This is a genomic window from Pantoea sp. Tr-811, assembly GCF_011752535.1.
Classification (GTDB): domain Bacteria; phylum Pseudomonadota; class Gammaproteobacteria; order Pseudomonadales; family Pseudomonadaceae; genus Aquipseudomonas.
Genome location: NZ_VWXJ01000005.1, coordinates 341,857 through 399,527, shown reverse-complemented (window position 1 = coordinate 399,527; position 57,671 = coordinate 341,857). Strand labels below are relative to the sequence as shown.

Here is a 57,671-nt window from a genome sequence, read left to right as displayed (position 1 = left end):
TCGACGTGATGTCGCCCGGCAGCCCATTGCTCGACACCTACCTGCAGGCGGTAGAGGTGCTGCGCGACACCAGCCATGTGCGCGACTACTCCGGCGCCGAGTGGCAGCGCCAGGCCAGCGAGGCCGGCCTGCAGGTACGCAGCCAGGCGCGCCAGAAATTGCGCCTGGAGTTCGCCAGCTGGGTCGAGCGCATGCGCACCCCCGAGCCGCTGCGCGTGGCCATTCGCCAATTGCAGCAAGCCATGGGCGAAGAAGTACGGCAGTATTACCAGATCGAAGCCGATGGCTCGTTCAGCACCGATGTGCTGGTGCTGTGGGCCGAGCGTTAAGCACTTTACGGCGGGGCCCGTCCGGCCGCGCCGCGTGAATGGATAGAGGAAAGCATGAGCAAGCAGATTCTGATTCTCCCAGGTGATGGCATTGGCCCGGAAATCATGGCCGAAGCCGTCAAGGTGCTGGAAGTTGCCAACGACAAGTTCCAGCTCGGTTTCAGCCTGGAGCACGACGTGATCGGTGGCGCTGCCATCGACAAGCACGGCGTGCCGCTGGCCGACGAAACCCTGGAGCGCGCACGCAAGGCCGACGCCGTGCTGCTGGGCGCCGTGGGCGGCCCGAAATGGGACAAGATCGAGCGTGACATCCGCCCTGAGCGCGGCCTGCTGAAAATCCGTTCGCAACTGGGCCTGTTCGCCAACCTGCGCCCGGCCATCCTTTACCCGCAACTGGCCGATGCCTCCTCGCTGAAGCCGGAAATCGTCGCTGGCCTGGACATCCTCATCGTTCGTGAGCTGACCGGCGGTATCTACTTCGGTGCCCCGCGTGGCCAGCGCGAGCTGGAAAACGGCGAGCGCCAGGCCTACGACACCCTGCCGTACAGCGAAAGCGAAGTGCGCCGCATTGCCCGCGTCGGCTTCGACATGGCCCGCGTGCGCGGCAAGAAGCTGTGCTCGGTGGACAAGGCCAACGTCTTGGCTTCCAGCCAGCTGTGGCGCGAAGTGGTCGAAGACGTGGCCAAGGACTACCCGGACGTGGAGCTGAGCCACATGTACGTCGACAACGCCGCCATGCAGTTGGTCCGCGCACCGAAACAGTTCGACGTGGTAGTGACCGACAACATGTTCGGTGACATTCTGTCGGATGAAGCGTCGATGCTCACCGGCTCCATCGGCATGCTGCCGTCGGCCTCGCTGGATGCCGACAACAAAGGCATGTACGAGCCTTGCCACGGCTCGGCGCCGGACATCGCCGGCCAGGGCATCGCCAACCCGCTGGCGACCATCCTGTCGGTGTCGATGATGCTGCGCTACAGCTTCAACCAGTCGGCTGCCGCTGAAGCGATCGAGCAGGCGGTCAGCCTGGTGCTGGACCAGGGCCTGCGCACGGGCGACATCTTCTCGGAAGGTTGCCGCAAGGTCGGTACGCAGGAAATGGGCGATGCAGTAGTCGCCGCGCTGCGGAATCTGTAATCTCTCTGGCCCGCCACCGAAAATTCACGGTGGCGGCCCACTTTTAGCAAAGGTGTAGTTGCGATGAAACGTGTAGGTCTGATCGGTTGGCGCGGCATGGTCGGTTCCGTGCTCATGCAGCGGATGCTGGAGGAGCAGGACTTCGACCTTATCGAGCCGGTGTTCTTCACCACCTCCAATGTCGGTGGCCAGGGTCCGAACGTGGGCAAGGATATTGCTCCGCTCAAGGACGCTTATTCGATTGAAGAACTCAAGACCCTCGACGTGATCCTGACCTGCCAGGGCGGCGACTACACCAACGAGGTGTTCCCCAAGCTGCGTGAAGCCGGCTGGCAGGGCTACTGGATCGACGCCGCATCGTCCCTGCGCATGCAGGATGACGCGGTGATCGTGCTTGACCCGGTCAACCGCAAGGTCATCGACCAGCAGCTCGACGCCGGTACCAAGAACTACATCGGCGGCAACTGCACCGTCAGCCTGATGCTGATGGGCCTGGGCGGCCTGTTCGAAGCCGGCCTGGTGGAGTGGATGAGCGCCATGACCTACCAGGCGGCCTCCGGTGCCGGCGCGCAGAACATGCGCGAGCTGATCAAGCAAATGGGCGCTACCCACGCCGCCGTTGCCGACGACCTGGCCAACCCGGCCAGCGCCATCCTCGACATCGACCGCAAAGTGGCTGAAACCATGCGCGGCGAAGGCTTCCCGACCGAGAACTTCGGCGTGCCGCTGGCCGGCAGCCTGATCCCATGGATCGACAAGGAACTGCCGAACGGCCAAAGCCGTGAGGAATGGAAGGCCCAGGCCGAAACCAACAAGATCCTCGGTCGCTTCAAGAGCCCGATCCCGGTCGACGGTATCTGCGTGCGCATCGGTGCCATGCGCTGCCACAGCCAGGCGCTGACCATCAAGCTGAACAAGGACGTGCCGCTGGCCGACATCGAAGGCATGATCAGCCAGCACAACCCGTGGGTGAAGCTGGTGCCGAACCAGCGTGAAATCAGCATGCAGGAACTGACGCCTACCAAGGTGACCGGCACGCTGAACATCCCGGTTGGCCGCCTGCGCAAGCTGAACATGGGCTCGCAGTACCTGGGCGCCTTCACCGTGGGTGACCAGCTGCTGTGGGGCGCCGCCGAACCGCTGCGCCGCATGCTGCGGATTCTGCTGGAGCGTTGATCGCCCTGGCTTGGCCGAAAAACCCGCGTTGGCGACAACGCGGGTTTTTTTATGCCTTGGCACACTGCAACCCTGCCATCCACCGCGTCGCCAGCTTCGCGGCGGTTCGACGCCTCGACAAGGCTGCTCCCACATGACCCGGTAGGAGCGAGCGCAGCTCGCGATGGGCTGCAAAGCAGCCCCAGCACTTTGAGCCGCGAGGCTGAAACCCTGGGGCCGCTGCGCGCCCCATCGCGAGCTGCGCCCGCTCCTACAGGGGATTGCGGCGCGGCCACCCTTGCATTTTGTTTTGTAACAGCACCCCTTTGTACACGCAAAACATCTGGTTTAACGAGAAGTATTCTCATTATAATCAGCCTCCCCAGTTTGCCTGAGCATAGGAAAGTGCTGACGTGCTGGAACAACTCTTCAACGAACATGCCCGCGCCTTGCACCGCTATTTGCTGCGCAAGAACTGCACGCCAAGCCTGGCAGCGGATATCGTCCAGGAAACCTTCCTGCGGCTGGCGCAGATGGACGGCGTAGAGCGCTTGCTCGCCACCCCGGCCTACCTGTTCCGCGTTGCCCACAACCTGATGATCGACCATCATCGGCGTTACGGCAGCAAGCGCTACGAGGCCGAGGCGGCCGATATCTTCGAGGGCCTGATCGATGAAGCCAGTTCGCCAGAGGATCAGGCCCTGGGAGCCCTGGAGCTGGAGCGCCTGCACGCCATCCTGGAATTGCTGCCCGAACGCACCCGCAACGTGTTCTTGTTGTGCCGGGTCGAAGGGATGACGCACAAGGAGGCCGCCGAGTATTTACGGATATCCACCAGCTCTGTACAAAAACACCTGGCCAGTGCGCTGGCCAGAGTCGGCCGAGGGCTTGAGCCTGATTACTAGAACAGGCGCTGGCGCTGACCTGGCCGGGTTACCAGAAAAACACCAACAGGCAGCAAACACCACACCGTGAACCCCTCAGAACCTGTTGACCCGATCGAACGCAAAGCCGCCGATTGGGTCATGAAGCACCGTCAAGGCCGCCTCGGTCCCGCCGAGCAAGCGGCCTATGGGCGTTGGCTGGCCGCCGACCCACGGCACGCGGCTGCCGCCCGGCGCATCGATCACGCCTGGCGGGCCAGCGCGGTGCTGCGCCAGGGCTATGTGCGCCCACCGCGCCCGCCCCGTGCGCGGGGGCCGTTGGCATGGCTGCAGGCAGGCTGGCGGCGGCCGTGGGCATGCACAGGTGCACTGTCGGCGGTGGCCGTGGCCTGCTGGCTGTGGCTGGCGCCGCCGTTCTGGGTTCAGGGCCTGGGCGCCGATTACCAGACCGGCTACGGCGAAGTGCGCCATGTCACCCTGGACGATGGCAGCCAGGTCGAAATGGGCAGCCGCACCCTGCTGAGCGTCAACTATGACGGTCAGCGCCGTACCGTGCGCCTGCAGCGTGGTGAGGCGGTCTTCACGCCTTCGCCTGTGGGGGAGAAGGAGCCAAGGCCGTTCACGGTAGTCACGCCCGGGGCGACGATCACCGCGCGCGGTACGCGTTACCTGGTTGGGGTCGACAAGGACGAACGCTCCGGGTGGGTTGCAGTGCTGCAGCACAGCGTCGAGATCAACCTGGTTTCCCACAGCCTGGACGATGCCTCGGCATCCGCGGTACTCCAACAAGGCGACAGCCTGCGGTTCGGGCCCCATGAGGGGCTCAAGCCCTTGGCGCAATCGCCCGAGGAACTGGCCAGCTGGCAACAGGGCAAGATCGTGCTGAGGCGCCAGTCCCTGGCTGAGGCCGCCGAGCAGTTGGGCCGTTATCGTCCCGGCATGACCGTGGTGCGTGGCGATGCGCTGCGACGGCTGCCGGTAAGCGCTGTGGCGCGCCTGGATCATGTCGATGACGCACTCCGGCAGCTGGCTGGGCAAGCGCACGCCCGCGTGCTGGACGTGCCCGGTTTTCTAATTATCTATTGATCTATAAATAATATTTAATAGATCAAATCGCTCTACTGCGTTTGATGCCCTGCGCCGTTACTAGATGCAAATAACTCTTATTTGTTTTTAGCTAGGGTGCTTGGGAACGATGTCAAAGGGAGCTTCGGGGCGCTTTGCCCCACAGAAGGGCAAGCTGAGCCTGGGAATTCAGCTGGCCCTGTTGACCTGCTGCGGTACCGCGCCGGTGCTCGCGGCGCCCGCCGCCAACGATGCGACGGCAGCAGCGATCAGCCAGGCTGGCCAGTACCACGTGTTCGATGTACAGGCCGGGCCGCTTGAAGACGCCATGTTGCAGTTGGCCCGCCAGGCCGGTGCCGAGTTCTACCTCACCGGCAACGCTTTCGCAGGCCTGTACGCCAACCCGGTGCAAGGCCGCTTGTCGTTGCCAGGCGCACTTGAGCAGTTGCTGGCCGGCTTGCCGGTCAGCTTCAGCCTGAGCGGGCCCACCGGGCAACCGGTGATTCACCTGCGGCCCGCCGATGCCAGCGCTGACGACCTGCACCCGACCTACGTCTACGGCCTGCGCGATGGTCGCTCGCGGGACGAGAAGGGCTACAGCGACATCTACGACCAGGATATTTCCACCGTCTACGCCGGCAAGGAGCAGATCGAGCGCTACAAGGGCGCCGCCCCGGCCGACGTGTTCAAGGGCATGCTCAATGTCTACAGCGGCGATGCGCGCAACAGCGGCGCGCTGGACCCGAACGTGCGCGGCATCCAGGGCCCGGGCCGGGTGCCGCTGACCATCGATGGCACCGAGCAGGCGTTGACGGCTTACCGCGGCTACATGGGCGCCAATAACCGCAACTACATCGACCCCAACCTGATCGGCTCGATCAAGGTTATCAAGGGGCCGAACCTGGAACGCAACGTCTACAGCGGGGTTGGCGGCGCCGTCGTGGCCAACACCCTGAGTGTCGACGACATCCTCAAGGAAGGTGAGGCCTACGGTGGCGAGTTCAAGATCGAAGGCAGCAACAACTCGGTGTCGCCGCGCCTGCCTACCCTGCTGACCGGGCAAATGCCAGGTGCCGACTACCAGTACTACCCGATCAACTCCTATTACGACCCGTCGCTGTACAAGCACCCACGCACCAGTAGCAGCAACGGCTTGCTGTCGAGCGACGATCAGGCCTACCGGCTGGCGCTTGGCACGCGACAGGAGCAATTCGACCTGATGGCGGCCTATGCCTACCGCGAGAAGGGCAACCACTACGCCGGCAAGAACAAGAGTGGCTACTACGCCAGCGGCGAGATGGTCGAGGGCAAGTGGGACTATGTGCCCAACCTTGCACGCATCTACAAGCCCGGTGACGAGGTACCCAACACCTCCAGCAAGATGGAGTCGTGGCTGGCCAAGGCCACCTGGAAAATCGACGAAGGCCAACGCCTGGAGTTCGGCTATCGGGCCACTGACTCCCTGTATGGCGAAATCCTGCCGACACGCATTTCCTTCTTCACGCCGGGAAGCCAATACGATGCCGCCACCTATGGCGTGCCGCAATGGCCATTGAGCCATGTCGACAGCAAGGCCTATAACCTTGAGTACACGCTCAAGCCTGAAGGCAATCCTTGGCTGGATTTCTACTCGAACCTGTGGATGACCCGCACCGTCAGCGACACCTACAGTTCCGGCGGCGTACCCAACGAAACCACTGCCCAGGACCCGGCGTTTCGCAATACCGCGGTCGCCAACGCCAAGCACGACCGTGCCGGCCTGACCCTGAGCAACAAGCTCCGGTTGCTCGACAGCCTGAGCCTGACCTTGGGCGGCAGTTACCAGCATGAAAAGCTCAGCTCTGGCGACAGCATCTACGACCCCACCAGCATTTCGGTTACGCGCATCTACCCGCGGGCGGGGCGCCGGGAAGAGCAGGAGTACAATTTCAACTTCGACTGGCAACCGGTCAGCTTCGCCCGGTTCACCGCCGGCGGGCGCTATTCCTCGTACTGGTCGTTCGATGACTTTCTTCACCAGCAGCAGCGAGACACCGGCCAGACCAGCATGAATGTCCAGTCGGGGCAGGGCGTGGTCTACGTGACACGCAAGCAACTCTCGCAGGAGCAGTGGCAGGCCGTCGTCGATGAGAAGTTGCAGTTCTTCAACGAAATCTGGGACTTGTTCGAAACGCCGATGGAAGAGCGCCAGCCGGTCATCGACCTGATCGAAAGTGAAACGCCGCGGGTACTGGACACCGAGCACAGCCAGCACTGGGCGCATGATGGCAGCGGTCGTTATCGACGGGCCGACAGCCCATGCATCACCGGGGCGGTGGCCGGTGAAGAGATGATCTCGTGCGCCGCCTCAGGCTACTCCTCCGGCGCCGATGCCCGCGACCTGGAGGGCAACCTGGCCAACCAGGTCGTCGATGGCTCGGCCAGGCACCGCAGGGACCAGGGCTGGGTGCCGAACCTCTCGGCAACCTTCTACACCTCGGAAAATGGCCGCTTCTACCTGCGTTACAGCGAAGCGATCCGTTACCCGAGCATGTTCGAGAGCACGGTAGGCTTTTCCGCATCGTTGTCGCCCTGGCCGTTGAAACCGGAGCATGCACATAACTATGAGGCGGCGTATGTGCATAACTTGAGCGGGTGGCTAGGCAGCGAACAGGCCGATGTAAAGTTTACCTACTACCACAACACCACCACCGATGTGATCGAGCGTAACCCGCAGTTGTTGTTTTCCAATATCGACAAGCAGACGACGGCCGGGCTGGAACTTCAGGGGCGTTATGACAATGGCCGGTTCTTTACCGACCTGAGTGTTGCCCATGTGCTGAAGAACAAAGTCTGCGATGAAAACTCGGCAATACGGCTGGACCCGACCGGGGGTATTCCCAATTGCGTCGACGATGGTTTCGTCGGTGGCTACCTGGCGGGCATGGCAATGCCCGAGTGGTCGGCAAACCTTGGGCTGGGGATGCGTTTTCTGGACCGGCGCCTGGAGGTGGGCGGGCGGGTCATCTACTACAAGGGCCATGACAGCAAGTTCTACAGCAAGTATGCCGACAACCCCATGGTTTCCTATTACTTGAATTCACCGCTGTCCTGGGATGACATCATTACCTACGACGCTTATGTGAATTACAAATTGACCGATGCGGTCAATGTCGAGTTGGTCGGTACCAACTTGTCCAATTTGTATTACCTGGACCCGTTAACCCGCTCGGCCATGCCGGCGCCGGGGCGAACGTTGAAAATCGGTTTGACTGCCACCTTTTGACAATCGAGGTAACGATGGACGGATGAACATTGCCGGAAGGCGGATGTGCGTGTGTGTTGGATACTTTTAACTTATCAATGGAATATGACATGAAATCGTTCACAGTTTCCGTACTTGCTGTTGCACTTCTGGGTCTGGCCGGCGTTGCCCAGGCAGACGTTTCTTCCGGCCAAAGCTACACCGGCACCATCGGCGTCGGCGGCTCCCAAGGCACTTCGACCAACCACCCGGGTGAGGCGGGTTCGCCAGCCGTGGGCGTCAACGCGTTCTACAATGGCACCCGCGTGGCCTTCAGCGGCCTCAAGGCCATGGTGCCCGCCGACACCAACGGCGTCACCACCATCACCCCTGCCATGATGCCGGCCTCCCACGCGGCGCTGGGCAACTTCGACTTCAAGCAAGTCTCCACCCAGCAGGTGTACTTCGGCGAGTGGTCGCAAAACGGTACCGATAACGACCCGACCCGCGTCGTCTACTACTCCGGCGACACCGCCGGTCGCGTGCTGCCAACCACCAATGTCAGCTATGCGGTACAAGGCATCAGCAACTACTCCGGTGCCAACCTGCTGTCGGGCAACCTCAACGCAACCTTCGGCAATGCGTCGCCGACGCTGTCGGGCAACCTGGCCAACGGCGCGCTCAAGGTTCAGCTCAACGCCGGTATCAACACCTCGACCGCCGCCTTCTCGGGCATCGCCACTGCCATCAACCCGAGCACCAACGCAACGCTGTCGGCAGGTACTACCCAGGGCAGCTTCTTCGGCGCCGGCGCCAGCGCTTCCCTGGCCGGTATCGCCAAGTTCGCCAACCGCAACTACGACACCGCGTTTGGTGGCGTTAAACAGTAAGCCGGTCAGCTTGATGCTGGTCAGTTAAGTGCACCGGGGCCGCGGCGTGGCCCCGGTGCAGCGTTTTCGAGGTGCCCCGGGAGCCGAGCAATGCCCCAGTCTTCACGCCTGCACTACCTCTTGTTGCTTTACCTCCCGCTTTTATTACCCACTACCGCCCACGCGGACCAAGACACCAACCTGCGCCTGAACCAGAGCATCGAATACCGTGCCAGCCGCCAGGAACGCGAGCTGCTCAAGGACGAAGATGCCGGTACCACGCTGGTTATCGATGGCCAGGCTTACCGCGTTGGCGACAACCTCGATGACCTGGGGCGTGCGCTGTATCTTTGCGTGCAACGCCAGCAATGGGCCGATGCCGACGCCTTCCGCGCCCGCTACGTCGCTCTGCCAGGCCATGACATGATGCTGGTGGCCTATGCCGACGGTGCCCTGGCCCGCTCACGGGGCGAGTTGGAGCTGGCCGAAACCCACTATCGCCAGCTGCTCGCCCAACAAGGCGACTTTCTACCCGGCCAGCTTGAACTGGCCCGTGTGCTGTTCGAAAACCGCAAGGACCGCGAGGCGGCAGATGCCTTCCGCCAGATCAGCCAGAGCCTGGGGCCGGCCGATGCCCACAACCAGGGCCTGGGCAACAGCGTCGACAGCTTCATCCAGGCGCTGGGCCAGCGTGAACGCTGGCAAGGCTCCTTGGCGATCGGGCCGACCTGGAGCGACAACCTCAACCAAAGCTCCGAAAGCACCACCACCTACCGCCTGGAAACCAGCGATGGGGCCTACCTGGTACAGCGCAAGATGCCCAAGGCGGTTTCGGCAGAGGGCATCGACTACGAGGCCACCCTTAACAAACGCATCGCCCTTGCCGGGCACCACGGTGTATTCGGCCGAGCGCTGGCCTATGGGCAAGCCTACGATCGCCAGGGCAAGTACGACGAAGACACCTTTATCGCTAACGCCGGCTACAGCTATCAGGATGGGCGCAACCAGTACAGCCTGGGGCCTTCGTTCGAGTACAACCGTATCGGCAGCGACCCGATGTATTCGGCCTGGGGCGTGCGCGGGGAGTGGATGCACAACCTGTCCGCCACGCGCATGCTCAGGTTGGAAGGGGAATACAAGGACATGGTCTACCGTGGCCAGGCAGCCGACCTCTACGACGGCAGCGCAGCTTCGGTGTATGCCACGCTATGGCAGGCACTGCCGCGCCAATGGACGCTGTTCGGCGGTTTCGATTTCACCGGCCGCGACACCCGCGCCGACACCGAGGCCTACTTCCAGAAAGGCCTGCGCCTGGGGGTGGCCAAGGACTTCGAGGTCGGCGTCAGTGCCGTGCTGTTCGCCTCCTGGCGCACCCGGCAATACGACGCCTACAGCGCCTTGCTCGACGCCCGGCGTCACGAGCGTGAACAGGGCTACACCTTCATCCTGCGGGCGCCGCGCCTGGCCGTGCTGGACGTGGTGCCCAGCCTTACGTTCAAGTACAACAAGGTGCACAGCAACGTCGACTGGCTGTACAGCTGGGAGCGCAACAGCGTCAGCTTCAAGCTGGAAAAGCAGTTTTGACGCCCATTGCGTCGGCTGCGTTGGCCAGCCTCGGGCAATGCGGGTAAAGTGCCGCTCCCGTTTCGCCTGAGGCAGCCCGCACCATGAACCCTACCTTTGATATCGCCGTCATCGGCGCCACCGGCAGCGTCGGTGAAGCCCTCGTACAGATCCTCGAAGAGCTGGACTTCCCGGTCGGCACCTTGCACCTGCTGGCCAGCATGGAATCGGCGGGCAGCAGCGTGATGTTCGCGGGCAAGAAGCTCAAGGTGCGCGAGGTGGACAGCTTCGACTTCAGCCAGGTCAAACTGGCCTTCTTCGCCGCCAGCCCCGCCGTCAGCCGCAGCTTCGCCAGCAAGGCCGAGCAAGCCGGCTGCAGCGTCATCGACCTGTCTGGCGGCCTGGACAACGCCTTGCCAGTGGTGCCCGAGGCCAATGCCCACTGCCTGGAGAACCTGCCATTGCCGGCCCGCCTGGCCAGCCCCAGTTCGGCCACCGTGGCCGTGGCGGTAGCCCTGGCGCCCTTGAAGGGCGAGTTGGATATCGAGCAGTTGCAGGTCATGGCGGCGCTGGCGGTGTCCGCCCAGGGCCGTGAAGCGGTCAACGAGCTGGCCCGGCAAACCGCCGAACTGCTCAACGCCCGGCCCCTGGAGCCGCGCTTCTTCGATCGGCAGGTAGCCTTCAACGTGCTGGCCCAGGTTGGCGCTGCCGACGAGCAGGGCCACACCTTCGTCGAGCGCCGTCTGGTCAACGAACTGCGCGTGGTGCTGGGGCTGCCGGCGCTGAAGATTTCCGTGAGCTGCGTTCAAGTCCCGGTGTTTTTCGGCGATAGCTTCAGTGTGGCGGTGCACAGCCGTCGCCCGGTCGACTTGCCTCAGGTCAATGCGTTGCTGGAGCAGGCGGCAAGCGTCGAGCGGGTTGAAAATGATGATTATCCGACCCCGGTTGGTGACGCAGTTGGCCAAGACGTGGTCTATGTTGGTCGTATACGCCATGGAATTGACGAAAACCAGCAACTGAACCTGTGGTTGACCACCGACAATGTGCGCAAGGGGGCCGCGCTCAATGCCGTGCAGGTGGCGCAATTGTTGATTAAACACATGGTGTAAAAGATACTGGCGAGCACTTTTGTCCTACACCTCGCGCAGGTTTTTAGGACGATTCTTACAAGGGAAGAGGTCATGCTTCGAATTCGCAAACTGGTTCTGGCCATGGCGGCAGCGTCGGCGCTGTCGTCGGGCATGGCGAATGCCCTGGGGTTGGGTGAGCTGACATTGAAGTCGGCGCAGAACCAACCACTTGACGCCGAAATCGAATTGCTCGATGTCCGCGACCTCACCGCCGCCGAGTTGGCGCCAAGCCTGGCGCCACCGGAAGAGTTCAGCAAGGCCGGGGTGGCCTACACGGCCGAGCTGGAGGGCCTGACCTTCACCCCGGTCATCAACCCCAACGGCAAGAGCGTGTTGCGGGTAACCTCCAGCCAGCCACTGCCCGGTACGGTGGTCAAGTTCCTGGTGCAGGTCATGTGGCCCCAGGGCCGCCTGCTGCGGGACTACAGCGTGTTGCTCGACCAGGCCAAGGCCCAGGGCCAGCAGCCGGCTGCGGCCAACGTCAACCCGGCCACCAGCAGCGCTGGCAGCTACACCACCAAACGCCGTGACACCTTGTGGCAGATTGCCGCGCGCAATACCCAGGGTGGCGGTTCGGTGCAGCAGACCATGATCGCCATCCAGGCGCTGAACCCGGATGCCTTCATCGGCAACAACATCAACCTGTTGAAAGTCGGCCAGGTATTGCGCCTGCCCGACCAGCAGCAGGTTCAGAGCATCCCACGGCCCGAAGCCAATCGCGAAGTGGCCGAGCAGTATGCCGCCTGGCGTGAAGGCCGGCGCCTGGGGCCGCGTGCGCGGCAACTCGATGCCACCCGCCGCGGCGCCGCCGCCGCGGCGCCCGAGCGCATCGCCCAGGGTGACAACCTGCGCCTGGTAAGCCCAGGCAGCCAGGCCGGTGCCGGTGGTGCCAAGGCGCTGAACGACAAGCTGGCCGTGGCCCAGGAAAGCCTGGACACCAGCCGCCGTGACAACGACGAGCTGAAAAGCCGCATGACCGACTTGCAGAGCCAGTTGGACAAGCTGCAGAAGTTGATCGACCTGAAGAACGACCAACTGGCCCGCCTGGAAGCCCAGGGCGCCGCCGAGCCGGCCACGCCGCCTGCGGCTGCACCTGGCGAGCCAGCGCCTGCCCAGCCAGTGGCAGAGGCGGCAGCGCCTGCACCTGCCGCCGAGCCTGTGGTCACCCCGGCGCCTGCCGCCGTCGACACCGCACCGGCCCCTGCAGCCACACCGGCAGCGGAGCCTGCGCCAGAGCAGCCCGCGTCGGGCTGGTTGAGCAACCCGCTGGTGCTGGGCCTGATCGCAGGTTCCGCCTTCCTGGTGCTGCTGTTGCTCTTGCTGCTGCTGGCACGCAAGCGCAAGGCCCAGCAGGAGGCTGAAAAGCACCTGCGCATGGCCCAGGCACTGACCGAGGACAGCGAGCGCAACCCGGACTTCGACCTGCCAGCGGGCAGCTTCGACGAGCTGGAAGAAACGACCCTGTCGCCAGCTGTGGTCGCGGCTTCTGCCGCGGCTGCCACGGCGGCGGAAAAACCGCTGGCGGCCGTGGCCGAGCCAGAGCCGGTGCAAGACCCGAACGCCGCCTTGCTCGCCGAGGTTGACGAAAGCATCGCCCAGGGCCGCCTGAACCACGCGGCTGACCTGCTGGAAGTTGCCGTGGCGGCGCAGCCGCACAGCGATGCCCTGCGCCTCAAGCTGATGGAAGTCTACGCCCGCCAGGGTGACCACAGCGCCTTTGTCGAGCAGGAGCGCGCGCTGCCGGCTAACGAGGCCAACACCGCACAGGTCAATGGCCTCAAGGAACGCTACCCGGCCATGGTCGGCATCGCGGTGGCCGCCGTGGGCCTGGGCGCTGCCGCACTGGCGGCGGAAATGGACGAGCAGTATGTGCAGGAGTTGCTGCAAGAGCAGCCTGAACCTCCTGTGCTGGCTGAAGACGACGCCCTGGCCGAGCCAGAGCTAGAGCCAGAGCCTGTAGCCGAGCCTGAGCCCGTGCTGGAAGCGGAGCCTGTGCCGGAGCCTGTCTCCGATGAGCAGCTGGATGCAGCCGCCGAAGCGTTCACCGAAACCTCGGTGCTGGACGATGGCGACCTGGACAGTGCGTTCGACCTGAGCCTGGGCGATGACCTGCCGCTGGACGAACACCTTGAGCCGCCCATGCTTGAGGAGGCCGACCTGGACGATACGCAGGCAGCGTCCGAGCCACAAACCGATGCCGATGACGATTTCGAGGCCTTGCTGGCCCAGGCCCAGGCAGCACCGGCGCCCCAGGATATCGACGAACTGGCCGAGTTCGACCTGAATGTCGTCGAGCCTGCGGCACCTGCCGCTGCCGAGGACGCGCCGGTGGACGTGGCCGCCGAACTGGCGGCCTTCGATGCCATGCCGGAATTCGACCCGATTTCCGAGCTGGAGCTGCCCCAGGACTTCGACCTGTCGCTGTCGCTTGACGATGATTCGCCGGCGGCCAAGCGTTTCGAGTCGGAACTCAGCGATGTCAACGCCGAGCTCGACAAGCTGTCGCAAAACCTGGAATCGCCGTCGCTGGAGCCGCATTTCACCGCTGAGGACGCTGCAGCCGAGCCCGAGCCGTTGGATGACCTGGACTTCGACTTCCTTTCCGGCGCCGATGAAGTGGCCACCAAGCTGGACCTGGCACGGGCGTACATCGACATGGGCGACCACCAGGGCGCCCGCGACATCCTCGATGAAGTGGTCAAGGATGGCGATACCGGCCAGCGCAAGGAAGCCGAGGAAATGCTGACCCGCCTGGTTTGAAAGCATTAGCTTCAGCCCTGTGGGAGCGGCCTTGTGTCGCGAAAGGGGCGCGCAGCGGCCCCAGGATTTCAGCGACATAGCCATGATCGTCGGGGCCGCTTTGCGGCCCTTTCGCGACGCAAGGCCGCTCCCACAGCCAATACGGTTGCCGTTGTCGTTATAATCCCCGCCATTTCGTACACCCACAGGTTTCACGCTCTTGGACATCATCGACACCGCCGCTAGCGAAGCGGCCGCCGAAGGCTTCACCCGCATCGCCCTGGGTGTGGAATACAAAGGTTCGCGCTACCGCGGCTGGCAGCGCCAGGCCAGCGGCGTGCCCAGCGTCCAGCAGGCCCTGGAGCAGGCGTTGTCGAAAGTGGCCGACGAGCCGATCAGCGTGATCTGCGCCGGGCGCACCGATGCCGGCGTGCACGGCTGCGGCCAGGTGGTGCATTTCGACACCCGTGCCGTGCGCGACGAGCGTGCCTGGACCCTGGGCACCAACTTCAACCTGCCCCATGACATCAGCGTGGTCTGGTCGCGGCCGATGCCGGCGGACTTCCACGCGCGCTTCAAGGCCTGCGCCCGTCGCTACCGCTACGTGATCTACAACGATCCGATTCGCCCCGCGCACCTGGCCGAGGAAGTGACCTGGAACCACCGCCCGCTGGACGTCGAGCGCATGGCCCAGGCCGCGCAGTACCTGCTCGGCACCCATGACTTCAGCGCCTTCCGCGCCAGCCAGTGCCAGGCCAAGTCACCGATCAAGCATATCCACCACCTGCGTGTGACCCGCCATGGCCAGATGATTGTGCTGGACGTGCGCGCCACGGCCTTCCTGCACCACATGGTGCGCAACATCGCCGGTGTGCTGATGACCATTGGCGCCGGCGAGCGCCCGGTGGAGTGGGCCCGCGAGGTGCTGGAAGGGCGCAATCGCCGCGAGGGCGGGGTGACCGCGCACCCTTACGGCCTGTACCTGGTGCAGGTGGAATACCCTGAGCAATTCCAGCTGCCGCAACGTTACATTGGCCCACACTTTTTGACCGGCTACGACGCCCTGGCTGACTGACGCGCCAAAAGTCATTTGCTACCATCGGGCCCTTCAGTCACCACTCAAGGTTTGCAGTCCATGAGCAACGTTCGCAGCAAGATCTGCGGGATTACCCGCATCGAAGACGCGCTGGCCGCCGCCGAAGCCGGCGCCGATGCCATCGGCTTCGTTTTCTATGCCAAGAGCCCGCGTGCCGTGGACGTGCGCCAGGCACGGGCGATCATCGCCGAGCTGCCACCGTTCGTGACCACCGTCGGCCTGTTCGTCAACGCCTCGCGCTGCGAGCTGAACGAGATCCTCGAAGTGGTGCCGCTGGACCTGCTACAGTTCCACGGCGACGAAACCCCGGCCGACTGCGAAGGCTACCACCGCCCGTGGATCAAGGCCCTGCGAGTACGCCCGGGGGATGACCTGGAAGCGGCCTGCCAGCACTATCGCGGCGCCAGCGGCATCCTGCTCGACACCTACGTGGCCGGCGTGCCCGGCGGCACCGGCGAAGCCTTCGACTGGGCGCTGGTGCCGGCGCGGCTGAGCAAGCCGGTGATCCTCGCCGGGGGCCTGTCGGCGGCCAACGTCGGCCAGGCGATTGCCCAGGTGAAGCCGTATGCAGTGGATGTCAGCGGCGGGGTGGAGCAGGCCAAGGGCATCAAGGATGCGGCGAAGATCGAAGCCTTCATGCGTGCGGTAAAACAGGCGTGATAGCAGATGTGACGGCTGGCGGCGCGCCATCGTCCATAGGTTTCGCAGCCCTGCGGGGCGGCCCGCGGCATGCCGCGTGGCCATTGAACAGATTGAACACGGCGCGGTACGCAGGCAGCCCCTGCGGCCGGGCCGCCATCGTTTCATAGAAGAATTTGAGCTCAAGGGCAGGGCATGGCCGGCCAGTCCGGTCCCCGTCCGCCAATACTGGAGAAAGAAAGCATGAGCAACTGGTTAGTCGACAAACTGATTCCATCGATCATGCGTTCCGAGGTGAAGAAGAGCTCGGTGCCCGAAGGCCTGTGGCACAAGTGCCCAGCCTGCGAGGCCGTGCTGTATCGTCCGGAGCTGGAAAAGACCCTGGATGTCTGCCCCAAGTGCAACCACCACATGCGCATCGGCGCACGTGCTCGTATCGACATCTTCCTCGACCCGGAAGGCCGCGCCGAGCTGGGCGCCGAGCTGGAGCCGGTCGACCGCCTGAAATTCCGTGACGGCAAGAAGTACAAGGACCGCCTGGTTGGCGCGCAGAAGCAGACCGGCGAAAAAGACGCCCTGATTTCCATGAGCGGCACCCTGATGGGCATGCCGATCGTGGTCAGCGCCTTCGAGTTCTCGTTCATGGGCGGTTCCATGGGCGCCATCGTTGGCGAGCGCTTCGTGCGCGCTGCCAACTATGCCCTGGAAAACCGTTGCCCGATGATCTGCTTCTCCGCCTCCGGTGGTGCGCGCATGCAGGAAGCGCTGATCTCGCTGATGCAGATGGCCAAGACCTCGGCCGTGCTGGCGCGCCTGCGCGAAGAAGGCATTCCGTTCATCTCGGTGCTGACCGACCCGGTCTACGGCGGCGTTTCCGCCAGCCTGGCCATGCTCGGTGACGTCATCGTCGGTGAGCCAAAGGCCCTGATCGGCTTCGCCGGCCCGCGGGTAATCGAGCAGACCGTGCGCGAAAAACTGCCAGAAGGCTTCCAGCGCAGCGAGTTCCTGCTGGAGCACGGTGCCATCGACCTGATCATTTCCCGTGGCGAACTGCGCCCGCGCCTGGCTCGCCTGCTGGCGCAGATGACCGGCCAGGCCACCCCGGAGCAGGCCCGTGAGGACGCTGCGGTCGCGTGATGAAACAACGAACCCTGGGCGAATGGCTCGCCTACCTCGAGCAGTTGCACCCTTCGGCCATCGACATGGGCCTGGAGCGGTCGCAGCAGGTGCTGGCGCGGCTGGCGCTGGGCAAGCTGGCGCCGCGTGTGGTCACCGTCACCGGCACCAACGGCAAGGGCTCGACCTGCGCCTTCGTGGCGTCGCTGTTGCGGGCCCAGGGGCTGAAGGTGGGGGTGTACAGCTCGCCCCACCTGCTGCGCTACAACGAACGGGTGCAGATCGATGGCGAGCAAGCCAGCGATGAGCACCTGTGCCAGGCCTTCGCCGCCGTCGAGGCGGCGCGGGGCGATATTTCCCTGACCTACTTCGAGATGGGCACGCTGGCGGCGTTCTGGTTGTTCCACCAGTCGCAGCTCGATGCCGTGGTCCTCGAAGTGGGCCTTGGCGGGCGCCTGGATACCGTCAACGTGGTGGATGCCGACCTTGCGCTGGTCACCAGCATTGGTGTCGACCACGTCGAATACCTGGGTGACACCCGCGAATTGGTGGCCTTCGAGAAGGCCGGCATCTTCCGTGCCGGCAAGCCTGCGCTGTGCGGCGACCTGGACCCACCGCAGCCGTTGCTGGACAAGGCCGGTGAATTGGGCGCGCCGCTTTACCTGCGTGGTCGTGACTTCGACCTGGCCAGTGACGGCAACAGCTGGCGCTGGCGTGGGGTTACCGCCGAGGGCCAGCCGGTCGAACTCAGTGGCCTGCCACTGCTCGACCTGCCGATGGAAAACGCTACCCTGGCGCTGCAGGCCTACCTGCTGACGGGGCTGCCGTGGGACGCCGGGCAGGTCCGCCAGGCGTTGCTCGATACGCGCATCACCGGCCGCCTCGACCGCCGCCAGTTGACCTGGCAGGGCCGGCCTGTGGAGCTGCTGCTGGATGTCGGGCACAACCCGCATGCCGCGCATTACCTGGCCCAGCGCCTGGCCAGCCGTGCCCCCAAGGGCCGTCGCCTGGCGGTGTTCGGCCTGCTTGCCGACAAGGACCTGGAAGGCGTGATCGCGCCGTTGCAGGGGCTGGTCGACGACTGGGCGGTAGCGCCGCTGGACACCCCGCGCAGCCGCCCGGCTGCTGAACTGGTTGCTGCCTTGACGAACCTCGGCGCAACGGTGAAGTCTTACGTCAGCGTCGACGCCGCCCTTGAAGGGCAATGCGCGCAGGCGACGGCGGATGACCAGATCCTGCTGTTCGGTTCGTTTTTCTGTGTCGCCCAGGCCCTGGAATGGCTGGAGCGGCAGGCCCTGGAGGGGTGATTAGATGGCAGTGCTGGACAAAGGGATGAAGCAGCGCATGGTGGGTGCGCTGGTGCTGGTGGCGCTGGCGGTTATCTTCTTGCCGATGCTGTTCACCCGCGAGGATGAGATGCGCCAGGTGCGCGTCGACGCCCCGCAGGCGCCGGCCATGCCAAGCCTGCCTGAGGTGAAGGTCGAGCCAGTGGCGGTGCCCGAGCCGCAGCCGTTGCCTGAGCAGGCTGAGCCGCCTCAAGTGTCCCAGTCGCCCCAACAGGCGCAGCCGCAGCAACCACCGGTGGTGGTCAATGAGTCCACGCGCCCGGTGACCGCGCCCAGCCAGCCGATCACCCCGTCGCCGCAGACCCAGGTGCAAGCCAAGCCGCAGACGCCGGTGCCGGTGCCCAAGGCGGCAGCGCCGGCGCCTTCGAAAATCGACGTTAATGGCCTGCCGGTAAGCTGGTCGATCCAGTTGGCCAGCCTGTCCAACCGGGCGGGTGCCGAGAGCTTGCAGAAAACCCTGCGCAGCCAGGGCTACAACGCCTACATCCGTTCGGCCGGTGGCATGAACCGGGTGTATGTGGGGCCACTGATCGAGCGGGCCGAGGCGGACAAACTCAAGGACGCGATCAACCGCCAGCACAAGCTCAATGGCTTCGTGACACGCTTCCAGCCGGAAAAAGGCTGAAGCCCCCTCGCCTGTAGGAGCGGGCTTGCCCCGCGAAGCAGGCGACGCGGTGTATGGCACCGGCTGCGCCGGTGTTCGCGGGGCAAGCCCGCTCCTACAGGGCATTGCGGCGCGGCTGCTGGCACTGTTCCCTGCGCGACAGCGCAGCCTGCGAGGGCTGGGTGATCTCCTACAAAAAGGCGGCTTTGGGTGTTAAAACCTGACCCAGGGATCCACCTGACATTCCGCTTACCCAACCCCCGCCGCTCTGGTAAAATGCGCCGCCTCAAACGTCTGCAGGCAGCACCGTGGCCTTTACCCTGGTTGATTGGGCGATCATTGCGATCATCGCCGTCTCCACACTGATCAGTCTCAAGCGCGGCTTCGTCAAGGAAGCCTTGTCCCTGCTCATCTGGATCGTCGCAGGGGCGGTCGCCTGGATGTTCGGCGGGTCGCTTTCGGTGTACCTTGAAAGCTATATCCAGACGCCGTCCATGCGCGTCATTGCCGGTTGCGCCATTCTTTTCGTCGCCACCCTGCTGGTGGGGGCAATGCTCAATTTCCTCATTGGCGAGCTGATCCGCGTGACCGGGCTTTCCGGCACCGATCGTTTCCTCGGCATGGCCTTTGGTGCCGCGCGCGGGGGCTTGCTGGTGGTAGTGGCAGTCGGCCTGCTCAGCCTCGGGCCGGTGCAACAAGACACCTGGTGGCAGGAATCACGCCTGATACCACAGTTTCTATTGGTCGCTGACTGGTCGAAAAACCTGATTCTGGGTTTCACCGGTCAGTGGACTTCCAGTGGGGTGATCAGCGCTCCGGCTGATCTTCCATTCAAGGAGCAGTTGCTCGGGCCGGCAAAGCCCTGAGCGCTGTTCGTTCAAGTTTCATCAAAGTAGGGGTTGCGTCGCATGTGTGGCATCGTCGGTATCGTCGGTAAGTCGAACGTCAATCAGGCGCTGTATGACGCGCTTACGGTCCTTCAGCACCGCGGCCAGGACGCTGCCGGTATCGTGACCAGCCACGACGGCCGGTTGTTCCTGCGCAAGGATAATGGCCTGGTGCGTGACGTTTTCCAGCAGCGCCATATGCAGCGCCTGGTGGGCAGCATCGGCATCGGCCACGTGCGCTACCCGACCGCGGGCAGCTCGACCTCGGCCGAGGCCCAGCCGTTCTACGTCAACTCGCCGTATGGCATCACCCTGGCGCACAACGGCAACCTGACCAACGTCGAGCAGTTGGCCAAAGAGATCTACGAATCGGACCTGCGCCACGTCAACACCAACTCCGACTCGGAAGTGCTGCTGAACGTGTTCGCCCATGAACTGGCCGTGCGCGGCAAGCTGCAGCCCACCGAGGAAGACGTGTTCGCCGCGGTTTCCCACGTGCACAGCCGCTGTGTCGGTGGCTACGCCGTGGTGGCGATGATCACCGGCTACGGTATCGTCGGCTTCCGTGACCCGCACGGCATCCGCCCGGTGGTCTTCGGCCAGCGCCACACCGATGAAGGCGTGGAATACATGATCGCCTCGGAAAGCGTCGCCCTGGACGTGCTTGGCTTCACCCTGATCCGTGACCTGGCGCCGGGCGAAGCGGTGTACATCACCGAGGAAGGCCAGCTGTACACCAAGCAGTGCGCCGAAGCGCCGAAGCTGCAGCCGTGCATCTTCGAACACGTCTACCTGGCCCGCCCGGACTCGATCATCGACGGTATCTCGGTGTACAAGGCGCGCCTGCGCATGGGTGAAAAGCTCGCCGACAAGATCATGCGCGAGCGCCCCGAGCACGACATCGACGTGGTCATCCCGATTCCCGACACCAGCCGTACCGCTGCCCTGGAGCTGGCCAACCGCCTGGGTGTGAAGTTCCGTGAAGGCTTCGTCAAGAACCGCTACATCGGCCGTACCTTCATCATGCCCGGCCAAGCTGCGCGCAAGAAGTCGGTCCGCCAGAAGCTCAACGCCATCGAGCTGGAATTCCGCGGCAAGAACGTGATGCTGGTGGACGACTCGATCGTGCGCGGCACCACCTGCAAGCAGATCATCCAGATGGCCCGCGAAGCCGGCGCCAAGAACGTCTACTTCTGCTCGGCTGCCCCTGCGGTGCGCTACCCCAACGTCTACGGCATCGACATGCCGAGTGTTCACGAACTGATCGCCCACAACCGTACCACCGAACAGGTGGCCGAGTTGATCGGCGCCGATTGGCTGGTCTACCAGGACCTGCCAGACCTGATCGATTCGGTCGGTGGCGGCAAGATCAAGATCGACCACTTCGATTGCGCGGTGTTCAACGGTGAATATGTCACCGGCGACATCGACGAAGCCTACCTCGACCGCATCGAGCAGGCCCGTAATGACCTGGCCAAGGTGAAGAACCAGGCGGTCAGCGCGATCATCGACCTCTACAACAACTGATTTGGGAGCGACGGCATGACGGATCAATGGGATGCCGGGCGACTGGACAGTGACCTCGAGGGTGTCGGTTTCGACACCCTGGCGGTACGCGCCGGTCAAAACCGTACACCGGAGGCCGAGCACAGCGAAGCGCTGTTCCTGACTTCCAGCTATGTGTTCCGCACGGCCGCCGATGCGGCCGCGCGCTTTGCCGGCGAAACGCCGGGCAACGTCTACTCGCGCTACACCAACCCGACCGTGCGCGCCTTCGAGGAGCGCCTGGCGGCCATGGAAGGCGCCGAGCAGGCCGTGGCCACGTCCACCGGCATGGCGGCGATTCTCGCCGTGGTCATGTCGCTGTGCAGCGCCGGTGACCATGTGCTGGTGTCGCAGAGCGTGTTCGGCTCGACCATCAGCCTGTTCGAGAAGTATTTCAAGCGTTTCGGCGTGCAGGTGGACTACGTCCCCCTGGTCGACCTCGCGGGCTGGGAACAGGCCATCAAGGCCAACACCAAGCTGCTGATCGTCGAATCGCCGTCCAACCCGCTGGCCGAACTGGTCGACATCGGCGCGCTGGCTGAAATCGCCCACGCCCGTGGCGCCATGCTGGTCGTGGACAACTGCTTCAGCACCCCGGCGCTGCAGCAGCCGCTGAAGCTCGGTGCCGACATCGTGTTCCACTCGGCCACCAAGTTCATCGACGGCCAGGGCCGCTGCATGGGTGGCGTGGTTGCCGGCCGTGCCGAGCAGATGAAGGAAGTGGTGGGTTTCCTGCGTACCGCAGGCCCGACCCTCAGCCCATTCAACGCCTGGATTTTCACCAAGGGCCTGGAAACCCTCAAGCTGCGCATGCGTGCGCACTGCGAGAGCGCCCAGCACCTGGCCCAGTGGCTGGAGCAGCAGGAAGGCGTGGAGAAGGTGCATTACGCTGGCCTGCCGAGTCACCCGCAGCATGAGCTGGCCAAGCGCCAGATGAGCGGCTTCGGCGCGGTGGTGAGCTTCGAGGTCAAGGGTGGCAAAGAGGGCGCCTGGCGCTTCATCGACGCCACGCGGGTGATTTCGATCACCACCAACCTGGGTGACAGCAAGACCACCATCGCCCACCCGGCCACCACCTCCCACGGCCGCCTGACGCCGCAGGAACGTGACGCGGCGGGCATTCGCGACAGCCTGATCCGGGTTGCCGTGGGCCTGGAAGATGTGGCTGACCTGCAGGCGGACCTCGCCCGTGGGCTGGCGGCACTGTGATGGAAATCAGAGGCAGCGCACCGGGCCATAACGGCCGGGTTGCCCTGGTGACCGGTGCCGCCCGCGGCATCGGCCTGGGTATTGCTGCCTGGCTGATCTGCGAGGGTTGGCAAGTGGTGCTCAGCGACCTTGACCGCCCGCGCGGCACCAAGGTGGCCAAGGCCTTGGGCGACAACGCCTGGTTCATCACCATGGACGTGGCTGACGAGGCCCAGGTCAGTGCCGGGGTTTCCCAGGTGCTCGGCCAGTTTGGCCGGCTCGATGCCCTGGTGTGTAACGCGGCGATCGCCAACCCGCACAACCAGACCCTGGAAAGCCTGAGCCTGGCGCAGTGGAACCGGGTGCTGGCGGTCAACCTCAATGGCCCGATGCTATTGGCCAAGCATTGTGCGCCGTACCTGCGCGCGCACAATGGGGCGATCGTCAACCTGACGTCCACCCGTGCCCGGCAGTCCGAACCGGACACCGAGGCCTACGCGGCGAGCAAGGGTGGGCTGGTGGCGTTGACCCACGCCTTGGCCATGAGCCTGGGGCCGGAGATTCGCGTCAATGCGGTGAGCCCGGGCTGGATCGACGCCCGTGACCCGTCGCAACGGCGTGCCGAGCCGCTGACCGAGGCCGACCATGCCCAGCACCCGACCGGCAGGGTAGGGACCGTGGAAGATGTTGCGGCCATGGTTGCCTGGCTGCTGTCACGCCAGGCCGGGTTCGTGACCGGCCAGGAGTTCGTGGTCGACGGCGGCATGACCCGCAAGATGATCTACACCTGAGCACGTTGCGCTGCCTGTACAGGCAGCCCATCCACTTTTGCCTTTTTTGAAAAAAATTCAATGGGGCTATTGACTTAGCTTCGGTACCTGCGTAAATTTCGCGGCCTCAGCGAAGCAAACGCAACAAGCAACATCGCGAGGGTGATTAGCTCAGCCGGGAGAGCATCTGCCTTACAAGCAGAGGGTCGGCGGTTCGATCCCGTCATCACCCACCACTTCCTGAGATTGTTTCTAGTGCTAGCGCTTTTAACGAAGTCGCTAGCCGGAGAGAAACGCACTGCGCAGCGGTAGTTCAGTCGGTTAGAATACCGGCCTGTCACGCCGGGGGTCGCGGGTTCGAGTCCCGTCCGCTGCGCCATTTTTCAGTAACAGATGGGTGCCTGGCACCGGTCTGAAGCAACAGGCGAAAAGCCTGATGCTGATCCCAGTTTCAATCAGGTGAAAGCCTGAACGATACGCAGCGGTAGTTCAGTCGGTTAGAATACCGGCCTGTCACGCCGGGGGTCGCGGGTTCGAGTCCCGTCCGCTGCGCCATCTTCGTTTCAAGGTCCCTAGAACACCTTGAAGCAACCACAAAAGAAGCGATCACATGTCGCTTTTTTTGTGCCTGCCCCGAGGCCATTGCGCCGCAAGGGTAGCCCCAGTTTCAATCGGGCGAAAGCCTGAATGATACGCAGCGGTAGTTCAGTCGGTTAGAATACCGGCCTGTCACGCCGGGGGTCGCGGGTTCGAGTCCCGTCCGCTGCGCCATCTTTGCTCCGAGGCCCCTTGAACGCCTCGAAGCCACGGAAAAAGCGACCTTAGGGTCGCTTTTTTTGTTTCTGCGTCAGCCCATGGCCACATTTACATGATCCTGACGAACTCTTCACCGATCAGCGGTTCCTGTGCTTGCCCTCAGTGTTGCACAATAGGCACCTTCTCGACTTACCCGGAATTCGCAATGACCAGATCATCCGTCTTTGGTGCGCTCGGGCTGGCCCTGGTGCTGGCGGGCGTGACCGGTTGCTCCTCGAAGAAAGCCGCCATCTACGAGCACGAGAACTTCGACGACTCGGGCACCTACTCGCGCAGCTTCCCGGTAACCGACGCCGGCTCCTGCGAGGCAGCCCGCCGTGCGCTGCTCAGCCAGGGCTATATCATCACCAGCAGCGGTGCCAACCAGGTGATGGGCAACAAGAGCTTCCAGCAGAACAGCGAGAACCACCTGCAGATCAGCTTCAACGTCACCTGCGCGCCAGATGTCAACGACAGCCAGCGCTCGACCATGTTCGCCAACGCCCTGCAGGACCGCTACAGCCTGAAGAAATCGAACTCCTCGGCCAGCCTGGGTGTAGGCGTGCTGGGTTCGGTGTCGATGCCGATCGGCTCCAGTGACGACTCCATGGTCAAGGTGGCCAGCGAAACGGTGACGGCGGCGCAGTTCTACGACCGCTATTTCGCCCTGGTGGAAAGCTACCTGCCAAAGCCTAAGAAAGTGGCCAAGGCCAAGGTCGAGGCCCCTGCGCCCAAGCCCGAGAAGCCGGCGCCAGACCTGGGCCTGCCGGAACAGGCCTCGGCGGCGCCTGCAGCGCCGGCTGCGGCCCCAGCCGCACTTGCGCCAGCCAGTGAGGCAGCGCCAGCGCCGGTGGTGAACGACAGCCAGGGGTCGCAGCCGGTAGCGCCGCCCGTGGAGGCCGCGCCGATCCAGGTGCAGCAGGATGCGCCGGCGGCCGAGGCGGCACCTTCTTCGCTTTGAGGCGTTACCTGTGCCGGCCCTTTCGCGGGGCAAGCCCGCTCCTACAACGACCCTTGGCTTTTGTAGGAGCGGGCTTGCCCCGCGAAAAGGCCGGCACAGGTTAAATCCGCTGTTACAGATCCCCGGCGATAACTTCCTGAACACCTGCTACGTTTACCACTCATAAGCTTGTCATCATTGCTTCATCCGCCCCGCTTAGGTTGAAGCCATGACCAACGAAGACGCATGAGAAAAGAGGACGCAGGGCTATGGATGAATATCAGGAAGAGCTGCTTGAGTACCAGGCCTACGAACTGGACCCACCGGAACCGGCGGACGACGCCACCGAGCTTTAACCCACTCGCCGCTGGCTGCGGCGAAACTCCCCCGGCGTAAGGCCCGTCCAGCGCTTGAATGCGCGCTGGAAGGCTTCGGCCGAAGCAAACCCCAACAAATAAGCGATTTCGCCAAAGGCCAGCGCGGTGTCGCGGATGTAGGCCTCGGCCAGGTCGCGCCGCGTGTCGTTGAGCAAGTCGCGAAAGCGTGTGCCTTCCTCGGCCAGCTTGCGCCGTAGGGTCCAGCTGGGCATCTGCAGGTGCAGCGCCACTTCGTCCAGGTCCGGTTCACGGCCGCCGTTGAGCAGCGGGCCGAGCAAGTGGGTAATGCGCTCGCCCAGGCTGCGCACGCGGGTGCGCTGCTGCAGCTCTGCCTCACACAACTGCAGCAGATGGGCATAGGTACTCGGGCAGTGCTGCGGGTTGCGCGTCGCCAGTGTGGCGCGGCCCAGGCGCAGGCGGTTGGCACTGGCGCCAAATTGCACGGGGGTGGTGCACAGCGCCTGGTAGTGAGCGGCATAGGCCGGTGCTTGGAACTCGATCTCCAGGCGCTCGGCCTGCAGTGATGTGCCCGCCAGCGCAGCCAATTGGGCCAGCCAACCGGCCAGCAGCGAATCGACCACGAAGCGGTTGTAGTCGTTGTACGGGCTGATCGAGTAGAAGCGCAGCCATGCGCCCTGGGCATCTTCCTGGTACGCCGAGTGGCCACGGTAGTTGGCGGCGTACAGTGGGCCGAAGCGCAGCAGGGTGTGCGCCGCTTCACCTAGCGTCGGTGCCTGGGCCGCGGCAACGCCGGCAAGGCCCGCCTGGGCCAGGCGGCTCAGGCGGCCCATGTGCAAGCCCAGCGCTGGCTCGCCGCACAGCGCGATGGCGGCATGCCCCAGGTGCATGTAACGGGGAATCGACAAACGTGCGGCGGGTTCGGCCAGGCGTGCGGCATCGAGCCCGTAGCGCTGCAGCAGCGGCGCTGGGTCGTGGCCCAGCTGGCCCAGGGCCTCGGCCAAAGGCTGCACGAAGCCGACCGAAAGGTCACCCAGGCGCACGCGCGGGCGGGTCATCGGCCTACAGCCACAGGTTCAGCAGGCGCGCACCCTGGCTGGGCGGCCCGGCCAGCAGTTCGCCGGCCTGGTGGGCGAAGCCCTGGCCGTCGCTGCCTTGTTCCCAGAACTGCCCGCGCATGAACACGCTCATGCTGCTGATGCCGTCGCCGGTTACCTGAGTCAGGCGCTGCCAGGCCGTTTGCTCACTGACCTCGCCGCGCTGCAGCCCCAGCTCTGCCGCAGCGTCCTGGTGACGGTTGCCACGCCAGGGCGCCTCCCAGCTGCCTTTGCCACTGAGGAACACCGGGTTGGCGATCAGTTGCACCTGTTGCTGTTGCAACTGGTGCTGGTTCTCCGGGTACCAGCTGTCGCTGCCGATCAACACGCCCAGGCGCCCGGCCGGGGTCTGCACCACCTGCAACGGGAAGTGCCGACCGTGGTGAATGAAGCGCCGCATCTCGCTGTCGGGGTATTGCTGGCGCTGTGGTTGGCCGAGCACTGAACCGTCGGCTGCGAACACCATGCTGCTGTTGAACAGGGGGCCGCGGCCGATGTGCAATACGCCCTGTTCCACATAGGGGGCCGGCAGCACGATCGAGCCAGCCACCAGGGTAACGCCGAACTCCTTGGCCAGGCCGCCAAACAACTGTTGGTAGTCGCTGGCCATTTGTTCGGCCTTCATGCGCAGGTGGGCATCGGCGCGCCGGTCATCGCCATTGGCGCCCAGCATCGCCAGGCCGTAGCGCAGCGGGTTGCTCAGCTCCAGCCACTGCTCGGCTTCGCGGCTCTGGGTTACCTGGTACAGCTCGTTCTTTTCGCCACGGGCCCAGAGCCAGGTGCCGATGTGTTCAGGCAGCACCACCACCGTGCGTGGCCCCACCAGCCCCTGGGCGCGGGCTTGCTCCAGGTAGGCCGACAGCTTGCGGTGCAGGCGCTGCAGGTTCTGGTAGTCGCTGGGGTAGAGCAGCGGTTCGATGCCCAGCAAGTTACCGTGCCCGCCGGGGACGCCATGGTTGAGCGCAAGCTCCACGCGCAGGTCGGAGAGGTAGTGGCCTTCCGGGCGCTGCAGAGTCCAGAAGCCGTAGCCGCAAAGGGCGGCGATCATCACCAGCGCCAGGGCGCCTGCCAGGAGTTTGCGCATCGAGCGGTGCAGCACCATGGAATGAGGGTTCCCTAGGGTAGTCCTGCTGTACGCAAGGATCAATAAGTTGTCAGTTTCGATCATTGAGCCGATTCAAACGGCTGTTTAATGTCACCCACAGACAAATGACGGGCCCCGCAGAGGCGCCCGCACTCCGTGACCACGCCACCAGGGGAATTCAACCATGGCTGCCGACCATTATCCGCACTTGCTGGCCCCGCTCGACCTGGGTTTCATCACGTTGCGCAACCGTACCTTGATGGGCTCGATGCACACCGGCCTCGAAGAGCGCCCAGGCGGCTTCGAGCGCATGGCGGCGTATTTTGCCGAGCGTGCCCGCGGCGGCGTCGGCCTGATGGTCACCGGCGGCATTGCGCCCAACGATGAGGGCGGGGTGTATTCCGGTGCGGCCAAGCTCAGCACCGAGGAAGAAGCGCAGAAGCACCGCATCGTCACCGAGGCGGTGCATGCTGCCGGTGGCAAGATCTGCCTGCAGATCCTGCACGCCGGGCGCTATGCCTATAGCCCGCGCCAGGTGGCGCCAAGCGCGATCCAGGCGCCGATCAACCCGTTCAAGCCCAAGGAACTGGACGAAGCCGGCATCGAGAAGCAGATCGCCGACTTCGTCAATTGCGCCGTGCTGGCCCAGCAGGCGGGCTATGACGGCGTCGAGATCATGGGGTCGGAAGGCTACTTCATCAACCAGTTCCTCGCCGCCCACACCAACCACCGCAGCGACCGCTGGGGCGGCAGCTACGAAAACCGCATGCGCCTGGCGGTGGCGATCGTCACCCGCGTGCGCGAGGCGGTGGGGCCGAATTTCATCATCATCTTCCGCCTGTCGATGCTCGACCTGGTAGAGGGTGGCAGCACCTGGGACGAAATCGAAACCCTGGCCAAGGCCATCGAGCAGGCCGGCGCCACCCTGATCAACACCGGCATTGGCTGGCACGAGGCACGCATCCCAACCATTGCCACCAAGGTGCCACGGGCGGCGTTCAGCAAGGTCACCGCCAAGCTGCGCGGCGCGGTGAAGATTCCGCTGATCACCACCAACCGCATCAATACCCCGGAAGTGGCCGAAGCGGTGCTGGCCGAGGGCGATGCCGACATGGTTTCGATGGCGCGGCCGTTCCTTGCCGACCCTGATTTCGTCAACAAGGCGGCCGCCGGGCATGCCGAGCAGATCAACACCTGCATCGGCTGCAACCAGGCCTGCCTGGACCACACCTTCGGCGGCAAGCTGACCAGTTGCCTGGTCAACCCGCGCGCCTGCCATGAAACCGAACTCAACTACTTGCCGGTGCGCTCGGTAAAGCGCATTGCCGTGGTAGGGGCGGGCCCGGCGGGCCTGGCGGCGGCCACCGTGGCGGCCGAGCGGGGCCATGCGGTGACCTTGTTCGATGCCGCCGCGCAGATCGGCGGGCAGTTCAACGTGGCCAAGCGGGTGCCGGGCAAGGAAGAGTTCCATGAAACCTTGCGCTACTTTGCCAACAAGCTGACCAGCACCGGTGTCGAGCTGCGGTTGAATACCCGGGTGGACGTGGCGGCGCTGGTCGAGGGCGGCTACGACGACATCATCCTGGCCACCGGTATTGCACCGCGCACCCCGGCCATCCCCGGTATCGAGCATGCCAAGGTGCTGAGCTACCTGGACGTGCTGCTGCAGCGCAAGCCAGTGGGCAAGGCGGTTGCGGTGATTGGCGCGGGCGGCATCGGTTTCGACGTTTCCGAGTTCCTGGTGCATGAGGGCGTGGCCACCAGCCTGGACCGCGAAGCGTTCTGGCGGGAGTGGGGCATCGATACCCGCCTGCAGGCACGCGGTGGCGTGGCTGGGGTCAAGCCCGAGCCGCATGCGCCGGCGCGGCAGGTGTACCTGCTGCAGCGCAAGGCCACCAAGGTGGGCGATGGCCTGGGCAAGACCACTGGCTGGATTCACCGCACGGGGCTGAAGAACAAGCGGGTGCAGATGCTCAACAGCGTCGAGTACCTGGGCATCGACGATGCCGGGTTGCATATTCGGGTTGCCGGTGGCGAGCCGCAGGTGCTGGCGGTGGACAACGTGGTGATCTGTGCCGGGCAAGAGCCGCTGCGCGAGCTGCAGGAAGGGCTGCTGGCGGCGGGGCAGGCGGTGCACCTGATTGGCGGGGCGGACGTGGCGGCAGAGCTGGATGCCAAGCGGGCGATCAACCAGGGGTCGCGGTTGGCGGCTGAGCTTTGAGGTGGGCGGGCGCCGCTTGCGCGGCGCATCGCGAGCTTTGCTCGCTCCTACGGGGTTTTGCGTAGGCCTTGGTAGGAGCGAGCGTAGCTCGCGATGCGCCGCGCACAGCGGCGCTCGATCCCCCAGGCGGCATGTTAAACTCGGCCCATGCTCCCCAACATCCCCGTCGCCCCCCTGCAGCCCCTGCGCCTGCCCTGGTTGAACACGATCCAGGCCGCCATCCTGCGCCTGGACCTGATCGACCCACTGCTCAGCGGCAACAAATGGTTCAAGCTCCGTCACCACCTGCAGCAGGCCAGCCAGGCCCGGGCACCTGGCCTGATCAGCCTGGGCGGTAACCATTCCAACCACCTGCATGCCCTGGCCGCCGCCGGCAAGCGCCTGGGCTTCGCCACGGCCGGGCTGCTGCGCGGCCATCCTCAAGACACCCCCACGGTGCGCGACCTGCAGGCCCTGGGCATGGCGCTGCACTGGCTGGGCTATGGCGGCTACCGGGCGCGCCATGAGGCGGGCTTCTGGGAGCCTTGGCAGGCTCGCTATCCCGGCTGGCACTGCATTCCCGAAGGCGGTGGCGGCGTCGCCGGCGCCGCCGGTTGTGCCTTGATCGTCGAGCAGGCGCGTTCCCAGCTGGCCGCGCTGGGCTGGCGCGGTTACGACGGCTGGTGGTTGGCCGCAGGCACCGGCACGACGCTGGCCGGCCTGGTGCTGGCCGAGGCCGGGGCGCACGTGGTGCATGGTGCACTGGCCGTGCCGCTGGACCATGGCGTGCCGCAAACCGTCGCTGAACTGGCAGGCTTGCACGGCTACCAGCTGCACGACGCCTGCCGGGGTGGCTTTGGCAAGTTCGATGATGAACTGCTGGCCTTTATCGAACTCAGCGAACGCCAAAGTGGCGTGCCGTTCGAAGCGCTCTACACCGGCAAGGCACTGATGGCCCTGCGAGAGCAGGTCGAGGCCGGCGCGTTCGCCCCGGGCACGCGCCTGATCTTCCTGCACACCGGCGGCCTGCAGGGCCGGCGCGGTTACTTGTAGGGCAGCATGCGCAACAGCGTGTTGTCGCGCTGCACGTAGTGATGGTAAAGCCCGGCCAGCGCGTGCAGGCCGATCAGCCAGTAGCCCCAGGTGGCCACGCGCTCATGCCAACCCTTGATGAACTTGGCCTGGTCGGGGTCTGGGCCGATCAGGTGCGGCAGTTCCAGGCCATAGAAGGGCACCGGCTTGTCGGCGGCGCTGAGAACCAGCCAGCCGGCCAGGGGCAGGCCGATCATCAGCAGGTACAGCGCCAGGTGCATCAGGTGCGCAAGGCCGGTTTGCCAGGCCGGTGGCTTGGGCACGATGGGCGGGGTAGGGCGGCTCAGGCGCACGGCCAGGCGCAGCCAGACGAGGATGAAGACGCTCAGGCCGAGCATGAAGTGCAGGTCTTTCATCAGGTTGCGTTCAGCGCTGTCCTTGGGGAACAGGCCGCGAAATTCCATGCAGGCGTACACCGCAGCCAACAGCACCAGCATCAGCCAGTGCAGGGTGATGGACAGGCGCGGATAATGGCTTGCGGGGGTGGATGAAACCATGGTCGGTCCTCGTCATCAGGTCGGTGGGTAGGTCTTTATAGTTTTAGCCTGTGTGAAATCGAGCGCCGCCCCGCGGCGCATCGCAGGCTTGCCTGCGATGCGCCGCGCGGGCGGCGCTCGATCTTGAAACCGCCGCAACCCTCAAGGCAAGCGCTGGGGCAAATGCGGCCAGCTGTCGGCCACCAGAAACACACGTTCGGCTTCCTGCCAGGCGCCGTCGGCATGGTGCTCCAAGCGCACCAGCAATTGCGCCGGTGCATGCTCGTCGCGCTGCTCCAGCCAATTGCCAAACTGTTGCACCGTCCAGCATTCACCCGGCTCAACCCGCGCGGGCGCCAGCCAGGCATGCCGGGCCAGCGGCTGCCAGCGCTCCTCCCTCACCACGCCCCAAGCACTGCGCCGCACCCAGCGCCCACGCAGATGCCGCGGGTTGGCGCCCTGTGGCGGTTCGGCGTGCCCAGGCCAGGGGTAGAACAGGTAGCCACCCAGCCACAGGTGCGCCCGCACCTGCTCGACCCCCACGGCGGCCAGCGCTGCGCGACTCTGTGCATCTGCCGACATCGGCAGCTGGTGCCCGGCGACGTGCGCCAGCTTGGTCCCCAGCCGGTCGTGGCAGCCCGGCCCGAGCCAGTGCGCCGGGTCGCGCCCGTTTTCCTCGGTTGGCCCCAGGTACAGTTTTATCGCCAGCTCCAGATGATGGGTGCCTTGCGCATCGCGCATCAGAATGTCCAGCTCGCCCAAGGTCCTGCCATTGGCACGAATCGCCAGGTTGGACGCCAGCAACTCGACCCCGGGCGCGTGGGTCAGGGCAAATTGCCACAGGCCTTCGTAGTACAGCCCCAGGCGCCGGCTGGTGAGTTTCGCCAACCAGTCGCGCAGGGGCTGGTCGTCGGCATCCAGCGCCCGCAGCCAGCCTTCCAGGCGCTGCGGGTCGGCCGCCCAGGCGCTGCCCGCCAGCGGGTGGCGCTGGGGGCACGGCGGGGCGCTGAGCAGCGCCGGCGACAGCAGGGCCCAGGCCAAGTCGCGCACGGCCGGGCGGCGCAGCAGGCGCGGTAGCTCGCAAAGCTCGGTGAACGGCATCATGCAGCGAGCATAGCCGGTTTGCCGCTACCCGGTGCTTTCGCCCATAATCGCGGCATCGTCACCCGTCGCAGAGCCCCGCAGGAGCCCCATGGAGCAATTTCGCAATATCGGTATCATCGGCCGCCTTGGCAGTTCCCAGGTGCTCGATACCATTCGCCGACTGAAAAAATTCCTCCTCGAGCGCCACCTGCACGTGATTCTCGAGGACACCATCGCCGAAGTGCTGCCCGGCCACGGCCTGCAAACCTCCACGCGCAAGCTGCTGGGCGAGGTCTGCGACCTGGTCATCGTGGTGGGCGGCGACGGTAGCCTGCTCGGCGCCGCCCGCGCCCTGGCCCGGCACAATGTGCCGGTGCTGGGCATCAACCGCGGCAACCTGGGCTTTCTCACCGACATCCGCCCCGACGAGCTGGAGCAGAAGGTTGCCGAAGTGCTCGACGGCCACTACCTGGTGGAAAACCGCTTCCTGCTGCAGGCCGAGGTGCGCCGCCATCATGAGGCCATCGGCCAGGGCGATGCCCTGAACGATGTGGTGCTGCACCCAGGCAAGTCCACGCGCATGATCGAGTTCGAGATCTACATCGACGGCCAGTTCGTCTGCAGCCAGAAGGCCGACGGCCTGATCGTCGCCACCCCCACCGGTTCTACCGCCTACGCGCTGTCGGCCGGCGGCCCGATCATGCACCCCAAGCTCGACGCCATCGTCATCGTGCCAATGTACCCGCACACCCTGTCGGGCCGGCCGATCGTGGTCGACGGCAACAGCGAGCTGAAGATCGTGGTGTCCAAGGACCTGCAGATCTACCCGCAGGTGTCCTGCGACGGCCAGAACCACTTCACCTGCGCCCCTGGCGACACCATCACGGTGAGCAAGAAACCGCAGAAACTGCGCCTGATCCATCCGCTGGACCATAACTACTACGAAGTGTGCCGCACCAAGCTCGGCTGGGGCAGCCGCCTGGGAGGCAGGGACGACTGATGCTCGATCCGGCGCGCAGTTTCGACATCATCGGTGATGTGCACGGCTGTGCACTGACCCTCGAACGCCTGCTCGACGCCCTCGGCTACAAACGGGTCGGCGGCGTCTGGCGTCACCCCCGGCGCCAGGCCCTGTTCCTGGGCGACATCGTCGACCGTGGCCCGCGCATTCGCGAGGCGCTGCACATCGTCCACGACATGGTCGAGGCCGGCCAGGCGTTCTGCATCATGGGCAACCACGAGTACAACGCCCTGGGCTGGGTGACCCCGGCGCTGCCTGGCAGCGGCAAGTCGTTCGTGCGCGAACACACCCCGCGCCACGCCCGGCTGATCGACGAAACCCTGGAACAGTTCGCCCAGCACCCCGGCGACTGGCACGACTTCATCCAGTGGTTCTACGACATGCCGCTGTTCGTCGACGCCGGGCGCTTCCGCCTGGTGCATGCCTGCTGGGACCCACGGCTGATCGAGCCACTGCGCCAGCAATACCCCGACGGGCGCATCGACGAGCATTTCATCCAGGCCTCGGCGATTTCCGGCAGCTTCGCCGCCAACGTGTGCAACCGCCTGCTGCGCGGCACCGACATGCGCCTGCCCGACGGCCTCACGCTCACCGGCGGCGACGGCCTGACCCGCGCCTTCTTCCGCACCAAGTTCTGGGAAGAAGACCCGCAAACCTACGGCGACATCGTGTTCCAGCCCGATGCGTTGCCCGAGGAAGTGGCCCGCACACCGCTTAGCCACACCGAAAAGAACGCCCTGCTGCGCTACGCCGAAGACGAACCGTTGTTGTTCGTTGGCCACTACTGGCGCAGCGGCCGGCCGGCACCGATCCGCAGCAACCTGGCCTGCCTGGACTACAGTGCAGTGCTGTACGGCAAGCTGGCGGCCTACCGGCTGGATGACGAAACCCATATCGACCCGCACAAGTTCGTCTGGGTCGATGTCGAGCGCCCACAGGCCAACCAATGAATATCATCGAAGTCATGCGCCTGCCGCTGTCGGTCGACCTCAGCGGCTTCGTCCACCTGTTGCAGCGCCTGCAGGTGCCGCACCGGGTGAGCGAGGAGGGCGAGGAGCAGGTGCTCTGGGCCCCCGACACCCTGGCCGGCGACGTACGCGAGCTGTACCAGCGCTTCCCCGACGGCAATGCCGATGTGCAGCTTGCGCCAGCGGATTCACCCGCCAATGCCCCCGCAGCGCCGTCCTTGGCGGAACAGGCCAAGGCCTGCAAGGTCACAGCTGCCGTGCTGATCCTCTGCCTGATCGTCGCTGGCCTCACCAGCCTGGGCGACAACCTCGATGCGATCAGCTGGCTCACCTTCCTCGATTTCCGCGTCCAGGGCGACTACCTGCACTTCACCCCGCTGGCCCAGGGCCTGGCCGAAGGCCAATGGTGGCGGCTGGTGTCGCCCATGCTGCTGCACTTTGGCGTGCTGCACCTGGCCATGAACGGCATGTGGTACTGGGAGCTGGGCAAGCGCATCGAACTGCGCCAGGGCCCCTGGTTGCTGCTGGGCCTGACCTTGCTGTTCAGCCTGGTGTCGAACCTGGCCCAGCATTTCACCAGCGGCCCGAGCCTGTTCGGCGGTTTGTCTGGCGTGCTCTACGGCCTGCTCGGCCACGTGTGGCTGTACCAGTGGCTGGCGCCCAACCCTCACTTCAACCTGCCCCGGGGCGTGCTGGTGATGATGCTGATCTGGCTGGTGGTGTGCCTGACCGGCGTGGTCGGCCAGCTCGGCTTCGGCCAGATCGCCAACGCCGCCCACGTCGGCGGGCTGCTCATCGGATGCCTGACCGGGCTCTTGGGCGGGGCGCTGGCCCGGCGTAAACTGTCGGCTTGAACCAGGAGACTCTATGTCCACTTTCGCGCAAATGATTGAAAACATCACCCCGGAAATCTACGAGAGCCTGAAACTGGCCGTGGAAATCGGCAAATGGTCGGACGGGCGCAAGCTCACCGCCGAGCAGAAAGAGCTGTCGCTGCAGGCGGTGATCGCCTGGGAAATCAAGAACCTCCCCGAAGACCAGCGCACCGGCTACATGGGCCCGCAGGAATGCGCCTCGAAGTCCGCCCCCATTGCCAACATTCTGTTCAAGTCGGACTCGGTACATTGATCGAACTCGCTCGTGGCTCTTTGAGCAAGATGGCGGTCAGCCTGCAGGCACCGTTGGTGCAGTACAGCTTCCGCCTCGATGACACCCTGGTGCCGGTCAACCCGTTGATCGGCCAGCCCCTGCGCCTGGAATACCTCGGCGCCATTCACTGCAACCATTGTGGCAAGCGCACCAAGACCAGCTTCAGCCAGGGGTATTGCTACCCCTGCATGACCAAGCTGGCCCAGTGCGACGTGTGCATCATGGCCCCGGAAAAATGCCACTACGATGCCGGCACCTGCCGCGAGCCGTCGTGGGGCGAACAGTTCTGCATGACCGACCACGTGGTCTACCTGGCCAACTCCTCGGGCATCAAGGTGGGCATCACCCGCGCCACCCAGCTGCCCACCCGCTGGCTCGACCAGGGCGCCATCCAGGCCCTGCCGATCATGCGCGTGGCCACCCGCCAGCAATCGGGCCTGGTCGAAGACGTGCTGCGCAGCCAGGTGCCCGACCGCACCAACTGGCGCGCGCTGCTCAAGGGCGACGCCGAAGCGCTCGACCTGCCGGCCATCCGCGAGCAGGTGTTCGACGCCTGCGCCGATGGCCTGCGCGACCTGCAGGCCCGCTTTGGCCTGCAGGCGATCCAGCCGCTGCCCGATGCCGAAGTGGTGCAGATGAACTACCCGGTCGAGGCCTACCCGAAAAAGATCGTCAGCTTCAACCTCGACAAGGACCCGGTGGCCGAAGGCACGCTGCTGGGCATCAAGGGCCAGTACCTGATCTTCGACACCGGCGTGATCAACATTCGCAAGTACACGGCCTACCAGTTGGCCGTGCTCCAGTAAAAAGGACCTGCACATGCGTACCGAACAACCGCAAGTGATCTACCTCAAGGACTACCAGGCGCCCGAGTACCTGATCGACGAGACGCACCTGACCTTCGAACTGTTCGAGGACCACACCCTGGTCCATGCGCAACTGGTCATGCGCCGCAACCCGGCACGCGGTGCCGGGCTGCCGCCGCTGGTGCTCGATGGCCAGCAGCTGGAGCTGCTGCGTGCCTCGCTCGACGATGCCGAGCTGCAGGCCGGTGACTACCAGCTCGAAGCCGACAGCCTGACCGTCCAGCCCAAGGCCGAGCGCTTCACCCTCGACACCAGCGTGAAGATCCACCCTGAAAGCAACACCGCGCTGGAAGGCCTGTACAAGTCCGGCAAGATGTTCTGCACCCAGTGCGAGGCCGAAGGTTTCCGCAAGATCACCTACTACCTCGACCGCCCCGATGTGATGAGCACCTTCACCACCACGGTGATCGCCGAACAGCATCGCTACCCCGTGCTGCTTTCCAACGGCAACCCGATCGGCAGCGGGCCGGCTGAAGACGGCCGCCACTGGGCAACCTGGGAAGACCCGTTCATGAAGCCGGCGTACCTGTTCGCGCTGGTGGCCGGTGACCTTTGGTGCGTGGAGGACAACTTCACCCGCCAGTCCGGCCGCGACGTGACCCTGCGCATCTATGTCGAGCCCGAGAACATCGACAAGTGCGACCACGCCATGGTCAGCCTGAAGAAGTCCATGCGTTGGGACGAAGAGGTGTATGGCCGCGAGTACGACCTGGACATCTTCATGATCGTCGCGGTCAACGACTTCAACATGGGCGCCATGGAAAACAAGGGCCTGAACATCTTCAACTCCAGTTGCGTGCTGGCCCGCGCCGAAACCGCCACCGACGCCGCCCACCAGCGTGTCGAGGGTGTGGTCGCCCACGAGTACTTCCACAACTGGTCGGGCAACCGCGTCACGTGCCGCGACTGGTTCCAGCTGTCGCTCAAGGAAGGCTTCACGGTGTTCCGCGATGCCGAGTTCAGCGCCGACATGAACTCGCGCACGGTCAAGCGCATCGAGGACGTCGCCTACCTGCGTACCCACCAGTTCGCCGAAGACGCCGGCCCCATGGCCCACCCGGTGCGCCCGGACAGCTTCATCGAAATCTCCAACTTCTACACCCTGACGGTGTACGAGAAGGGCGCCGAAGTGGTGCGCATGGTGCGTACGCTGTTGGGCGCAGACGGTTTCCGCAAGGGCAGCGACCTGTACTTCGAGCGCCACGATGGCCAGGCGGTCACCACCGACGACTTCATCAAGGCCATGGAAGACGCCAACGGCGTCGACCTCACCCAGTTCAAGCGCTGGTACAACCAGGCCGGCACCCCGCGCCTGGCGGTCAGCGAAGCCTATGATGGCGCCGCCCAGACCTACAGCCTGACCTTCCGCCAGAGCTGCCCGCAAACCCCGGACAAGGCCGAGAAACTGCCGTTCGTGATTCCGGTGGAACTGGGCCTGCTCGATGCCCAGGGCAACGACCTGCCACTGCAACTGGCCGGTGAAGCCAGCCCTGGGGCCAGCAGCCGCGTGCTATCGGTGACCGAGGCCGAGCAGACCTTCACCTTCCAGGGCATAGCCGCCAAGCCGCTGCCGTCGCTGCTGCGCGGCTTCAGCGCGCCGGTGAAGTTGAGCTTCCCCTACGACCGTGACCAGCTGATGTTCCTGATGCAGCACGACAGCGATGGCTTCAACCGCTGGGAAGCGGGCCAGCAATTGTCGGTGCAGGTGCTGCAGGAGCTGATCGGCCAGTACCAGCGCGGCGCAGCGCTCACCCTTGACCAGCGCCTGATTACCGCGCTCGGCACGGTGCTGGGCAATGCATCGCTCGACCCCGCCATGGTTGCCGAAATGCTCTCGCTGCCCGGTGAAGCCTACCTCACCGAGATCAGCCAGGTGGCGGACGTGGACGCCATTCACGCGGCCCGCGAGTTCGCCCGCCAGCAAATCGCCGAACAGCTGTTCGACGCGCTGTGGGCGCGCTACCAGGCCAACCGTGAGGTGTCGCGCAACACCGCCTATGTGGCCGCGGCCGAGCACTTCGCCCGCCGCAGCCTGCAGAACATCGCGCTGTCGTACCTGATGCAGAGCGGCAAGGCGCAGGTGCTGGAAGCGACCCTGGAGCAATTCGAGCACTGCGACAACATGACCGAGCGCCTGACCGCGCTGGCGGTGCTGGTCAACTCGCCTTTCGAGGCCGAGCGCGCCAAGGCCCTGGAGTCCTTTGCCGAGCACTTCAAGGACAACCCGCTGGTCATGGACCAGTGGTTCAGCGTGCAGGCGGCCAGCACCTTGCCGGGCGGCCTGGCACGGGTCAAGGCGCTGATGCAGCACCCGGCGTTCACCTTGAAGAACCCGAACAAGGTCCGGGCGTTGATCGGCGCCTTTGCCGGGCAGAACCTGGTGAACTTCCACGCAGCCGACGGTTCGGGTTATCGCTTCCTGGCGGACTTGGTGATCGAGCTCAACGCGTTGAACCCGCAGATTGCTTCGCGCCAACTGGCACCGCTGACCCGCTGGCGCAAGTACGACGACGCGCGGCAGGTGCTGATGAAGGGCGAGCTGGAGCGGATTCTGGCTTCCGGTGAGCTGTCCAGCGATGTGTATGAAGTGGTGAGCAAGAGCCTGGCTTGAGTTTTTGGTAGCCAGAACCGGCCTATTCGCAGGGCAAGCCCGCTCCTACAGGGATCGCATACCTCTGTAGGAGCGGGCTTGCCCCGCGAAGCTTTTGGGCGGTTAACAAAACATAACGTCTTGTCCGTTGTATTCGCGCAACCTTCCCCGATACGATCCCTCCAGGCTACGGCAAGCCTCTAGCACAGGCTTTTCACAGCACAGACCCACCAAGAAGAACACAACAGGGGATGGTCATGAAGGAGCGGGTGATGACGCAAGCCAGGCGTGGTGCCTGGCCGCTGGCGGCCGGTGCGATGCTGGCGCTGGCACTGGGCATGTGGGCCGACAGCGCGCAAGCCGCTGGCGCCGACGAATACTCCACCGAATCGGCCAAGGCCAGCCAGAGCCTGTTGATCGGCGCCACCCATGCCGGCAAGCGCCTGGTGGTGGTGGGTGATCGCGGGCATATCCTGTTCTCCGACGACCAGGGCGCCACGTGGACCCAGGCCCGGGTGCCTACCCGGCAGTTGCTCACCGCCGTGTACTTCCTCGACGACAAACGCGGCTGGGCCGTAGGCCACGATGCACAGGTGCTGGCCAGCAACGACGGCGGCGCAACCTGGAGCAAGCAGTTCGAAGATCTTGCCCGCGAAGCGCCCCTGCTCGACCTGACCTTCCTCGACGCCCAGCACGGCTTTGCCGTGGGCGCCTACGGGGCGTTGCTGGAAACCACCGATGGCGGCCAGCATTGGAATGACATCGCCGAGCGCCTGGACAACCCCGACCAACTGCACCTCAATGGCATCACCCGGGTGCGCGACGCCGGCTTGTTCATCGTCGGCGAGCAGGGCGGCATGTTCCGCTCCAGCGACAACGGGCAAACCTGGGCCAAGGTCCAGGGCCCCTACGAGGGCTCGCTGTTCGGCGTGATCGGCACTGCCGCGCCGCGCACCCTGTTGGCCTACGGCCTGCGCGGCAATCTGTTCCGCTCCACCGACTTCGGTGACAGCTGGCAGCCCATCGCCCTCAAGGCCGCACGCGGCGAGCTCGAATTCGGCCTGGCAGGCGCTACGCTTGTCGAAGACGGCAGCCTGGTGCTGGTGGGCAATGGCGGCAGCGTGCTGCGCAGCACCGATGACGGGCAGAACTTCAGCGTCTACAACCGCGCCGACCGCATCGCCCTGGCCGGCGTCAGCGGCCTGGCCAATGGCGGCCTGCTGCTGGTGGGGCAGGGTGGCGTCCACCTGGCCGGCGCCGACGGTGCGGACCTGCCTGCCAAGGAGGTGCGGCCATGACCAGCAGGGAGAGCATCACCATGCACCCGCACCACCAGGACAAGGCCACGCTGCTCGAACGCCTGATCTTCAACAACCGCCCGGTGGTCATCGCCCTGTGCCTGCTGGTCAGCATCTTCCTGTTCTGGCAGGCCACGCAGATTCGCCCCTCGACCAGTTTCGAGAAGATGATCCCGCTGCAGCACCCCTTCATCGAACAGATGATGGAACACCGCAACGACCTGGCCAACCTCGGCAACACCGTGCGCATTTCGGTGGAGGCGGTCAACGGCGACATCTTCGACAAGGACTACATGGAGACCCTGCGCCAGATCCACGACGAGGTGTTCTACATCCCCGGCGTCGACCGCGCCGGGCTGAAATCGCTGTGGAGCCCCAGCGTGCGCTGGAGCGAGGTCACCGAGGAGGGCTTCTCCGGTGGCGAGGTGATTCCCAACACCTACAACGGCTCCCAGGACAGCCTCGACAGCCTGCGCGACAACGTGCTCAAGTCGGGCCAGGTGGGGCGCCTGGTGGGTAACAACTTCAAGTCCAGCATCGTCGACGTGCCGCTGCTGGAAAGCTTCCCCGACCCGCAGGACCCCGGCCGGCAGGTGAAGCTCGACTACCAGCAGTTCTCGCACCAACTGGAGGAGAAAATCCGCGACAAGTTCCAGGCGCAGAACCCCAACGTGAAAATCCACATCATCGGTTTTGCCAAGAAGGTCGGCGACCTGATCGATGGCCTAGTGATGGTGGCGATGTTCTTCGGCGTGGCCCTGGCGATTACCTGGGTGCTGCTGTACTGGTTTACCTGGTGCATCCGCAGCACCGTTGCCGTGCTCATCACCACCCTGGTGGCGGTGGTGTGGCAGCTGGGCCTGATGCATGCCGTGGGCTTCGGCCTGGATCCCTACTCGATGCTGGTGCCGTTCCTGATCTTCGCCATCGGCATTTCTCACGGGGTGCAGAAGATCAACGGCATCGCCCTGCAGTCCAGCGACGCCGACAACGCCCTGACCGCCGCTCGGCGCACCTTCCGCCAGTTGTTCCTGCCGGGGATGATCGCCATTCTCGCCGACGCGGTGGGCTTCATCACCTTGCTGATCATCGACATCGGGGTGATCCGCGAGCTGGCCATCGGCGCCTCGATTGGCGTGGCGGTGATCGTCTTCACCAACCTGATCCTGCTACCGGTGGCTATTTCCTACGTTGGCATCAGCAAGAAGGCCATCGAACGCAGCAAGAAGGACGCGACCTGCGAGCACCCGTTCTGGCGCCTGCTGTCGAACTTCGCCAGTGCCAAGGTGGCGCCGGTGTCGATTGCCCTGGCCCTGGTGATGTTCGCTGGCGGCCTGTGGTACAGCCAGAACCTGAAGATCGGCGACCTCGACCAGGGCGCGCCGGAGCTGCGCCCCGACTCGCGCTACAACCAGGACAACAACTTCATCATCAGCAACTATTCCACCAGTTCCGATGTGCTGGTGATCATGGTCAAGACTCCGCCGGAAAGCTGCTCGATCCACTCGACCATGGCGCCGGTCGACGAGTTGATGTGGACCATGGAGAACACCCCGGGCGTGCAGTCGGCCATTTCCCTGGTGACGGTGTCCAAGCAGGTAATCAAGGGCATGAACGAGGGCAGCCTGAAATGGGAAACCCTTTCGCGCAACCCGGACGTGCTGAACAACTCCATCGCCCGTGCCGACGGCCTGTACAACGCCGACTGCTCGCTGGCGCCGGTGCTGGTGTTCCTCAACGACCACAAGGCCGAAACCCTGGAACGGGTGACCAGCGTGGCCAAGGCCTTTGCCGACAGCCATGACAAGCAGGGCCTGCAGTTCCTCCTGGCCGCCGGTAACGCCGGGATCGAGGCCGCCACCAACGAGGTAATCAAGTCGGCCGAGTTGACCATCCTGATCCTGGTCTATCTGTGCGTGGCGGTGATGTGCATGATCACCTTCCGCTCATTCGCCGCCACCCTGTGCATCGTGCTGCCGCTGGTGCTCACCTCGGTACTGGGTAACGCGCTGATGGCGTTCATGGGCATTGGCGTGAAGGTTGCCACCTTGCCGGTGGTGGCCCTGGGCGTGGGCATTGGCGTGGACTACGGCATTTACATCTACAGCCGCCTGGAAAGCTTCCTGCGCGCCGGGTTGCCGTTGCAGGAAGCCTATTACCAGACCCTGCGCTCGACAGGTAAAGCGGTGCTGTTCACCGGCCTGTGCCTGGCCATTGGCGTGTGCACCTGGATCTTCTCGGCCATCAAGTTCCAGGCCGACATGGGCTTGATGCTGACCTTCATGCTGCTGTGGAACATGTTTGGCGCGCTGTGGCTACTGCCGGCGCTGGCGCGGTTCCTCATCAAGCCGGAGAAAATGGCGGGCAAACAGGGCGGCTCGATCTTCGCCCATTGAATCGCTGGGGCTGCAAAGCAGCCCCAGGGGTTATACTGCCAGCTCATTTTCAAACGGTATTCCCATGTCTTCCCTCGCCACCGCCCTCGCATCCTGCGACATGCTCCTGATCGACGGCCTGCATGCCTTCGACTTCACCTGCGACGCCAACGGCCTTACCGTCGAATGCATGGACGGCCGCCAGCACCGTCGCTGGTCCTTTACCCCGGAGCAAGTCGCTGCTGCGGTTGCCAGCGGCGATGAATGGCAACTGGCCGATGCCCAGGGCGAGCATCGTCTAATCTGTATGAGTGCCTTGCGTGCCCCGGATGAAGACGATGAAGAACCGGACCTGGACGAGCCTGCTGACCGCTAGCCTGATGAGCCTGACAATCGCCGCCCAGGCAGCCACGCTGCTGGTGGGCAGCTACACCGATGGCCAAAGCCAGGGCATCTACCGCTACACGTTCGACACCAAGACCGGGCAGATCGCGCCCACGCCGCTGCAGGTGGTCAAGAGTGTCAGCCCCTCCTGGCTGGTGCTGTCGGCCGACCAGCGCCAGCTGTTTGCGGTCAACGAAACCGTCAATGGCCAGGTCAGCAGCTTCAGCGTCAGTGCCAAGGGCGAGATCAAGCCGCTGAACCAGGTGGCCAGCCGCGGCGACGAGCCCACCCACGCCAGCCTCAGCCGTGACCAGCGCTACCTGTTCGTCGCCAACTACGCCGTTGCCCCCAACCCGGGCGGCAGCCTGGTGGTGATCCCGGTGGCCAAGGACGGCAAGCTCAAGGAGGTGGTCCAGAAGTTGCGGCACACTCCCAGCAAGGTGAACCCCGAACGCCAGGCCGGTGCCCACGTGCATTCGCTGGTGCTGTCGCCGGATGGCCAGCACGTGTATGCCTGCGACCTGGGCGCCGACAAGGTGTTCATCTACCGTTACGACGGCGCCAGCGCCGACCACCCGCTGAGCCCGGCGATTCCCGCTGCGGTCGACCTGCCACCGGGCAGCGGCCCGCGCCATTTGCTGTTCGACGCCAAGGGCCGGCATGCCTACCTGACGCTTGAAATGAGCGGCGAAGTGGTGATGTTCGACGTCAAGGACGATGCCTTGCTTGAGCGTCAGCGCTTGCCCCTGACCGAGCGCCAGGACGCTGCGGCGAAAGCCTCCGGCGGGCTGCACCTGTCAGCCGATGGGCGCTTTCTGTACGTGAGCAACCGCGGCACGGCGAATGAGATCGTGGTATTCAGCGTGGGCAAGGACGACGGCCAGCTGAGTTTCCTGCAGCGCCGTTCGGTGGAAGGCGATCACCCACGGGAATTCGCCCTCGACCCCAGCGACAACTTCCTGCTGGTGGCCAACCAGAAAAGCAACCAGATCGTGGTCATGCGCCGCGACCCGCGCAGCGGCAAGCTGGGCGAAACGGTGCAGGCCTTCACCCAGGACGCGCCGTCGGACCTCAAGTTCATCGAGTAGCGTTCACGCCCCCGGAAGGGGGCGTGAACTATCGATACCGCTAATAATCCCTACCAGCGCAATGAATTTCTGCAGCTGGCCTCGGCGGCGTAAGTTTGACCCAAGGCCCAAGTGGCTGAACGTCAAACTCAAAACGTCGAGGTCAGCCCCATGAACTTCAACCTTTTCCCCGTGATCGCCGCCTCTGCCATTTCCGCCTCCGTGGTGCTGCCGGCCCATGCCCATGCCGACAGCAGCAAGGCATCGGCCACCCACAGCTACACCGAGCAGTACCTGCGCCAGAGCGCCAACTTCCATGCTGCACTGAGCGCCAAGCACGGCCACTGACTCAAGCCTGACTCGGACCCTGTAGGAGCGAGCCTTGCTCGCGATGGGTCGCGCAGCGGCCCCAGGTTTTCAGCTTCGCAGCCCGTATTGCCGGGGCTGCTTTGCAGCCCATCGCGAGCAAGGCTCGCTCCTACAGGGGCCATGAAATGCTTGAGACAGGTGTCTAACGTGCCATGACCGACTTGAACAGGTCCGACGCCAGCCACCCCTCCAGCCAGCTCCGCACCCGCGGATAAGCCGCCTCGGCGAACCACTGCGGTTCGACCCCGGCAAACTGGCGCATCAGGGGCAACAGCGCGGCATCGGCCAGGCTCGCCTGTTCGGCCAGCAGGAACGCCCGGCCTTCAAGCAACGTCTCAAGCTCCGCCAGCCAGGCCTCGGCCTGCTGGCGGTAGTGCTCGCGTGAATGCTCGGGGTAGCGCTCGGCATACTTGTACAGGTTCACCTGCGCCTTGAACGTGCTGTCGTTGCGGGCAATCAGCGCCTCGGCGTGCTGCGCCGCCAGCGGGTCGGCCTGCAGGCGCCAGTCTTGCGGGTCGTGCTGCTCAAGCGCCCAGCGCATGATGTCCAGGCTCTCCTCCAGTACCCCGGCACCGGTGTCGAGCACCGGCACCGTGCCCTTGGGCGACAGCGCCAGCAACGCCGGCGGCTTGTTCTTCATCGCCACCTCGACGATGTCCACCGCACAGCCGGCATAGCGCAGCGCCAGGCGCGCGCGCATGGCCCAGGGGCAGCGGCGGAACGAGTAGAGGATCACCCGCACACCTCCACATCACTCAGGCCATTGCCCTGGCGCCGTACCTGGATCTGCACCGGAATGCGCTCGTGCATTTCCTGCACGTGGGAAATCACCGCCACCTTGCGCCCCTGGGCCTGCAGGCCGTCGAGCGCGTCCATGGCCAGTTGCAGCGATTCAGGGTCGAGGCTGCCGAAGCCTTCGTCGATGAACAGCGACTCGATGCGCAACGTGCTCGACGCCATCGAGGCCAGGCCCAGGGCCAGGGCCAGCGACACCAGGAACGTCTCGCCACCGGACAGCGAGTGCACCGAGCGCAGCTCATCGCCCATTTCCGTGTCCAGCACCAGCAGGCCCAGGGCGCTGCCACCGCGCTTGAGGCGGTAGCGCCGGGCCAGCTGGCGCAACTGGGCGTTGGCGTGGTGCAGCAGCAGGTCGAGGTTGTAGCCCTGGGCGATCTTGCGGAACACGTCGCCTGAGGCCGAGCCGATCAGGGCATTCAAGCGCGCCCAGCGTTGCCACTGCTGGTAGGCCTGTTCGATTTCCCCGGCCAGGGCGGCACTGGCCTGCTGGCGGCGCTGGTCGTCGGCCTGCTGCGCACGCAGCTCTGCGCAGTGCTGTTCGTGGCCTGCCAGGCCTTCGCGCAGCGCCGCCAGGGCCTGTTCGAGGTCTTCGACCGAGCTTTCCACGGTCATCAGTGCGGCATGTTGCTGCAGGCGCTGTTCGCGCTCCTGGAACAGCACGCGGCCTTGTTCGATGGCTTTCTGCGCACTTTCCAGGCGCTGGCGCAGCTCGCCCAGCTGGGCGTCGTCCATGGCCAGCAGGCGGTCGAGGCCTGCGTCGTCCAGTTCCGGGTGCGCGGCGCGCCATTGGGCGATGTCGCCTTGCAACTGCTGGCATTCAAGCGCCAGGGCCTGCTGTTGCTGGCCGCTGGCCTTGAGTTCGGTGGCCAGTTGCACGCCCTGGGTGTGCAGGGCTTGCAGGCGCTGGGCGGTGTCGGCGTCGAGGGCGCGGGCCTGTTCCAGTTGCGTGTCCAGATGCTGCTGCCAGGCCTCGGCGTTGGCATGCTCGCCAAGCAGTTCGGCCAGGGCGGCCTGGGCCTGCTGGCGCTGGGTGTCGACGCTGGCAAGCTGCTGGCGCGCCTGCTCCAGGGCCTGCAGCCGTGCCTGTTGCTGGTCGCGCAGTTTGTCCAGCTGGCCTTGGCGGGCCTGCTGTTCGTCCTGTTCGTCCTTGCGTTGCTCCAGCTGCTGCAGGCGTTGGGCGATCTGCTGGTCGAGGGCCAGGAATGCATGGGCCGGGTCGTCGCCCAGGGCTTTGAGCACATCGTCCGGCAGCACGCTGGCCAGGTCACTCAGGCCTTGCTGCAGTTGTTGCTCGTCGCTGGCCAAGGCTTGGTGTTGATGGTCCAGGTTGCGCTGGGCCTGCTGCTGGGCCTGCTCGGCAGCCTGCAGTTGCTGGTTGAGGCGGGCGGCATCCTTTTGCAGGGCGAGCAGGGCGCTCTGGCGCTTTTCGTCCTTGCCAATTTCTTCGTCCAGGCGCCGTAGCTGGCTGTCGAGCCAGGCGCTGCGGGCCTTGTCGTCCTGGGGCGCGAGCGCCGGCCACAGGCTGTGGGCCTGCACCTGGGCCACCAGCGGCTGCAGCTGCTCACCCAGTTGCTGTTGCTGCTGCTGGTAATCCTTGAGCTGGGCATTGACCACACCCAGCTGGGTGCGCAGCTCGACCAGCTTGCCGTTGAGGGTTTCGACCTGCTTCTGCGCCGCGTCCTCTTCGGCCTGGTCGTGGCGGCCCAGGCTTTGCAGCAACGCTTCGGGTTGGTGGAACGGGTGTTCGGCGCTGCCGCACACCGGGCAAGGCTCGCCCTCGCGCAGCTGGCCACGCAGTTCCTCGACGCTGGTGTTGCGGGCCATGCGCTGGCGTTCGAGCAACTGGCGGGTGACGTTGAGCGCTTGCTCGGCGGCCTCAAGCTCGGCCTTGGCGGCGGTGCCTTCGCCGATCAGGTGCTGGCGTTGCTGCATGGCCTGCTGCTGGCGGCCACGCAGGCTGTCGAGCTGCTGGCGCACGTCCAGTTCGCGGCCGTGCAGGCGCGACAGCTCCTCGACGGCGCGTTGCTGTTTGCGGTTGTCTTGCAACATGCCGCCGAGCAGGTCGATTTGTTCAGCCAGGGCCTGGGGCTCGGCCTTGGCTTCGCGGAACAGCAGCTCGTAGTGCTCGCGCTGGCCCTGCAGCTGGGCATTGGCCTGGCTGGCCTGGGCCTGCAGGCCCGGCAGTTCCTCACGGCCCTTGGCCAGGCGCCCGCCAATCAGCATCACTTGCTTGAGCTGCGGCAGGTAGGCCTGCCAGGCGCTGGCCAACCCTGCCAGGTGCTCGCTGTCGGCCAGGGCGGTGTCGATCAGGGCCAGTTGTTGCTGGCTGCGCTGCTGGTTTTCTTCCAGCTGCTGCAGGTGTTGCTGGCCTTCGCCCACGTGCTGCTCGGCCTGCTGGGCGGCAGTGGTTTGCGCGGTGAGTGCTTCATCCAGGCGGGTGAGGGTGTCTTGGCCGGCGAACGCCTGGCGCAGGCGCGGGGCGTTTTCGCCGTGCTGGGCCTGTTGCTGGGCCAAGGCGTCGCGGGCGGCCGCCTGGGCCTGCTCAAGTTCGCCGGTGGCACCCTGCAGTTCACTTTGCCGGTGCTGTTGCTCGGCGATCTGCGCGCCCAGCGTTGCCAATTGCGCCGCGAGCATTTGCTGGCGGTGGAACTGGTGGCGCTGGGGGGCCAGGCGTTCCAGGCGCTGCAGGTCCAGGCGCTGTTCGGCCAGTTGCTGCCAGCCGTCTTCGGCGGCCTGCAGGGCGGTGCTGGCGGCGCTGTGCTGGGCGTGCAGCTGGCGCTGCTCCTCAAGCCAGATGCGTTGCTGCTCCAGTTGCCGCTCGCCGGCCTGGTCGGCCTTGAGCTGCTGCAGCGCCTGCTCCAGTTGTTGGTCCAGCTCGGCGCGGGCTTCACTGGCCATTGGCAGCAAGTGGCTGGCGCGGTCGTTGAGGGCTTTGTGCGCCTCGCCGGTTTCCCGTGCCTTGCTGAAGGCGCGCTGGCCGAGGCGGGTGTAGATGGCGGTGTTGGTGAGCTTTTCCAGCAGCTCGCTGCGGTCTTTGTCGTCGGCCTTGAGGAATGCGCCGAATTCGCTTTGCGCCAGCATGACCGCGCGGGTGAACTGCTCGAAGTTCAGGCCCAGGCGGGCCTCGATCAATTGCTTGTATTCGTTCTTGCCGCTGCCCAGTACCTGCTCGCTGTCCAGGTCGTAGAGGCTCTGGCGGCTGTGCTGGAGCTTGCCGTTGGCTTTGTCGCGGGCGCGGTTGGCTTCCCAGCGGGCGCGGTAGCGGTGGCCGTCGATGCCCACGAAGTCGACTTCTGCAAAGCCACTGCCGGTGCCGCGGCGCAGCAGGTTGCGCGGGTCGGAGGTGGGAATTTCACCGTCGGCGTCGGGCACCTTGGCCTCGCGGCCGATGTCGTTGAGCCGCGGCACGGTGCCGAACAGGGCCAGGCACAGGGCGTCAAGCAGGGTGCTCTTGCCGGCGCCAGTCGGCCCGGTGATGGCGAACAGGCCGGCGCTGGCCAGGGGTTCGGCGGTGAAGTCGATGTCCACAGGCCCTGCCAGGGATGCCAGGTTCTTCAGGCGGATGGCGAGAATCTTCATGGCTGTTCCTCTTCTTGCTGCACGTCTTGCAGCAGCTGGGCGAAGTCGGCCAGGGTCTGCTCGTCCACGGGGCTGCCGTAGGCTTGTTCCCAGGCGCGGCCGAACAAGTCATGGGGCGTCATCTGGGCCAGTTCGACGAAGGCCATGTCGTCATCCTCGGCGGTGCCGGCGCCTGCGTACTCGGCGCTGATGCGGATCAGCCGCACCGCTTTGCCATGCAGGGCGTTTTCAACCTGCTGGCGCAGGTCGGGCTGTGGTTCGTCCAGGCGTACGCGCACTTCCAGCCACGGCTGGCGGTTGGGGTCTTCCAGCAGGTCGACCACCGGCAGCTCGGCCAACTGCTCAAGCAGCTCGCCCAACGGCGCCGGGCCGACCCGCTGCAGGGCGACCGCACGGGGGATGGGGCGCGGCTCGACGCTGACCAGCTCGGTGCCATCGAGCTCGACCTCCAGCACCTGGTGCGGGTAGTTGATTTCGGCGAACGACAACGGAATTGGCGAGCCGCTGTAGCGGATGCGGGTTTCGCGGTTGACCTTCTGCGGCTTGTGCAAGTGGCCGAGGGCGACGTAGCTGATGGCTTTGTCGAACAGCTTGGCCGGCAGCGCCTCGGCGTTGCCGATAATCAGGCTGCGTTCGGAGTCTTCCGACACTGCGCCACCGGCCATGTGTGCGTGGCTGATGGCGACCAGTGCCTGGCCCTTCTTGCGCTTTTTCTGGGCGGCGGCGATCAGCTGCTGGTGCACCTGGGTGATGCCTTGCAGGTAGTCCTCGCCCAGTTGCGGGCCGGTGACTTCGGCCGGGCGCAGGAAGGGCAGGGCGAGGCACCAGGCGGCGACCTTGCCACGGCCATTGGTCAGCGGGATCAGCAGGCGTTCGGCGTCCAGCTGGCCTTCGTCGAGCCAGTGCACGCGGCCCAGGGCATGGGTGCGCAGGCGGCGCATCAGCGCGGCGGGCAGCTCGATGCGCGAGCCGGAATCGTGGTTGCCGGCGATCATCACGATGTCCAGTTTCGGCTGTTGCTCATGGGCCTGGACGATGAAGTCGTAGAGCCGTTCCTGGGCTTTGACCGGTGGGTTGACCGTGTCGAAGATATCCCCGGCGATCAGCAGCGCGTCTGGCTGGCGCAGCTGCAGCTGGCCGAGCAGCCAGTCGAGGAAGCAGGCGTGTTCGAAGTCGCGTTCCTGGCCGTGCAGGCTTTGGCCCAGGTGCCAGTCGGAGGTGTGAAACAGACGCATGGATGACCTGTTGGAAGGGAGCTGGGGGGCTTTGGGGTTGGGGCGGTATGGTAACGCAAGTGCAGGTTGGCCTGTACCGGCCTCTTCGCGGGCAAGCCCGCTCCCACAGGGATACCATTTCCCGTGGCCTGTGGGAGCGGGCTTGCCCGCGAAGAGGCCGGTAGGTCAATGCATCATTTCGGATACAGCGGCGGCAAGCTCCCACTCTCCCCAGCCGGCAACAACACCTGCTCGGCCGGTGGAATGGTACCGATCGCCCGCCACAGGTCCTCACCCTGCCAATACTGCCCGCTCTCGCTGTACAGCGCCCCGTTCAGCCCATCCAGGGCATCCGACAACGGCACGAAACGCGCCGCCATCTCAGCCAGGGTTTCCGGCTGCTGCCGGGCCCAGGCGTCCAGCGCCTGGCGGGTGGCCTGGGGGTCGTTGGCCAAACACGCCCGCTTGAGGTCGTCCAGCAGCGTGCGCGGGCTTGGGCCGTTCTGCGCAGCGCGCAGCACCGCCGGTTGCGAGCGGGCGCGCCACCACAGGGCAAACCCAAGCAGCGTGGTCAGGGCGAACACCATCGTTGCCAGCTGCCATGGCCACAGCAGCGGGTTGCCCGCGCTGCTGTCGCCTACCGGCGTGTCCGCGCTCAGGGCCGGGTTGTCTTCCACGTTCAGGGTGCGCGCCGGCAGGCTGCTGTGCTCCAGGTGATCCTCGCGGGTGTTCCACCAGGTGATTTCCAGCGCCGGCAGGGCCAGCTCGCCGCTGTGGGTCGGCACCAGCGCCTCGCGCTCTTCGCGGTTGGCGGTCATGCCGCGTTCGTTGATTTCATTGCGCAGCACCGGTTGGTCCGGGTAGCGGCGCAGGCCGACGATTTCGGTGGCCGGCAGTTGCGGCAGTTGGGTGCTCGACAGGCCCTCGGCACGCAGGGTGATGCTGCGGGTCAGCGAATCGCCGATTTGTGGCTGCTGGCTGGCGGGGTCGGGGCTCCAGTGTTCTTCCAGGTTCAGGCTGCGCGCTGGCAGCCAGGGCACACCGGCCGGCCAGGCCGCCGGGATCGCCCGCACGGTCAGGTGCAGGGGCAGTGAACTGACCTGCACCTGGCGCCCGGCCCGCGGCGTGCCCGCGCCTTGCTGGGGGTCGGCGGCGGCGGTGGCGGTGAAGGTCAGCGGTGGTATGTCCAGGCTGCCGCTTTGCTGCGGGTACAGCGCGTAGCGGGTTTCGATCACGCCGTGGCGTACACCGTTGATTTCCTTCTCATAGGTGCGCGACTCACCCAGCGGTTCGACCTTGGCGTTCTCCAGCTGCAGGGGGCTGAGGCTGCTGTCGTCGTACAGCGACACCGAATGGTAGATGCGCAGGGTCAGCACCGCCTGGGCTTGGACGTACACCTCGGTGTTGTCCAGGGTGGCTTCGACGAACACCTGCGAAGCGCTATCCGGGCGGCTGGCGTCGGCCTGCAGCACCTGCAGGTCGATGGCCTGGCTGCGCGACTGGCCCAGTTGCAGCTCGGGGATCTGCAGGCTGCCACTGCGCCGTGGCAGCAGGGTGATGATCCAGCGGGTGCTGGCGCGGGTTTCCCCGTCCAGGGTGTGCAGGCTGTTCAACTGGCGCGTGCCGCGCACCTCGAAGTCAGTCTCCAGGGCTCGCAGGTCGGGCTTGCCGAACTGGGTCACGTCCTGGCTTTCGAGGGTCAGTTCAAGGGTTTCGCCGGCTTGCACGCGGGTGCGGTCGACGCTGGCTTGCAGCGCCGGCACGGCCTGGGCCATGGCGGCCCAGAGCAGGCTGAGAAGAAAGACGCCGAAGCGACTCATCGTGTTTTTTCCTGATGCAATTGCTGTTCATACCAGAATTTGCGCCGCAGCAGCTCCGCCGGATTGTCGGGGATCTCCCGCAGCCATTGTTCCAGGGCCTGGCGCTGTTCGGCATCGAGGCTGGTCGACACCGGGCGCTGCGGCGGCTGGGTAATGCTGTCGTCGTCACTGCCTTGGTTGCCGGGCCCGGCCTGGCTGTTGCCGCTGCCTTCGCCGGGTTGTTCGGCGCTGGCCTGTTGTTCATTGCCGGGCGAGCCTTGGGCAGGGCTGCTGGCCGAGCTGCTGTTGCCTTCCGTTTCGCTGCCGGGCGTGCCCTGGGCATCGGGGTTGGCAGGTTGCTCCTCGGCCTGGGCCTGGCGTTGTTGCAGCAACTGTTGCACCAGCGCCTGGTTGGCCAGCGCCGGCTGCAGGTCGGGCTGGCGTTCCAGGGCCTGTTCGTAGGCGTCCAGGGCGGCTTCCAGCTCGCCGCCGCGGGCCAGGGCATTGCCTCGATTGTAGTGGGCGGCGGCGCTGTTGCCTTGGGCGAAGGCTTGGGCGGCACCGGCATAGTCGCCGGCCTGGTACAGCGCCATGCCCCGCCACAGGGGGTTCTGGAAGTGTTCGGCAGCCTGCGCCGGGTGGTTCTGTTGCAGCAGGCGCTGGCCCTGTTGGTCGGGGCGCAGCCACAGGTCGTTGAACTCCAGGGCCTGGCTTGGCTGCGGCAGGGCCAGCAGCAGCGGCAGGCAGAACAGCCAGCCGCGGCGCCCGGCGCAGGCGGCCAGCAACAGCAGGGGAATCAGCAGCCAGTAACCCTGGTCGGCCCAGCTGTCGAGCTGCAAGGTGTGGCCATTGTCGTCGCGCAGGCTGTGCGGGGTGTCGAACAGGCCCAGGCCGCGCAGGTCGAGGTCGTCGATGCGGGCGTGGCGGTAGCGCCCGCCAGTGCCGTTGATGAAGGCCTTGAGGCTGGCGCTGTCCAGGCGCGGCACCAGGATGCCGCCCTGGTCGTCCTTGAGGAATTCGCCATTGGCCTGGCGCACCGGCGCCCCCTCGCGGCTGCCGATGCCCAGCATCAGCAGGCTCGGCCCCTGGCGGCCCAGGGCCTGGGTGATGCCCTGGCGTTCAGCGGCGCTCAATGCCGAGCCCACCAGCAGCAGGCGGCCCTGGCCCAGGCCGCTTTGGGCCAGCAATGCCAGGCCCTTCTGTACTGCAAGGTCGGCGCGCTGGCCGGCTTGCGGCATGATCGACGGGTCGATGGCTTCGAGCAGGTTGCGCGTGGTGCCCAGGTCGTCGGACAGCGGCACCAGGGTGTGCGCCGAGCCTGCGTAGACAATCAGCGCAGTCTGGCTGTCGCGGCGGTGTTCAAGCAGGTCGAGGATCTTGCGCCGGGCCTGCTCCAGGCGGTTGGGCGTCATGTCTTCGGCGAGCATCTGCGGGGTCAGTTCCAGCAGGATCACCAGCGGGTCGGCCGGGCGCTGGCGGGTTTCCTCAAGGCGCTGCCAGCTTGGCCCCAGCAAGGCCAGCAGCACCAGCAGCCAGGCCAGGCCCAGGGCGACCCACGGCAGTTTACTGGTGCTGCCGCTGCCGCCGCCGAGCAGCACCGGGTGGAAGGCCGGCGGCAGGATCATCTGCCAGCGCCCGGCACGCTTTTGCCGGTGCCACAGCTTGTACAGCAGCCAGGCGAGCAGCGGCAGGACCAGCAGCCAGAGCGGGCGCAGCCATTGTGGCCAGAGGTCGATCATCGCCGCCTCCTCAGGCGCAGGCGCTTCAGGCGCTGGCGCCACTCCGGGTGGGGTTGCAGGAAGCGTGGCCGGCGTAGCAGCCGGTGCAGCAGGTGGTCGGGCCATTGCACCGCCACCACCAGCAGCACGCTCAGCAGCAGGGCCAGGGCCAGCGGCCAGGCGTACAAGGCCTTGGCAGTACGCGCCTGGGTCGGTTGCTGGGCCACCGGTTCTAGCTGGTCGAGGGTATCGCCGATGGCGCTCAGCTCGGCGCCGTCGTGGGCGCGGAAATAGGCGCCGTGGGTGATGTCGGCAATTTCCCGCAGCGAGGCTTCGTCCAGGTCCAGGCTCGGGTTCAGCCCGAGCAGGCCAGGGGTGCCATTGGCGTCGGGGTTCGAACCGATACCGATGGTGTAGATGCGCACGCCTTCCTGGGCGGCCAGGCGGGCGGCGGTCAGTGGGTGGATCTGCCCGCCGTTGTTGGCGCCGTCGGTCACCAGTACCAGCACACGGCTCTGTGCCGGGCGCAGGCGCAGGCGCTTGACGGCAAGGCCGATGGCGTCGCCGATGGCGGTGTTCTTGCCGGCGATGCCGATTTGCGCTTCGTCGAGGAAGGTGCGCACGGTACGCCGGTCGAACGTCAGCGGGGCTTGCAGGTAGGCCTGGCTGCCGAACAGGATCAAGCCAACGCGGTCGCCCTCGCGGTCCTGGAGAAAATCGCCGAGCAGCGACTTGACCAGGTCCAGGCGGCTGATGTCTTCGTCCTTCCACTGCATGTCGGGGAAGTCCATCGAGCCGGACACGTCCACCGCCACCAGCAGGTCGCGGCCACTGGCGGCCACCGGCACCGGGTCGCCCAGCCATTGTGGGCGGGCGGCGGCCAGCAGCAGCAACAGCCACACCACCACGAACGGCGCCTGCTGGCGAAGGGTTGGCAGGTTCAGCCGCGCCCGGCGCCCGGCCAGGCTTTCGAGCTCATCGAGAAAGCCCACCTTGAGCACCGGCTCGCCGCTGTCGGCGGCGGGCAGCAGCAAGCGCATCAGCCACGGCAGCGGCAGCAGCAGGAAGATCCACGGCCAGGCCAGTTCAAACATGTTTGCGGATCCAGGTCTCGACCGCCTGGCTGAGCCCGGCGATGGCCTTGTCGTCGAGCTTGCACTCGGGTTTGTAGGCACCTTCGACCAGCACCATCCAGCGGGTGAGGCCGGCCGCCGGGCAGCGGTTGTCGAGAAATGCCAGCCACTGGCGGCCGTTCAGGGTGTGGCTGTTGGCGCCGGGGTAATGGTTGCGGCACAGGCGCTTGAGCAGCGCATTGATCTGCTGCAGCCAGGCGCCGGCCGGGGCGCCGTCGTAGGGGCGCGGCAGCCGGGCCAGTTCGGCCAGGGCTTCGGCGCGTACCGGGTCCAGCGGTTGCTCGGCGCGCACCGGCAAGCGCTTGCCCGGGCGCCAGCGGCGCAGGCGCCACAGGCCCCAGGCCAGCAGCGGCAGCAGCGCGAGCAGCAGCCACCAGCCCGGCGCAGGCGGCCACAGGCCTATCGGCGCAGGGGCGATCAGCGGTTGCAGCTGGTCCAGCGGGTTCATGTGGCGCTCCGCGGGCGCTGGGCATTCAGGTACTCGCGCAATTGCTCGATCATTTCGCTTTGAGTGCTCAGTGGCATCAGCAGCACGCGCAGTTTCTGCGCCATCAGCTCCCAGCGCTCCACCCGCGCCTCGGCCTGTTGGCGGTAGGCCTGGCGCAGGCTGGGGTCGAGGGTGTCGAGTTCCAGTTGCGCGCTGCGCTGGGCGAAGCGCAGCAGGCCGGCGGCGGGCAAGGCATGGTCGAGCGGGTCGGACACCGGCATCAGCAGCAGGTCGCAATGGCGCGACAGCATGGCCAGGTGTTGCTCGGCCTGGGCGCTGAGCGAGCGTTCGTCACAGATGACGATGGCCAGGCTGCCGGGGCGCAGCACTTCGCGCGCACGGCGCAGGGCAAGGCCCAGGCTGTCGACCTGGGGCGCGGCTTCGGTGTGCAGCGCCTGGTTCACCTTGGCCAGGCGGTTGAGCAATTGCAGCAGGCTCTGCTTGCTGCGCCGGGGCTTGATTTCGTGGTGTTCGTTGTCGCCGAACACCAGGCCGCCGATGCGGTCGTTATGGCCCAGCGCCGCCCAGCCAAACAGCGCTGCGGCCTGGGCGGCGAGCACCGACTTGAACTGCAGCCCCGAGCCGAAGAACAGCCGCTGGCTCTGTTCGACCAGAATGAAGATCGGCCGCTCGCGCTCCTCGTGGAACAGCTTGGTGTGCGGCTCCTGGGTACGTGCGGTCACCCGCCAGTCGATGTTGCGCACGTCGTCACCGGCCTGGTAGACGCGCACCTGGTCGAAGTCCACCCCGCGCCCGCGCAGTTTCGAGTGGTGCAGGCCCACCAGCGGGCTGCGCTGGCCGGGGCGGGAAAACAGCTGGATTTCGCGCACGCGGTGACGCATGTCGATCAGTTCGGCCAGGCCGATGCGGATGCCGTGTTCGGCCAGGTGCGCGGTGGGCATGGGTCAGGCGACGGCAACGACGTCGAGGATGCGCTGCACCACGCGGTCCTGGTCGATGCCGGCGGCTTCGGCCTCGAACGACAGGATGATGCGGTGGCGCAGCACGTCGAACAGCACGGCCTGGATGTCTTCGGGGCTGACGAAGTCGCGCCCGGCCAGCCAGGCGTGGGCCCGTGCGCAGCGGTCCAGGGCGATCGAGCCTCGGGGGCTGGCGCCGTAGGCGATCCAGTCGGCAAGCTCGGTGTCGAACTTGGCCGGGGTACGGGTGGCCATGACCAGCTGCACCAGGTATTCCTCCACGGCATCGGCCATGTACAGGTTGAGGATTTCCTTGCGCGCGGCAAAGATCGCCTGCTGGCTGACCCGCCGCTCGGGTTTCACCTCGCCGCCCAGGGCCTCGCCGCGGGCCTGGGCGAGGATGCGCCGTTCCACGGCAGCGTCCGGGAAGCCGATTTTCACGTGCATCAGGAAGCGGTCGAGCTGGGCTTCGGGCAGTGGGTAGGTGCCTTCCTGCTCGATCGGGTTCTGCGTGGCCATCACCAGGAACAGCGGCGACAGGTCGTAGGTGCTGCGGCCCACGCTGACCTGGCGCTCGGCCATGGCCTCAAGCAATGCCGACTGGACCTTGGCCGGGGCGCGGTTGATTTCGTCGGCCAGCACCAGGTTGTGGAAGATCGGCCCCTGCTGGAACACGAAGCTGCCGGTTTCCGGGCGGTAGATCTCGGTGCCGGTGATGTCGGCGGGCAGCAGGTCGGGGGTGAACTGGATGCGGTGGAACTGCGCCTCGATGCCCTCGGCCAGTTCCTTGATGGCCTTGGTCTTGGCCAGGCCCGGCGCACCCTCGACCAGCATGTGGCCGTCGGCGAGCAGCACGATCAGCAGCCGTTCGACCAGTTTCTCCTGGCCTAGGATCTGGGAGGAAAGAAAGGTGCGCAGCGCGATCAGCGCTTCACGGTGTTCCATCGGCGGCGGTTCCTGGGTGTGCGCCAGAACGCGAACGGCCTGGCAGGGGGACATACTTTAATCTATCCGTAGTGCCGCGTCGAAATCTGCACGTGGGGCTTGTGGGGTCGGCTGATGGTGCGCGTCTGCTGTTTATCGCTTTCTGGTGGCTTTTGGCGCGAACCGGAGCGTGACGATGAACAGGCAAGAGCATTGCGTACGGGTGGGCATTTTCTTTGACGGCACGGGCAATAACCAGGCTGACCCGGCCCGGGCCCCCAGCAATATCGCGCTATTGCACAGGCTTTACCCGCAGGGCACGGTGGCGGGCCAGGTGTACTTCAAGGTGTATATGGAAGGCATCGGCACCACGGCGGGTGCTGCCGATTCGCTATATGCCATGGCCACCGGAAAGGGGGCAACGGGGGTGCTGGCGCGTGTCGAGCAAGCCTTGGCCGCGGTTGCCGGGCAGCTGCGTCAGGGGGCGTTGCCGGCGCGGGTGGAATTCGACCTGTTCGGCTTCAGCCGCGGCGCGGCGGCGGCCAGGCACCTGGCCAACCGCTTGAGCGGCAACCAGGGCCTGCCGGGCGAATTGCAGGGCCCCTGCACGATCAACTTCATTGGC

47 protein-coding genes and 4 tRNA genes (2 of these 51 only partly in view) are annotated in these 57,671 nt (G+C 65.4%); 38 read left to right on the top strand and 13 right to left on the bottom strand.

Annotated elements, in window-relative coordinates; translation table 11 throughout:
* The 24 genes from F3J44_RS10750 to F3J44_RS10635 all read left to right on the top strand — a co-directional run.
* On the top strand, positions 1 to 329 hold the final stretch of the coding sequence (locus F3J44_RS10750) for a class I SAM-dependent methyltransferase (RefSeq protein WP_167272186.1). 436 nt of this gene lie to the left of the window's left edge; only the last 329 of its 765 coding nucleotides appear in the window; its start codon lies beyond the left edge, outside the window; it ends in the stop codon at positions 327 to 329.
* A gap of 54 nt (positions 330 to 383) precedes the next feature.
* Positions 384 to 1,466 carry a 3-isopropylmalate dehydrogenase gene (gene leuB / locus F3J44_RS10745; protein WP_167058148.1) on the top strand — a complete coding sequence of 361 codons (1,083 nt, stop codon included), beginning with the start codon at positions 384 to 386 and terminating at the stop codon, positions 1,464 to 1,466.
* A gap of 63 nt (positions 1,467 to 1,529) precedes the next feature.
* The gene (gene asd / locus F3J44_RS10740; RefSeq protein ID WP_085675569.1) at positions 1,530 to 2,642 is read left to right on the top strand and encodes an aspartate-semialdehyde dehydrogenase; all 1,113 of its coding nucleotides are present in this window, start codon (positions 1,530 to 1,532) and stop codon (positions 2,640 to 2,642) included.
* A 392-nt stretch (positions 2,643 to 3,034) separates the two neighbouring features.
* Complete coding sequence (locus F3J44_RS10735) at positions 3,035 to 3,526, top strand: RNA polymerase sigma factor (protein WP_167272184.1); 492 nt, start codon at positions 3,035 to 3,037, stop codon at positions 3,524 to 3,526.
* Between the two features lie 66 nt (positions 3,527 to 3,592).
* The gene (locus F3J44_RS10730) at positions 3,593 to 4,591 is read left to right on the top strand and encodes a FecR family protein (RefSeq protein ID WP_370526731.1); all 999 of its coding nucleotides are present in this window, start codon (positions 3,593 to 3,595) and stop codon (positions 4,589 to 4,591) included.
* A gap of 109 nt (positions 4,592 to 4,700) precedes the next feature.
* Positions 4,701 to 7,835: a TonB-dependent receptor domain-containing protein gene (locus F3J44_RS10725; protein ID WP_167272178.1), complete on the top strand. Its 3,135-nt coding sequence runs from the start codon at positions 4,701 to 4,703 to the stop codon at positions 7,833 to 7,835.
* Between the two features lie 89 nt (positions 7,836 to 7,924).
* Positions 7,925 to 8,683, top strand: a complete 759-nt coding sequence (locus F3J44_RS10720) for a Slam-dependent surface lipoprotein (protein ID WP_167272176.1) — start codon at positions 7,925 to 7,927, stop codon at positions 8,681 to 8,683.
* A 90-nt stretch (positions 8,684 to 8,773) separates the two neighbouring features.
* Complete coding sequence (locus F3J44_RS10715) at positions 8,774 to 10,246, top strand: surface lipoprotein assembly modifier (RefSeq protein WP_167272173.1); 1,473 nt, start codon at positions 8,774 to 8,776, stop codon at positions 10,244 to 10,246.
* A gap of 83 nt (positions 10,247 to 10,329) precedes the next feature.
* Complete coding sequence (locus F3J44_RS10710; protein WP_167058133.1) at positions 10,330 to 11,334, top strand: aspartate-semialdehyde dehydrogenase; 1,005 nt, start codon at positions 10,330 to 10,332, stop codon at positions 11,332 to 11,334.
* A gap of 72 nt (positions 11,335 to 11,406) precedes the next feature.
* Positions 11,407 to 14,115, top strand: a complete 2,709-nt coding sequence (locus tag F3J44_RS10705; protein WP_167272171.1) for a FimV/HubP family polar landmark protein — start codon at positions 11,407 to 11,409, stop codon at positions 14,113 to 14,115.
* A gap of 208 nt (positions 14,116 to 14,323) precedes the next feature.
* Positions 14,324 to 15,169 carry a tRNA pseudouridine(38-40) synthase TruA gene (truA, locus tag F3J44_RS10700; RefSeq protein ID WP_370526295.1) on the top strand — a complete coding sequence of 282 codons (846 nt, stop codon included), beginning with the start codon at positions 14,324 to 14,326 and terminating at the stop codon, positions 15,167 to 15,169.
* A gap of 60 nt (positions 15,170 to 15,229) precedes the next feature.
* On the top strand, positions 15,230 to 15,850 hold the full coding sequence (locus F3J44_RS10695; RefSeq protein WP_167058124.1) for a phosphoribosylanthranilate isomerase: 621 nt from the start codon (positions 15,230 to 15,232) through the stop codon (positions 15,848 to 15,850).
* A 222-nt stretch (positions 15,851 to 16,072) separates the two neighbouring features.
* Positions 16,073 to 16,966: an acetyl-CoA carboxylase, carboxyltransferase subunit beta gene (accD, locus tag F3J44_RS10690; RefSeq protein WP_167058121.1), complete on the top strand. Its 894-nt coding sequence runs from the start codon at positions 16,073 to 16,075 to the stop codon at positions 16,964 to 16,966.
* A complete protein-coding gene (folC, locus tag F3J44_RS10685; protein WP_167272167.1) occupies positions 16,966 to 18,252 on the top strand; it encodes a bifunctional tetrahydrofolate synthase/dihydrofolate synthase in 1,287 nt (428 codons plus the stop codon). The genes accD and folC overlap by 1 nt, the downstream gene beginning before the upstream one ends.
* Before the next feature lie 4 nt (positions 18,253 to 18,256).
* Positions 18,257 to 18,916, top strand: a complete 660-nt coding sequence (locus F3J44_RS10680; protein WP_167058115.1) for an SPOR domain-containing protein — start codon at positions 18,257 to 18,259, stop codon at positions 18,914 to 18,916.
* 287 nt (positions 18,917 to 19,203) lie between these two features.
* The gene (locus F3J44_RS10675; protein ID WP_167058112.1) at positions 19,204 to 19,761 is read left to right on the top strand and encodes a CvpA family protein; all 558 of its coding nucleotides are present in this window, start codon (positions 19,204 to 19,206) and stop codon (positions 19,759 to 19,761) included.
* Positions 19,762 to 19,803: 42 nt separating this feature from the next.
* On the top strand, positions 19,804 to 21,309 hold the full coding sequence (gene purF, locus F3J44_RS10670; protein ID WP_167058109.1) for an amidophosphoribosyltransferase: 1,506 nt from the start codon (positions 19,804 to 19,806) through the stop codon (positions 21,307 to 21,309).
* Positions 21,310 to 21,324: 15 nt separating this feature from the next.
* Positions 21,325 to 22,536, top strand: a complete 1,212-nt coding sequence (locus tag F3J44_RS10665; protein WP_167272164.1) for an O-succinylhomoserine sulfhydrylase — start codon at positions 21,325 to 21,327, stop codon at positions 22,534 to 22,536.
* Positions 22,536 to 23,306, top strand: coding sequence for an SDR family oxidoreductase (locus F3J44_RS10660; RefSeq protein WP_205299814.1), 771 nt, complete (start codon positions 22,536 to 22,538; stop codon positions 23,304 to 23,306). The genes F3J44_RS10665 and F3J44_RS10660 overlap by 1 nt, the downstream gene beginning before the upstream one ends.
* A gap of 139 nt (positions 23,307 to 23,445) precedes the next feature.
* A tRNA-Val gene (locus F3J44_RS10655) sits at positions 23,446 to 23,521 on the top strand.
* Positions 23,522 to 23,587: 66 nt separating this feature from the next.
* Positions 23,588 to 23,664, top strand: a tRNA-Asp gene (locus F3J44_RS10650).
* A 99-nt stretch (positions 23,665 to 23,763) separates the two neighbouring features.
* Positions 23,764 to 23,840, top strand: a tRNA-Asp gene (locus tag F3J44_RS10645).
* Between the two features lie 139 nt (positions 23,841 to 23,979).
* A tRNA-Asp gene (locus F3J44_RS10640) sits at positions 23,980 to 24,056 on the top strand.
* A 190-nt stretch (positions 24,057 to 24,246) separates the two neighbouring features.
* Entirely contained in the window at positions 24,247 to 25,041 is a 795-nt protein-coding gene (locus tag F3J44_RS10635; protein ID WP_167058099.1) for a DUF2242 domain-containing protein, read from the top strand.
* 331 nt (positions 25,042 to 25,372) lie between these two features.
* Here F3J44_RS10635 and F3J44_RS10630 read toward each other — a convergent pair whose 3' ends face one another.
* Together F3J44_RS10630 and F3J44_RS10625 are read right to left on the bottom strand one after the other, a co-directional pair.
* Entirely contained in the window at positions 25,373 to 26,413 is a 1,041-nt protein-coding gene (locus F3J44_RS10630; RefSeq protein WP_167272162.1) for an AraC family transcriptional regulator, read from the bottom strand.
* Between the two features lie 4 nt (positions 26,414 to 26,417).
* A complete protein-coding gene (locus F3J44_RS10625) occupies positions 26,418 to 27,536 on the bottom strand; it encodes a nitrilase-related carbon-nitrogen hydrolase (RefSeq protein WP_167272159.1) in 1,119 nt (372 codons plus the stop codon).
* A gap of 184 nt (positions 27,537 to 27,720) precedes the next feature.
* Here F3J44_RS10625 and F3J44_RS10620 point away from each other — a divergent pair, with 184 nt between their 5' ends.
* Entirely contained in the window at positions 27,721 to 29,757 is a 2,037-nt protein-coding gene (locus F3J44_RS10620; RefSeq protein WP_167272156.1) for an NADPH-dependent 2,4-dienoyl-CoA reductase, read from the top strand.
* A gap of 147 nt (positions 29,758 to 29,904) precedes the next feature.
* The gene (locus tag F3J44_RS10615) at positions 29,905 to 30,789 is read left to right on the top strand and encodes a 1-aminocyclopropane-1-carboxylate deaminase/D-cysteine desulfhydrase (RefSeq protein WP_167272153.1); all 885 of its coding nucleotides are present in this window, start codon (positions 29,905 to 29,907) and stop codon (positions 30,787 to 30,789) included.
* Here F3J44_RS10615 and cybB read toward each other — a convergent pair.
* Both cybB and F3J44_RS10605 read right to left on the bottom strand, forming a co-directional pair.
* On the bottom strand, positions 30,780 to 31,325 hold the full coding sequence (cybB, locus tag F3J44_RS10610; protein WP_167272150.1) for a cytochrome b561: 546 nt from the start codon (positions 31,323 to 31,325) through the stop codon (positions 30,780 to 30,782). The two genes, F3J44_RS10615 and cybB, sit on opposite strands and share 10 nt — an antisense overlap.
* Positions 31,326 to 31,466: 141 nt before the next feature.
* Positions 31,467 to 32,408: a DUF1853 family protein gene (locus F3J44_RS10605; RefSeq protein WP_167272147.1), complete on the bottom strand. Its 942-nt coding sequence runs from the start codon at positions 32,406 to 32,408 to the stop codon at positions 31,467 to 31,469.
* 88 nt (positions 32,409 to 32,496) lie between these two features.
* On the opposite strand from F3J44_RS10605, the gene F3J44_RS10600 reads away from it, so the two are divergent.
* The 11 genes from F3J44_RS10600 (at position 32,497) to F3J44_RS10550 (ending at position 44,453) form a co-directional block, all read left to right on the top strand.
* Positions 32,497 to 33,387 (top strand): NAD(+) kinase, encoded by an 891-nt coding sequence (locus F3J44_RS10600; protein WP_027919132.1) that lies wholly within the window; start codon positions 32,497 to 32,499, stop codon positions 33,385 to 33,387.
* Positions 33,387 to 34,358, top strand: coding sequence for a metallophosphoesterase (locus F3J44_RS10595; protein WP_167058078.1), 972 nt, complete (start codon positions 33,387 to 33,389; stop codon positions 34,356 to 34,358). Before F3J44_RS10600 ends, F3J44_RS10595 begins: the two co-directional genes overlap by 1 nt.
* Positions 34,355 to 35,230 carry a rhomboid family intramembrane serine protease gene (locus tag F3J44_RS10590; protein ID WP_167058075.1) on the top strand — a complete coding sequence of 292 codons (876 nt, stop codon included), beginning with the start codon at positions 34,355 to 34,357 and terminating at the stop codon, positions 35,228 to 35,230. The genes F3J44_RS10595 and F3J44_RS10590 overlap by 4 nt, the downstream gene beginning before the upstream one ends.
* A gap of 13 nt (positions 35,231 to 35,243) precedes the next feature.
* A complete protein-coding gene (locus tag F3J44_RS10585) occupies positions 35,244 to 35,504 on the top strand; it encodes a YeaC family protein (protein WP_119370829.1) in 261 nt (86 codons plus the stop codon).
* Positions 35,501 to 36,331: a DUF2797 domain-containing protein gene (locus F3J44_RS10580; RefSeq protein ID WP_167272145.1), complete on the top strand. Its 831-nt coding sequence runs from the start codon at positions 35,501 to 35,503 to the stop codon at positions 36,329 to 36,331. Before F3J44_RS10585 ends, F3J44_RS10580 begins: the two co-directional genes overlap by 4 nt.
* A gap of 13 nt (positions 36,332 to 36,344) precedes the next feature.
* The gene (gene pepN, locus F3J44_RS10575; protein WP_167058069.1) at positions 36,345 to 39,002 is read left to right on the top strand and encodes an aminopeptidase N; all 2,658 of its coding nucleotides are present in this window, start codon (positions 36,345 to 36,347) and stop codon (positions 39,000 to 39,002) included.
* A 251-nt stretch (positions 39,003 to 39,253) separates the two neighbouring features.
* On the top strand, positions 39,254 to 40,279 hold the full coding sequence (locus F3J44_RS10570; RefSeq protein WP_205299813.1) for a YCF48-related protein: 1,026 nt from the start codon (positions 39,254 to 39,256) through the stop codon (positions 40,277 to 40,279).
* 20 nt (positions 40,280 to 40,299) lie between these two features.
* Positions 40,300 to 42,675: an RND family transporter gene (locus F3J44_RS10565; RefSeq protein WP_167058678.1), complete on the top strand. Its 2,376-nt coding sequence runs from the start codon at positions 40,300 to 40,302 to the stop codon at positions 42,673 to 42,675.
* 64 nt (positions 42,676 to 42,739) lie between these two features.
* Positions 42,740 to 43,030, top strand: coding sequence for a DUF5629 family protein (locus F3J44_RS10560; RefSeq protein WP_167272139.1), 291 nt, complete (start codon positions 42,740 to 42,742; stop codon positions 43,028 to 43,030).
* Positions 42,993 to 44,126: a lactonase family protein gene (locus F3J44_RS10555; protein ID WP_205299812.1), complete on the top strand. Its 1,134-nt coding sequence runs from the start codon at positions 42,993 to 42,995 to the stop codon at positions 44,124 to 44,126. The genes F3J44_RS10560 and F3J44_RS10555 overlap by 38 nt, the downstream gene beginning before the upstream one ends.
* Positions 44,127 to 44,276: 150 nt before the next feature.
* Complete coding sequence (locus F3J44_RS10550; RefSeq protein ID WP_167058057.1) at positions 44,277 to 44,453, top strand: hypothetical protein; 177 nt, start codon at positions 44,277 to 44,279, stop codon at positions 44,451 to 44,453.
* Positions 44,454 to 44,616: 163 nt separating this feature from the next.
* Here the strand turns inward: F3J44_RS10550 and F3J44_RS10545 are convergent, their stop codons facing one another.
* From F3J44_RS10545 to F3J44_RS10505, 9 genes are all read right to left on the bottom strand, one after another.
* Entirely contained in the window at positions 44,617 to 45,210 is a 594-nt protein-coding gene (locus tag F3J44_RS10545; protein WP_167058054.1) for a glutathione S-transferase, read from the bottom strand.
* Positions 45,207 to 48,851, bottom strand: coding sequence for an AAA family ATPase (locus F3J44_RS10540; RefSeq protein WP_167272132.1), 3,645 nt, complete (start codon positions 48,849 to 48,851; stop codon positions 45,207 to 45,209). Before F3J44_RS10540 ends, F3J44_RS10545 begins: the two co-directional genes overlap by 4 nt.
* Positions 48,848 to 50,086 carry an exonuclease SbcCD subunit D C-terminal domain-containing protein gene (locus F3J44_RS10535; RefSeq protein ID WP_167272129.1) on the bottom strand — a complete coding sequence of 413 codons (1,239 nt, stop codon included), beginning with the start codon at positions 50,084 to 50,086 and terminating at the stop codon, positions 48,848 to 48,850. Before F3J44_RS10535 ends, F3J44_RS10540 begins: the two co-directional genes overlap by 4 nt.
* A 173-nt stretch (positions 50,087 to 50,259) precedes the next feature.
* Entirely contained in the window at positions 50,260 to 51,885 is a 1,626-nt protein-coding gene (locus F3J44_RS10530) for a BatD family protein (RefSeq protein ID WP_167272126.1), read from the bottom strand.
* Positions 51,882 to 53,603 carry a tetratricopeptide repeat protein gene (locus tag F3J44_RS10525; RefSeq protein WP_167272124.1) on the bottom strand — a complete coding sequence of 574 codons (1,722 nt, stop codon included), beginning with the start codon at positions 53,601 to 53,603 and terminating at the stop codon, positions 51,882 to 51,884. Before F3J44_RS10525 ends, F3J44_RS10530 begins: the two co-directional genes overlap by 4 nt.
* A complete protein-coding gene (locus F3J44_RS10520; protein ID WP_167272122.1) occupies positions 53,600 to 54,676 on the bottom strand; it encodes a VWA domain-containing protein in 1,077 nt (358 codons plus the stop codon). Before F3J44_RS10520 ends, F3J44_RS10525 begins: the two co-directional genes overlap by 4 nt.
* Positions 54,669 to 55,163, bottom strand: a complete 495-nt coding sequence (locus F3J44_RS10515; RefSeq protein ID WP_167058036.1) for a DUF4381 domain-containing protein — start codon at positions 55,161 to 55,163, stop codon at positions 54,669 to 54,671. Before F3J44_RS10515 ends, F3J44_RS10520 begins: the two co-directional genes overlap by 8 nt.
* Positions 55,160 to 56,104, bottom strand: coding sequence for a DUF58 domain-containing protein (locus tag F3J44_RS10510; RefSeq protein ID WP_167272120.1), 945 nt, complete (start codon positions 56,102 to 56,104; stop codon positions 55,160 to 55,162). The genes F3J44_RS10515 and F3J44_RS10510 overlap by 4 nt, the downstream gene beginning before the upstream one ends.
* Before the next feature lie 3 nt (positions 56,105 to 56,107).
* A complete protein-coding gene (locus tag F3J44_RS10505; RefSeq protein ID WP_167058030.1) occupies positions 56,108 to 57,067 on the bottom strand; it encodes a MoxR family ATPase in 960 nt (319 codons plus the stop codon).
* A 175-nt stretch (positions 57,068 to 57,242) separates the two neighbouring features.
* Here F3J44_RS10505 and F3J44_RS10500 point away from each other — a divergent pair, with 175 nt between their 5' ends.
* Positions 57,243 to 57,671 carry the start of a DUF2235 domain-containing protein gene (locus tag F3J44_RS10500; protein WP_167272117.1) on the top strand. It continues 774 nt past the right edge of the window, so only the first 429 of its 1,203 coding nucleotides appear in the window; the start codon lies at positions 57,243 to 57,245; the stop codon falls past the right edge of the window.

Bases quoted from the DNA above. Each gene is read 5' to 3' on its own strand.
- F3J44_RS10625 (WP_167272159.1), bottom strand. From the start codon at position 27,536: ATGCGCAAACTCCTGGCAGGCGCCCTGGCGCTGGTGATGATCGCCGCC.
- F3J44_RS10725 (WP_167272178.1), top strand. From the start codon at position 4,701: ATGTCAAAGGGAGCTTCGGGGCGCTTTGCCCCACAGAAGGGCAAGCTG.
- F3J44_RS10665 (WP_167272164.1), top strand. From the start codon at position 21,325: ATGACGGATCAATGGGATGCCGGGCGACTGGACAGTGACCTCGAGGGT.
- F3J44_RS10560 (WP_167272139.1), top strand. From the start codon at position 42,740: ATGTCTTCCCTCGCCACCGCCCTCGCATCCTGCGACATGCTCCTGATC.
- purF (WP_167058109.1), top strand. From the start codon at position 19,804: ATGTGTGGCATCGTCGGTATCGTCGGTAAGTCGAACGTCAATCAGGCG.
- F3J44_RS10585 (WP_119370829.1), top strand. From the start codon at position 35,244: ATGTCCACTTTCGCGCAAATGATTGAAAACATCACCCCGGAAATCTAC.
- leuB (WP_167058148.1), top strand. From the start codon at position 384: ATGAGCAAGCAGATTCTGATTCTCCCAGGTGATGGCATTGGCCCGGAA.
- F3J44_RS10525 (WP_167272124.1), bottom strand. From the start codon at position 53,603: ATGATCGACCTCTGGCCACAATGGCTGCGCCCGCTCTGGCTGCTGGTC.
- F3J44_RS10515 (WP_167058036.1), bottom strand. From the start codon at position 55,163: ATGAACCCGCTGGACCAGCTGCAACCGCTGATCGCCCCTGCGCCGATA.
- F3J44_RS10570 (WP_205299813.1), top strand. From the start codon at position 39,254: ATGACGCAAGCCAGGCGTGGTGCCTGGCCGCTGGCGGCCGGTGCGATG.
- F3J44_RS10555 (WP_205299812.1), top strand. From the start codon at position 42,993: ATGAAGAACCGGACCTGGACGAGCCTGCTGACCGCTAGCCTGATGAGC.
- asd (WP_085675569.1), top strand. From the start codon at position 1,530: ATGAAACGTGTAGGTCTGATCGGTTGGCGCGGCATGGTCGGTTCCGTG.
- F3J44_RS10635 (WP_167058099.1), top strand. From the start codon at position 24,247: ATGACCAGATCATCCGTCTTTGGTGCGCTCGGGCTGGCCCTGGTGCTG.
- pepN (WP_167058069.1), top strand. From the start codon at position 36,345: ATGCGTACCGAACAACCGCAAGTGATCTACCTCAAGGACTACCAGGCG.
- F3J44_RS10620 (WP_167272156.1), top strand. From the start codon at position 27,721: ATGGCTGCCGACCATTATCCGCACTTGCTGGCCCCGCTCGACCTGGGT.
- F3J44_RS10630 (WP_167272162.1), bottom strand. From the start codon at position 26,413: ATGACCCGCCCGCGCGTGCGCCTGGGTGACCTTTCGGTCGGCTTCGTG.
- F3J44_RS10600 (WP_027919132.1), top strand. From the start codon at position 32,497: ATGGAGCAATTTCGCAATATCGGTATCATCGGCCGCCTTGGCAGTTCC.
- F3J44_RS10535 (WP_167272129.1), bottom strand. From the start codon at position 50,086: ATGCGTCTGTTTCACACCTCCGACTGGCACCTGGGCCAAAGCCTGCAC.
- F3J44_RS10520 (WP_167272122.1), bottom strand. From the start codon at position 54,676: ATGTTTGAACTGGCCTGGCCGTGGATCTTCCTGCTGCTGCCGCTGCCG.
- folC (WP_167272167.1), top strand. From the start codon at position 16,966: ATGAAACAACGAACCCTGGGCGAATGGCTCGCCTACCTCGAGCAGTTG.
- F3J44_RS10680 (WP_167058115.1), top strand. From the start codon at position 18,257: ATGGCAGTGCTGGACAAAGGGATGAAGCAGCGCATGGTGGGTGCGCTG.
- F3J44_RS10510 (WP_167272120.1), bottom strand. From the start codon at position 56,104: ATGCCCACCGCGCACCTGGCCGAACACGGCATCCGCATCGGCCTGGCC.
- F3J44_RS10705 (WP_167272171.1), top strand. From the start codon at position 11,407: ATGCTTCGAATTCGCAAACTGGTTCTGGCCATGGCGGCAGCGTCGGCG.
- F3J44_RS10695 (WP_167058124.1), top strand. From the start codon at position 15,230: ATGAGCAACGTTCGCAGCAAGATCTGCGGGATTACCCGCATCGAAGAC.
- F3J44_RS10565 (WP_167058678.1), top strand. From the start codon at position 40,300: ATGCACCCGCACCACCAGGACAAGGCCACGCTGCTCGAACGCCTGATC.
- F3J44_RS10615 (WP_167272153.1), top strand. From the start codon at position 29,905: ATGCTCCCCAACATCCCCGTCGCCCCCCTGCAGCCCCTGCGCCTGCCC.
- accD (WP_167058121.1), top strand. From the start codon at position 16,073: ATGAGCAACTGGTTAGTCGACAAACTGATTCCATCGATCATGCGTTCC.
- F3J44_RS10550 (WP_167058057.1), top strand. From the start codon at position 44,277: ATGAACTTCAACCTTTTCCCCGTGATCGCCGCCTCTGCCATTTCCGCC.
- F3J44_RS10710 (WP_167058133.1), top strand. From the start codon at position 10,330: ATGAACCCTACCTTTGATATCGCCGTCATCGGCGCCACCGGCAGCGTC.
- F3J44_RS10605 (WP_167272147.1), bottom strand. From the start codon at position 32,408: ATGATGCCGTTCACCGAGCTTTGCGAGCTACCGCGCCTGCTGCGCCGC.
- F3J44_RS10715 (WP_167272173.1), top strand. From the start codon at position 8,774: ATGCCCCAGTCTTCACGCCTGCACTACCTCTTGTTGCTTTACCTCCCG.
- F3J44_RS10530 (WP_167272126.1), bottom strand. From the start codon at position 51,885: ATGAGTCGCTTCGGCGTCTTTCTTCTCAGCCTGCTCTGGGCCGCCATG.
- F3J44_RS10590 (WP_167058075.1), top strand. From the start codon at position 34,355: ATGAATATCATCGAAGTCATGCGCCTGCCGCTGTCGGTCGACCTCAGC.
- F3J44_RS10660 (WP_205299814.1), top strand. From the start codon at position 22,536: ATGGAAATCAGAGGCAGCGCACCGGGCCATAACGGCCGGGTTGCCCTG.
- F3J44_RS10540 (WP_167272132.1), bottom strand. From the start codon at position 48,851: ATGAAGATTCTCGCCATCCGCCTGAAGAACCTGGCATCCCTGGCAGGG.
- F3J44_RS10505 (WP_167058030.1), bottom strand. From the start codon at position 57,067: ATGGAACACCGTGAAGCGCTGATCGCGCTGCGCACCTTTCTTTCCTCC.
- F3J44_RS10720 (WP_167272176.1), top strand. From the start codon at position 7,925: ATGAAATCGTTCACAGTTTCCGTACTTGCTGTTGCACTTCTGGGTCTG.
- cybB (WP_167272150.1), bottom strand. From the start codon at position 31,325: ATGGTTTCATCCACCCCCGCAAGCCATTATCCGCGCCTGTCCATCACC.
- F3J44_RS10595 (WP_167058078.1), top strand. From the start codon at position 33,387: ATGCTCGATCCGGCGCGCAGTTTCGACATCATCGGTGATGTGCACGGC.